Below are 57,030 nucleotides of genomic sequence, written 5' to 3' on the forward strand. Positions count from 1 at the left end.
GGCGCGGGCTGCGTATACTACGCTTTTCACCCGGAGAGTCAAGCGTTTATTTCGCTTTCCTCTCGCTGACCCGGCGGCTTGTCAGTCGTTGTTCCCGGTCAGTGGAGGCGCATTATAGGGAGTTCTCAGCGGGCCGCAACCCCTAAATGCAAAAAACTTTTCAAGCGCGGATTTTTTCGGCAAAAGAGCGAAAAAGCGGCGAATTTATGTCACTTTTTCAGGCAAACAGCCATAAAAGCTGGCGATCACTGGAGTAAAATAGAAGAAACGAAGTCAGTAAGGATCCGCAGCCATGCCATTAAATGCACAACAACAGGCCGCCCAACGCAATCTTTCTTATCTGCTTGCAGAGAAACTCGGCCAACAAATTCTGGCAGGCGATTATCAGGCCGGCAGCATCCTGCCCGGTGAAATGGAACTGGGCGAGCAATTCGGCGTCAGCCGCACCGCGGTGCGCGAAGCGGTAAAGATGTTAGCCGCCAAAGGCATGTTGTTGCCGCGCCCGCGCATTGGCACCCGCGTGATGCCGCAAAGCCAATGGAATTTCCTCGATCAGGATTTACTGACCTGGTGGATGACGCGGGAAAACTTCGATCAGGTGATGCAACACTTCCTTATATTGCGCACCTCGCTGGAACCGCAGGCCTGCGCGTTGGCGGCAGACCACGCCAGCCCGCAGCAAACCAAACTGCTGGCGGAACTGATGGCGGAAATGCGCGCGCTGCATACCCAGTTTGATCGCGAGCGCTGGATCCAGGTCGATACCCAATTCCACCAGCTCATCTACGAGGCCAGCGGCAATCCGTTCCTGACCTCGTTCGCCAACCTGTTCAGTTCGGTGTATCAGAGTTACTTCCGAGCCATCACCGGCAATGAAGTGATCAAGCTGCGCCACCATCAGGCTATCGTCGATGCGATACTCGCCGGAGACAGCGCAGGCGCCCTCGTCGCCTGCCAAGTTTTGCTGAAAGAGAAAGACTAGACACGCTCCCCGCTTATAGATAGAAGAAAGAGATGAGGGAGAGACGACCATTTAACCAGGACCGACCATGACCCAATCCGCGCGCAGTATGGCAGGACTCCCGTGGATCGCCGCAATGGCGTTCTTTATGCAGGCGCTGGACGCCACCATCCTCAACACGGCGCTGCCGGCGATCGCCCACAGCCTGGGGCACTCGCCGCTGGCGATGCAATCGGCCGTCATCAGCTATACGCTGACGGTGGCGATGCTGATCCCGGTCAGCGGTTGGCTGGCGGACCGCTTCGGCACCCGCCGCGTGTTCATCTTCGCCGTCACGTTATTCACCCTCGGTTCGCTGTTGTGCGCCCTCTCCCCCACGTTGAGCGTGCTGGTTGCCTCTCGCGTGCTGCAGGGCATCGGCGGCGCGATGATGATGCCGGTCGCGCGACTGGCGCTGCTGCGCGCCTACCCGCGCAGCGAACTGCTGCCGGTGCTGAATTTCGTCACCATGCCCGGCCTGGTCGGGCCGATTCTGGGGCCGCTGCTGGGCGGCTGGCTGGTGACCTACGCCACCTGGCATTGGATTTTCCTGATCAATATCCCTATCGGCCTGCTCGGCATCTTCTATGCGCGCAAATACATGCCGGACTTCACCACGCCCAAGCGCCGCTTCGATTTTCTGGGCTTTATGCTGTTCGGCCTGAGCCTGGTGCTGATCTCCACCGGGCTGGAACTGTTTGGCGAGCGGGTGCTGGCGAGCTACGTTTCGCTGGGCATTCTGCTCAGTGGCTTCGTGATGCTGTTCGGCTACATCGCGCACGCCCGCCGTCATCCTCAGCCGCTGATCGGCCTCGACCTGTTCAAAACCCGCACTTTCTCAGTCGGCATCGCCGGCAACGTCGCCTCCAGGTTGGGCACCGGCTGCGTGCCGTTTTTGATGCCGCTCATGCTGCAGGTGGGATTTGGCTACACGGCGATCGTCGCCGGCTGCATGATGGCGCCGACCGCCATTGGCTCGCTGATGGCGAAATCCACCGTCACTCAGGTGTTGCGCTGGTTCGGCTACCGTAAAACGCTGGTCGGCATCACCGTTATCATCGGAGCGCTGATCGCGCAGTTCGCCCTGCAGAGCCCAGGCATGCCGCTGTGGCTGATGATCCTGCCGCTGTTCGTACTGGGCATGGCGATGTCCACCCAGTTCACCGCCATGAATACCATCAGCCTGGCGGATTTGAACGACGCCAACGCCAGCGCCGGCAACAGCGTCCTGGCGGTCACCCAACAGCTGTCCATCAGTTTCGGCGTCGCGATCAGCGCGGCGGTGCTGCGTTTTTACGAATCCCTGTCGTTAGGCACTATGATCGACCACTTCCATTACACCTTTATCACCATGGGGATCGTCACCGTGGCGTCGGCGCTGGTATTTATGTTGCTGAGAAGGAAAGATGGCCGCAACTTGATCAGCGGCCAGGAAAGCAAGAAAGAAGCGAAGGCGGCCAGTTAACGGCGGCCCACCGAGGCGCGCTCCACCAGCTCGGGCGTCAGCACCAGCACCTGGGGAGCGCGCTCCGGGTTTTGCAGGCGGTTGATCAGCGCATCGATCGCCAGCTCGCCCAGCGAATCCTTCGGTTGATGAATGGTGCTCAGCGGCGGCGCCAGATAACGCGCCAGTTCAATGTCATCGTACCCCATCACCGCCATATCCTGCGGCACGGAAAGCCCGGCCTGATACAGCGCCTGATAAACGCCTACCGCCACCGCGTCGTTGCCGGCGAACACCGCATGCGGCGGCTCTTTCAGCGCCAGCAGCTGGCGCATGGCGGTCACGCCGCCTTCAAACTCAAAGTCGCAATGCACTTCATACCCTGGCGGGATCGGTAATCCGGCGCGACGCATCGCGTTGCGATAGCCTTCCAGTCGGTGACGAGCGGTGGTTTTGTCCTGCGGGCCGGCGATGCAGGCGATCTTGCGATAGCCGCGGGCGATCAGATGATCGGTCGCCATCTCGCCGCCCAGCAGCGAGTTATCCTGAATAATGTCGTTCGCGCCCTCGAACGGCGCCCAGTCCATCATCACGATCGGCAATGACGGGTAGCGACTCAGGGCATCCTGAGATGGCCGGTGATTTTCGGTGCACATCAACAGCAAACCGTCGACGCGCTTTTGCAGCAGCGTCTCCATACTGCGGTTCATGCGCGCGGCGTCTTCTTCGGTATTGCACAGGATCAGGCTATAGCCGCGTTCATAGCAGCTGCGCTCCACGCCGCGCACCACTTCAGCATAAAACGGGTTGTTGCTGGCGGTCACCAGCATGCCGATGGTGCGGGTCTGATTAAGCTTCAGGCTGCGCGCCAGCGCAGAAGGCGCATAGTTCAACTGTTCCACGGCCGCCATGACCTTGTCGCGCACGCTGTCGCTGACAAAGCGATTGTTGTTGACCACATGCGAAACGGTAGAGGTTGAAACGCCCGCCAGGCGGGCGACATCTTTCATGGTGGCCAAAGGATCACCCCTGTTGCTGCAAGAAGGCGTCGATCTCTTCGCGCCACGGCACCGAAGGCTGCGCGCCGGGGCGGGTGACGGCGATCGCCGCCGCCGCATGGGCGAAACGCACCGCGTCGGCCATGATCTTGCCTTCCAACAGGGCAGTGACCAGCGCGCCGTTAAAGGTATCGCCGGCGGCGATGGTATCCACCGCTTGCACTTTGAAGCCGGGCACCCGTTTGCCGTTGCCGTTTTCGCTCAGCCACACGCCGCGGCTGCCGAGGGTGATGATCACCGTCGCGATGCCTTTGTCGTGCAGCGCCTGCGCCGCGCGCGCCGCATCGGCGTCGCTGTCCACGGCGATGCCGGTCAGGCGCTGCGCTTCGGTTTCATTCGGGGTGATCATATCAATCATCCCCAGCAGCTCGTCCGGCAGCTCGCGCGCCGGGGCCGGGTTGAGGATCACCTGCGTTTGATGTTGCTTGGCCAAGCGGGCGGCGGCGATCACCGTCTCCAACGGCGACTCCAGCTGCATCAGCAGGGCGTCGGCGTCGATGACTTTTTGCCGGTAGCGCGCCAGGTAATCCGGCGTCACCGCGGCGTTGGCGCCGGCATTGATGCCGATCACGTTCTCGCCTTCGGCGTTGACGAAGATCAGCGCCACGCCGGTGGTGCTGTCGGCGATGGCTTCAATCGGTTGGGTATCAATGCGATCGCTCGCCAGCTGCCGGCGGACACGCTCGCCGATATCGTCGGCGCCCACGCAGGCGATAAAGGCGATCTCCGCCCCACTGCGCCCGGCCGCCACCGCCTGATTCGCGCCCTTGCCGCCAAACGCCACCTTATACTGCTTCCCGATCACCGTTTCGCCCGGGTGGGGGAATTGTTCAATATTGAGGATATGGTCGGCATTGATGCTGCCCAGAACCACCAGCTTACCTGTTTCCATCGCATTGATTCCTGAATTGCGCGCCATCGTAAACGCCCCGTCCCGATGGCGCTGGTATGACTTACTGAGTGACCAGTTTCAAATCGACCGGAATGGTCGCCGGCACTTTTTCGCCTTTCAGCACTTTATCGGCGGTTTCCACGCCTATCACGCCGATCTGATCGGGACGCTGCGCCACGGTCGCCGCCAGCTTGCCGCCTTCAACCGCTTTCACGCCGTCGGCAGTGCCGTCGAAGCCTACCACGATCACGTCGGTTTTACCGGCGGTTTGCAGCGCACGCAGCGCGCCCAGCGCCATTTCATCGTTCTGGGCAAATACCGCCTGCACATCCGGGTGAGCGGTCAGCAGGTTCTGCATCACGTTCAGGCCCTTGGTGCGGTCGAAATCGGCCGGCTGGCTGGCCAGCAGCTTGAATTTATTCTGATCCAGCGACTGTTTGAAGCCTTCGCCGCGTTCACGCGCGGCGGAGGTGCCGGCAATGCCTTCCAGCTGAATCACCTTGGCGTCGGCGCCCGCTTTCTTGGCGATGAAGTCGCCGGCCATTTTGCCGCCCACGCGGTTATCCGAAGCGATATGGCTCACCACTTCACCCTTGCTCGCCACGCGGTCCAGCGTGATGACCGGGATCTTAGCCTGGTTGGCCATCTTGATGGCGTTGCCCACCGCATCGGAGTCGGTCGGGTTGATCAACAGCAGCTTGGGCGCCCGCACCATCAGATCCTGCACGTTGGCCAGCTCTTTCGCCGGGTTGTTTTGGGAATCCAGCACCACCAGGTTATAACCCAGCTTGTTGGCCTCTTGCTGCGCCCCATCCTTCATCGAGACGAAGAACGGGTTGTTGAGGGTGGACACCACCAGCGCGATGGTGTCTTTGGCCATGGCATTGGCGCTCAGGGTGGCGCTCAACGCGATGGCGGAAGCTAAGGTTGCCAGTTTTTTCATTTTCATCATCGTGATTCCTGTAGGGGGAGGTTACTTGTTGCTTTTGTTATCTACCAGAACCGCCAGCAGTATCACCACTGCCTTCACGATCATTTGGTAGTAGGAAGAAACACCCAGTAAATTCAGGCCGTTGTTCAGAAAACCGAGGATCAGCGCCCCGATCAGCGTGCCGACGATGCGTCCCTTGCCGCCGGCCAGGCTGGTGCCGCCCAGCACCACGGCGGCGATGGCGTCCAGCTCATAGCCGGTGCCGGCAGTCGGCTGCGCCGACGAGAGGCGCGCTACTTCGATCACCCCCGCCAGCGCCGCCAGCAGGCCGCACAGCGAATAGACGATAATTTTCACTTTATCGACGCTGATACCGGACAGGCGTGTCGCCGCTTCATTGCCGCCCAGGGCATAAATATAGCGGCCCAGGCGCGTATGGTGCAGCATATACCAGGCGGCGATGAACACGATCGCCATGATCCAGATCGGCGTAGGCACACCCAGCGGACGGCCGATGCCGAACCAACCAAAGGTGTCGGCCACGTCGGTGAAACCGGTATTGATCGGGCTGCCGTTGGTGTACACCATGGTGACGCCGCGCAGCAGCAGCATCATCACCAGCGTAGCGATAAAGGCTTGCACCTTGCCTTTGGCGACGATCACCCCGGTGCAGGCGCCAATCGCGGCGCCCAGCGCCAAGGCCGCCGCCACCGCCACCAGCGCGTTGACTTCAAAGCCGACGATCGACGCTGCCACCGCGCCGGTCAGGGCCAGCAGCGATCCCACCGACAGATCGATGCCGGAAGTGAGGATCACCAGCGTCATCCCCACCGCCATGATGGCGTTGACCGAGGTCTGCTGCAGAATATTGAACAGGTTGTTCAGGGTGAAGAAGTTCGGGCTCATGGAAGAGACCACGGCGATCAGCACCAGCAGCGCAATCAACGACTTCTGCTCTAACAGCCATTCTTTACTGAACCAGCGCTTAGCTGCGATAGTCTGGGAACTCATATCTGATTACTCCTGCTTTACGCCGTATTGCTTGCCGACGGCTGCCGCCATCAACGCTTCCTGGGTGGCCTGTTCAATCGGGAACTCGCCGCTGAGATGCCCTTCGTGCATCACCAGAATGCGATCGCTCATGCCCATCACCTCCGGCATTTCCGAAGACACCAGAATGATGCTCAGCCCTTCCTGCTTGAACTGGTTGATTAACTGATAGATCTCTTTTTTCGCCCCGACATCGACGCCGCGCGTCGGCTCATCGAGGATCAGCACCTTCGGCCGGGTCATCAGGCCGCGGGCGATCGCCACTTTCTGCTGATTGCCGCCGGAAAGCAGACCTATCGGCTGCTCCATCGACGGCGTTTTGATATTGAACAGGCGGATGAAATCTCCCACCGCCTGCCGCTCGTCGGCCTGTTTCAGGCTGCCGTCGGCGCGGCTGAAGTAGCGCAGCGCGGTCAGAGACATGTTTTCCTTCACCGACATGCCCAGCACCAGGCCGTCGCGCTTGCGGTCTTCCGAGATATAGACGATGCCGTTCGCCAATCCATCCTGCGGCGAATGGGTGACCACCTCGCGGCCGTCGAGGTTGACGGTGCCGGCCTTGCGCGACGCGGCGCCGTACAGAATCTTCATCAATTCGGTGCGCCCGGCGCCCATCAAGCCGGCCACGCCGAGGATCTCACCGCGATACAGCGTAAAGCTGACGTCTTCAACGCCGGGTCCGGAAAGATGACTGACTTCCAGCCGCTTTTCCCCGCGCGGTAAATCAAGGCGCGGGTATTGTTCTTCCAGCTTGCGACCGACCATCATCTCAATCAGCGAATCTTCCTGCAGCTCGCTCACCGGCCGCTCGGCGATGAACTGCCCGTCGCGAAATACCGTCACGTCGTCGCAGATTTCAAAGATCTCTTTCAGACGGTGTGAGATATAGACGATGCCGCGCCCTTCGGCCTTCAGCTCATTGATCACCTTGAACAGCGAGGCGGTTTCGGTGTCGGTCAACGCATCGGTTGGTTCGTCCATGATGATCACTTTCGATTCGAAGCTCAGCACCTTGGCGATCTCCACCATCTGCTGATCGCCAATCGACAGCTCGCCCACCAGCCGGTGGCTGCTGTAGCGCAGGTTGAGGCGCGCCAGCAAGCGATCGGCCTCGGCGTACATGCGCTTCCAGTCAATGCGGCCGAAACGGTTGACGAACTCGCGGCCGAGGAAGATGTTTTCCGCAATCGTCAGCTGCGGGATCAGGTTCAGCTCCTGGTGGATAATGCCGATGCCCGCTTCCTGCGAATCCTTAGGCCCGTTGAACGCCACCTCTTTACCGAGAAAATACTGACTGCCTGCGTCTTTCTGGTAGATGCCGGTCAGCACTTTCATCATGGTGGACTTCCCGGCGCCGTTTTCCCCCACCAGCGCCATCACCTTGCCGGGATAAACGCTGAGAGCGGCGCCGGAAAGCGCCTTCACGCCGGGAAAGGCTTTATCAATCCCTTTCAGTTGCAGTAAAGGTTGCATAAACGCCTCAGAAAGTTACGCCGGCGCACAGGATCACGTTCGCGTAAGGCGAACACTCCCCGCTGCGGATCACCGCCCGGCTGTGCTCGGTTTGCGCTTTAAACGCCTGATGGCTGATATAACGCACGCCGATGGTATTGCCCTGGCGTTGGCCCAGTGCGGTCAGTTCAGCCAACAATGCCTCGTGGAGCGACGGATTTTGTTTCACGATTTCTTCCGCCAGGATGGCGCTTTCTACCTGCATCTCTTGCGTGACCGCCGCGAACACCTGCATGAAGGTCGGCACGCCCTGCGTCAGCGCCAGATCGATGCGCTGCGTCGCCGCCGGTATCGGCAAACCCGCATCGCACAAGGTGAGCTGATCGGTATGCCCCAGCCGGGCAATCACGGCAGACACGTCGGAATTCAGTAATACGCCTTTTTTCATCTTCTCACTCCGCTAGCGAAACGTTTCGCTCTCTGGAGGAGTGTAAAAAAACGGCAGGGGAAGGCAACCCGGACAATGCAGAAGTGTGATCGTCATCGAAACGTTTCGTTCGCGCACGGAGAAAGCGCAAACAAAAGGGGCCCAGCCTAGCTGAGCCCCTGTCAGGCGGGTTAGATCTCGACCTGCGTGCCGAGCTCGATGACCCGGTTCGGCGGGATTTCGAACTGATCCGGTGCGCGCAGCGCATTGCGGCTCAGAGCAACGAACAGTTTGCCGCGCAGGTAGAGGTACCATGGCCGCTTGGTGAGGATCAGCGATTCATGGGACATGAAGAACGACGTCTCCGACATGCGGCACGGCAACCCTTCCAGCCCGCAGCGGTGGAACACTTCCTCCACGTTCGGCGTTTCGCGCCAGCCGTAGCTGGCCACCACCCGCCAGAAGGTCGGCGACAGCTGCTCGATGGTCACCCGGCGCACGTTGTGCACGTAAGGCGCATCCTCGGTGCGCAGCGTCAGCAGCACCACGCGCTCATGCAGCACCTTGTTGTGCTTCAGGTTGTGCAACAGCGCAAAAGGAATGACATTGGTGGCGCGCGACAAGAAGACCGCGGTGCCCGGCACCCGTACCGGCGGCGATTTCTCCAGCGAGGCAATCATCGCCTCCAGCGAGTTGCCGTGCTCATGCAGACGGCGCAACAGGCGGAAACGCTCGCTCTTCCAGGTAGTCATAATGATGAACATCACCAGCGCCAGGGTCAGCGGTAACCAGCCGCCGGAGAACAGCTTCAGGGCGTTGGCGGAGAACATCGGCACGTCGATGATCAGCAAGATGGTTACGATGCCGATCGCCAGGAAGCGGTTCCAGTGCCAGTTATTAATCGCCACCGAAGTGACCAGTATGCTGGTCAGCACCATGGTGCCGGTGACGGCGATACCATACGCCGCCGCCAGGTTGCTGGAGTGTTCGAAGCCGATGATCACCAGCACCACCGAGATATACAGCGTCCAGTTGATCACCGGAATGTAGATCTGGCCGGATTCCATTTCCGAGGTGTGAATGATGCGCATCGGCGACAAATACCCCAGGCGCACCGCCTGGCGAGTCAGCGAGAAGACGCCGGAAATCACCGCCTGCGAGGCGATGACCGTTGCCAGGGTTGCCAGAATCAGCAGCGGGATCAGCGCCCAGTCGGGCGCCAGCAGGAAGAATGGGTTTTTGATCGCTTCAGGGTTTTTCAGCAGCAACGCCCCCTGGCCGAAGTAGTTGAGCACCAGCGAAGGCAGCACCACGGTGAACCAGGCCAGGCGGATCGGGAACTTGCCGAAGTGCCCCATGTCGGCATACAGCGCCTCAACGCCGGTGATCGACAGCACCACCGCCCCCAGCGCGAAGAACGACACCTTCTTATATTCCATAAAGAAGTTAAGCGCCCATTTGGGATTCAGCGCCTGCAGCACTTCCGGGTTCGAAATGATGCTGCGCGCGCCCAGCACCGCCAACACGATGAACCACAACAGCATTACCGGGGCGAACAGCTTGCCGACGCTGCCGGTGCCGTGTTTTTGGATAACGAACAGCAGGGTCAGCACCAGAATCGAGAGCGGCACGATATAGGCGTCGAGCGCAGGCGCGGCGATTTCCAACCCCTCTATCGCCGACATCACCGAGATCGCCGGGGTGATCACCACCTCGCCATAGAAGAAGCTGCCGCCGATCAGGCCCAGTATCACCAGCACTGCGGTGGTGCGCGCCGAGGTATTGCGCCCGGCCAGCGACATCAGCGTCAAAATTCCGCCTTCGCCGGCGTTGTCCGCCCGCATCACGTAGGTGAGATATTTGAGGGAAACGATCACGATCAGCATCCAGAAAATCAGCGACAGGAAGCCGAAAACCACGTCTGGACGAACATCGAAGCCGTAATGGCCGGAGAAACACTCTCTCAACGTATAGAGAGGACTGGTGCCGATATCGCCGTAGACCACGCCGATGGCAGCCAGGGTTACCGCCGATAGGGACTGCTTATGCTCTGCGCTCATAATTCGTTTCTTTATCAGAACATCCGTTAGCGATGCATCCGCATCAGGCAAAATACGGGCTCAAAGATCCGTCACGCCCACCAGAAAGCCGCACAGTATGCACCATTTATACGGCTTGCCTACCCTTATATCAGAGCCGAAAAATAAACAAAATGTGAACCGGATATCCGGCTGAACTGAGAAAATTTTTACTAATCAATAAGCTATACCATTAAAAATAATGGTGGTTTATCATCGAATTATCGACCAAGATTGGCTAACTCTCGGACAATACGACGATTATATGACGCCATCATCCCTTCTGGCAGAACGAATTTCCCGCCTCAGCAGCGCGCTGGAGAGCGGCCTTTATGAGCGGCAAGAGGCGATCCGCCTGTGCCTGCTGGCGGCGCTGAGCGGCGAAAGCGTATTCCTGCTCGGCCCGCCCGGCATCGCCAAAAGCCTGATCGCGCGCCGGCTGAAGTTTGCCTTCCGCAACGCCCTCTCTTTTGAATACCTGATGACGCGCTTTTCCACGCCGGAAGAGGTCTTCGGCCCGCTCTCGATTCAGGCGCTGAAAGATGAAGGGCGCTATCAACGCCTGACCGCCGGCTATCTGCCGGAAGCGGAGATCGTGTTTCTGGACGAGATCTGGAAGGCCGGCCCGGCGATCCTCAACACCCTGCTGACGGCGATCAACGAACGACGCTTTCGCAACGGCAACAGCGAAGAACCGATCCCGCTGCGCCTGCTGGTCACCGCTTCCAACGAACTGCCCGAAGCGGACAACAGCCTCGAAGCCCTGTATGACCGCATGCTGATTCGCCTGTGGCTGGACAAGGTGCAGGATAAACAGAATTTCCGCTCGCTGCTGGTCAACCGCCAGAGCGAAAGCCAAAACCCGGTGCCGGCGGCGCTGAGCGTCAGCGACGAAGAGTTTCTGCAGTGGCAGCCGCAGATCGATAAGGTGGCGCTGCCGGAAGCCTGCTTTGAGCTGATTTTCCAACTGCGCCAGCGGCTGGACGCGCTGGAACAGGCGCCGTACGTCTCCGATCGACGCTGGAAAAAAGCCCTGCGCCTGCTGCAGGCCTGCGCCTTCTTCAGCGGGCGCGACGCCATAGCCCCGCTCGATCTGATGCTGTTGAAAGACTGCCTGTGGCACGATCTCACTTCGCTGAAGCTGCTGCAACAGCAGATCGATCAACTGCTGACCGAATCGGCCTATCAGCAGCAGTCGATGTTGATCCAACTGCAACAGATCCATACCCGCTGGATGCAGGACCAGCAGCAACAAAGCGACCGGCAGGCCATCAGCCTGGTGAAAAAAGGCGGGATGTTCAGCCGCAAACCGCAATACGCGCTGGCCACGCCGTTCGCCGGCGGCACCCTCACCCTGCTGCTGCAAAAACCGCTGCAGCTGCATGACATTCAGGTCAATCATCTGAGCATCGAAAGCAGCGCGCTGGACAACTGGCTGCAAAAAGGCGGCGACGTGCGCGCCAAGTTGAACGGCATCGGCTTCGCGCAGCCGATCGATTTGGACGTCGATGACCAACTGCACCTGACGGTGCTGGACGTCAGCCGCCAGCCGTCGCTGCTGGCGCTGCCGGGCAAACAGGCTACCGCTACGCCGCAGGCGCTGCTGGATGAAATGGACGCATTGGCCCAGCGCCTGGCGGAGCAGCGCCGCGCCTTCAGCCAACATCAGCCCTGCCTGTTCACGTCCGCCGCCGGTCTGGCCAAGATCGAAGCCAGTCTGCTGCAGGTCGCGGAACAGGTTAAACAGCAACAGCAGCAAATGCGCGGCCAGTAACCATGCTCAGTCTGGAGACGCTCGATCTGCTGCTGGCGATCACCGAAGGCGAGATGATCGAGGAGATGATAGTCGGCATGCTGGCGGCGCCGCAGCTGTCGGTATTTTTTAAAAAGTTTCCGGCCCTACGCCGAGCGCTGGATCGCGATCTGCCGCGCTGGAAGCTGCAGCTCAAGGAACGTTTGCAGGAGGCCATGGTGCCGCCGGCGTTGGCGCAGGAATTCTATCGCTACCAACAGTGCCAGCTGGAGAACAATACCCAGTTCTATCACAACCTCAACGACACGATGGAGCTGCTGCGCCAGCTGGTTTCCCCGTTTTATGAACAGGCGCGCGCGCTGGTGGACGCCGCCGATCTGCCCAATCATCCGTTGGACGACAGTTTTCAAACGCTGTTTCTGCAGCGCTGGCGCATCAGCCTGACGCTGCAGGCCACCATGTTGCACCACCAGTTGCTGGAACAAGAGCGCGAGCAGCTGATGGCGGAACTGCAGGAACGCCTGGCGCTGAGCGGCGCGCTGGAACCGCTGCTGTCGGAAAACGACACCGCCGCCGGCAGGCTGTGGGACATGAGCAAAGGCCAGCTGCAGCGCGGCGATTACCAGCGGCTGGTGGAGTACGGCAACTTTTTGCAGCAGCAGCCGGAGCTGAAAAAGCTGGCGCAGCAGCTGGGCCGCAGCTATCAGGCCAAGGCGGTGCCGCAGCAGGACGCGCAGCCGGAGCCGTTCAGGGTTATGGTGCAGGTGCCGGCCACGCTGCCGGAAGAAGTGAGCGGCATTCATCAAAGCGACGACATTCTGCGCCTGCTGCCGCCGGAGCTGGCGACGCTGGGGATTGAAGAGCTGGAATTCGAGTTTTATCGCCGCCTGCTGGAAAAGCGACTGCTGAGCTACCGCCTGCAGGGCGACGTCTGGCAGGAACAGATCTTGATCCGTCAGGTCACCCACCAGCAGCAGGATCAGCAGCCGCGCGGGCCGTTTATCGTCTGCGTGGACACCTCCGGATCGATGGGCGGTTTCAACGAACAGTGCGCCAAGGCGTTCTGTCTGGCGCTGCTGCGCATTGCGCTGGCGGACAACCGCCGCTGCTATATCATGCTGTTCGCCAACCAGATCGTGCATTACGAACTCACCGCCGCCAGCGGCATCGAACAAGCGGTGCGCTTTCTCGGCCAGCAGTTTCGTGGCGGCACCGATCTGGCGGCCTGCCTGAACGCCACCGTCACCAAAATGGCGGAGAGCGGCTGGTTCGACGCCGATGCGGTGATCATTTCCGATTTTATCGCCCAGCGGTTGCCGGAGGAGGTAATAAAGAAGGTGAAACAGCAGCAGCAAAGCCACCAGCAGCGTTTCCACGCGGTGGCGATGTCCGCCTACGGCAAACCCGGCATCATGCGCATCTTCGATCACATCTGGCGCTTCGATACCGGGTTGAAAAGCCGGTTGATGCGCCGCTGGCGGCGCTAGGCGGAATCAGAGCAGGCCTTCAACCGCGTCGCGCACTTCCGGCGACCACACGCCGCACTGCACCTGGCCGATATGCGACAGCTGCAACAGCAACATCACCAAACGCGACTGACCGATGCCGCCGCCGATGGTCTGCGGCATATCGCCGCGCAGCAACGACTGATGCCATTCCAGCTTCATGCGATCTTCATCGCCGGTCAGCGCCAGCTGATGTTTCAGCGCTGCGGCGTCGACGCGGATGCCCATAGAAGAAAGCTCGAAAGCGTCCTGCAGCACCGGGTTCCACACCACGATATCACCGTTCAGGCCCGCCAGGCCATCCGCCGTCGGCGTGGTCCAGTCATCATAATCCGGCGCACGCACATCGTGCGATTTGCCGTGCGACAGCTTGCCGCCGATGCCGATCAGGAACACCGCGCCCAGCTCTTTGGCGATCGCCCGCTCACGCCCTTTGGCGTCCAGATCCGGATAGCGCTGCAGCAGGGTTTCGCTGTGCACGAAGTGGATCTGTTCCGGCAGGAACGGGGTCAGGCCATGCTCACGGCTGACTTCCGCTTCCGTCGCCTTGATCGCGGCGTAAATGCTGCGCACGGTACTTTTCAGATAGTCCAGACCGCGCTCACCGTCGCCCATCACCCGCTCCCAGTCCCACTGATCGACGTACACCGAGTGGATTGGCGTCAGGCGGTCTTCATCCGGGCGCAGCGCCTTCATATGGGTGTACAGGCCTTCGCCGGCACCAAAATCGTAGCTGCCCAGGGTCTTGCGTTTCCATTTCGCCAGTGAGTGCACCACTTCGAAGGTAGCGTCCGGCAAGGTTTTGACTTTGACCTGCACCGCTTTCTCGCTGCCGGAGAGGTTATCCTGCGTGCCGTCGCCCAGGCGGCTAAGGATCGGGGCCTGCACTTCGATCAGACCGAGCTGCTGTTCCAGCTGGCGGGAGAAGAAGGATTTGACCTGGCTGATTTGTTGTTGTTTTTGGATAAACTGTTTTTTCATTGCCGTATCTCTTGTAAACCTGTCTCTGTTACCATCGATTAAGCAACAAAACGATACGCCAATTCAATATCCGTTAATCAATATTGCCTTTTCACTTTTAATCGTTCATTTTTACCCGGACTGAATTCAACAATCGTTAATTAATGGGGAATTAAATGGCGGAAATTTATCAGATCGATAATCTCGATCGCGGCATCCTCAACGCCCTGATGGACAATGCGCGCACACCGTACGCCGAACTGGCGAAAAACTTCGCCGTCAGCCCCGGCACCATTCACGTGCGGGTGGAAAAGATGAAACAGGCCGGGATCATCACCGGCGCGCGCATTGACGTCAGTCCCAAACAGCTGGGCTACGACGTGTGCTGCTTTATCGGCATCATATTAAAGAGCGCCAAGGACTATCCTTCGGCGCTGAAGAAGCTGGAGAGTCTGGAAGAAGTGGTGGAAGCCTATTACACCACCGGCCACTACAGCGTCTTTATTAAAGTGATGTGCCGCTCGATCGACGCGTTGCAACAGGTACTTATCAACAAGATCCAGACCATCGACGAGATCCAGTCTACCGAAACGCTGATCTCGCTGCAGAACCCCATTATGCGCACCATCGTGCCGTAACCCGCCAAATTGCATACCCACATTATCCACAGGTAGATCCCAGCCGATTCACAGCGTACAATGCAGCCACTTTGAGTGAGAAGGTTGGGATCGTTGGTTCATGGCAGACATTACTCTGATCAGTGGCAGTACGCTTGGCAGCGCCGAATACGTGGCTGAACATTTGGCTGAAAAGCTGGAAGACGCGGGTTTTTCTACCGAGATGCTGCACGGCCCTGAACTGGATGAACTGCCGTTGAACGGCCGCTGGCTGGTGGTCTCTTCCACCCACGGCGCAGGCGAACTGCCGGATAACCTTCAGCCGCTGTTGGAACAGATCGCTGAGCAACTGCCGGATCTTTCCGAGGTGCAGTTCGGCGCCGTCGGTTTAGGCAGTTCGGAATACGACACCTTCTGCGGTGCGATCAAACAGATCGACGATCTGTTGATCGCCAGAGGCGCTAAAAGGATCGGCGATCGTCTCGAGATCGACGTGACCGAGCATGAAATTCCCGAGGATCCGGCCGAGGAATGGGTAAAAAACTGGATTAATTTACTCTAATCCGTCTAAAGATCGCGCGAACGATTGTGGATAACTAAGCTTAAAAGCAGGGTAAAAGCCGTAGTTATCCCAATAACAACCGTAGTGCGCTTTTTGTACTGTGTATAACAAGCCTTTTAGATCCCAGCTTATCTGCGTCGGGATCACCGATCATTCACAGCAAACGATCCTCCTTAATCTGCTGATCTTCATCGTGAATAGTCACTTATCCACAGAGGATCGCGATCCTAATAAGAGATCTAATAAAGAGATCTTTAAATAAAAAAGATCTTCTTTTAATTACCGACGATCCTGACCACTTGGTCGATCGTCTAAACTTGAGTAGAATCCCCGACCCCAGGGCAAATACGATCGTTCGCAATACGGCGAGGTGCAGTTCCATGTTTTATCCAGATCAATTTGACGTCATCATCATCGGTGGTGGTCATGCAGGTACCGAGGCCGCCATGGCCGCGGCGCGCATGGGACGTCAGACTTTATTATTGACACACAATATCGATACGCTGGGACAGATGTCCTGTAACCCGGCGATTGGCGGTATTGGTAAAGGGCATCTGGTTAAGGAAATTGATGCACTCGGCGGCCTGATGGCAACGGCGATCGACCATGCCGGCATCCAGTTTAGGATACTAAACGCCAGCAAAGGCCCAGCCGTTCGCGCCACTCGCGCTCAGGCAGATCGCGTCCTGTATCGGCAGGCGATCCGTACCGCGTTGGAGAACCAGCCCAATCTGATGATCTTCCAACAGCCGGTTGAGGATCTGATTGTCGAAAACGATCGCGTCGTGGGCGCCGTCACCCAAATGGGCCTGAAATTCCACGCCAAAGCGGTGGTATTGACCGTAGGCACCTTCCTGGACGGCAAGATCCATATCGGCCTGGAAAATTACAGCGGCGGCCGCGCCGGGGATCCGCCTTCGATCTCGCTGTCTCAGCGTTTGCGTGAACTGCCGCTGCGCGTCAACCGCTTGAAAACCGGGACACCGCCGCGCATCGACGCCCGCACTATCGATTTCAGCGTACTGGCGCCGCAACACGGCGATACGCCGGTGCCGGTATTCTCGTTCCTGGGCGATGCCAGCCAGCATCCGGAACAAATGGCGTGCTATATCACCCATACCAATGAAAAAACCCATGACGTGATCCGCAATAACCTCGATCGCAGCCCGATGTATGCCGGGATCATCGAAGGGATCGGCCCACGTTACTGCCCGTCGATCGAAGATAAGGTCATGCGTTTTGCCGATCGCAACGCGCACCAGATCTTCCTCGAGCCGGAAGGCCTGACCAGCAACGAGATTTACCCTAACGGGATCTCCACCAGCCTGCCGTTCGACGTGCAAATGCAGATCGTCCGTTCGATGGAAGGGATGCAAAACGCGCGTATTATTCGCCCTGGTTATGCTATCGAGTACGATTTCTTCGATCCGCGCGACCTGAAACCGACGCTGGAAAGCAAATTCATTCAAGGCCTGTTCTTCGCCGGCCAGATCAACGGCACCACCGGCTATGAAGAAGCCGCCGCACAGGGGCTGCTGGCCGGTCTGAACGCCGGTCGCTTCGCCGCCGAGCAAGAAGGCTGGGCGCCACGTCGCGATCAAGCCTATCTGGGCGTGCTGGTGGACGATCTCAGCACCCTCGGCACCAAAGAGCCATATCGCATGTTTACCTCGCGTGCCGAGTATCGTCTGATGCTGCGTGAAGACAACGCCGATCTCCGTCTGACGGAAAAAGGCCGTGAACTTGGCCTGGTGGACGACGTGCGTTGGGCGCGCTATAGCGAGAAGCTGGAGCGAATCGAACGTGAACGTCAGCGCCTGCGCGACATCTGGATGCATCCGCACGCCGAGAACGTCGAACAGGTCAATGCGCTGCTGAAAGCGCCGCTGTCACGCGAAGCGAACGGCGAAGAGCTGCTGCGCCGCCCGGAAATGGACTACGCGCAATTGACCGGCATCGACGCCTTCGCGCCGCCGCTGGAGGATGTGCAGGCTGCCGAACAGGTCGAGATCCAGGTCAAATACGAAGGCTATATCGCTCGCCAGCAGGAAGAGATCGAAAAACAGCAGCGCAACGAGAACACCGTGCTGCCGCTGGATCTCGACTACCGTCAGGTGTCGGGGTTGTCGAACGAAGTGATCGCCAAACTGAACGATCACAAACCGAACTCCATTGGCCAGGCTTCACGCATCTCCGGCATTACGCCGGCGGCGATCTCGATTTTGCTGATTTGGCTGAAAAAGCAGGGGCTGCTGCGCCGCAGCGCATAAATCCCGCATCCAGGCGGCCGTTTGCTCAACCCGTAGCCAAACGGCCGCTGACATCACTTACGCGCTGAATTATCATAGGCGCCTCATTGCGCCAGCTAACCATCCGCTGGTCGTTCAGCGCCTGCCAAAGGATCCGTTGTGCAAAAAAAATTAGACTCGCTGCTCGCGGCAGCAGGCATTGAGCTGCCCGATCAGCAGAAACAGCAACTGCTGGGCTATGTCGGCATGCTGGATAAGTGGAACAAGGCTTATAACCTCACGTCGGTGCGCGATCCGCAGCAAATGCTGGTGCGCCATATCCTCGACAGCATCGTGGTCAACCCGCATCTGCAGGGATCGCGTTTTATCGATGTCGGCACCGGCCCCGGTTTACCGGGTATTCCGCTGGCGATCGTGCGTCCGGATGCGCATTTCACGCTGCTCGACAGCCTGGGCAAGCGCGTGCGTTTCCTGCGCCAGGTGCAGCATGAACTGGGCCTGAACAATATCGAGCCGGTGCAGAGCCGCGTTGAGGCGTTTCCGGCCGAGCCACCGTTCGATGGCGTGATCAGCCGGGCGTTCGCTTCGCTGCAGGATATGTTGTCCTGGTGCCATCATTTGCCGGCGAAAGGGCAGGGGCGTTTTTACGCCTTGAAAGGCGTGCGCCCGGATGAAGAATTGGCGCACCTGCCGGAGGGCGTTAGCCTGGAGTCTATCGTGCGGCTGCAGGTGCCAGAACTGGAAGGCGAACGCCATCTGGTGGTGCTTAAGGCAAACTGAGTTTGTTTTTGATCAAACAAGCGTGAATTAACGCTAGTACGGCGTGTAAAAGTAAGCAGGCTAATTAATTGGTCGCTTTTTTTAGTTAATTTACTTTCCATTAACACAAAAAACGCGGCTAATTAGCGACAATAGAGTAATTGCAATTAGAAATAGTCACGTTAGCAATCATGTGCGAAAGATTGGCCTTTGCTGCTAATGTTAATTGGCTGTTGGAATATTGCCCCGTTGCTTGTCAATAAAAGGTTTTCATCGGGTATACGGATTGTTTTTGAACAGTTAACTGATAATGTTTTGATTTATATAATCTTTTGATCGCTCAAATTGCTAAAGACGGTTTGATTGTCTATCGGCTATAAATCAGCGAAGGGCATTATTGTGATCGGCTTCGCGTTTCTAAACGCAACGCTGGAATAATCAGACAATTAAATGCGCCCTATTATTCCGACCGTTTTCTTGTGAAAATAGGCTGGAATAGGGAAATTTAAATAATTGTTCACCTTTTCGCTACTTATCGATTGAATTCGTTGGTATGCCCCGTATAATTTGCTCGTTTTTTGCTGCTTGACTCAGGACAGCAAAAACAGTTGTATACGTCACTCAGCATACCCCCTCTGGGGTACGGAGAGAACAAACGTCATGTCTGTGTCCCTATACAGCGGGAAAGTCGCACGCAAACTGCTGTTTTTGCAGTTAATGACTTTTGTTCTGATCAGCGTTGCTTTCTGGCTGAAAAGCCCGGAATGGGGCGCTTCGGCGTTGGCAGGCGGTCTCGCCGCCTGGTTGCCGAGTGCAATGTTTATGCTGTTTGCCTTGCGCCATCAGGCGCAAACGCCGGCGCCCGGTAGGGTTGCCTGGTCGTTCGCCATCGGCGAGGGGCTAAAGGTCGTGATCACCATCGTTTTGCTGATCGTGGCGCTGGGGGTGTTCAAGGCGGAGTTTATACCGCTTGGCCTGACCTATTTAGCGGTGTTAGTGGTGCAAATAGTGGCACCGGCCGTGATTAACAGTTACCGAAATTAACTAAATAAAGGGTAGAGGCATCATGTCTGCAGAGGGATACAACAGTCCACAGGAGTATATCGGTCACCACCTGACGCAGCTTCAGGTCGGGACTGGGTTTTGGTCGATTAACCTCGACTCGATGTTTTTCTCCGTCGTCCTCGGGGTTCTGTTCCTGGTGATCTTCCGCAAAGTGGCCAAAAACGCCACCAGCGGCGTGCCGGGTAAACTGCAAACCGCCGTGGAGCTGGTGGTCGGTTTCGTCGACAGCAGCGTGCGCGACATGTACCACGGCAAGAGCAAGGTGATTGCGCCGCTGGCGCTGACCGTGTTCGTCTGGGTGTTCCTGATGAACCTGATGGACCTGATTCCGGTAGACTTCCTGCCGTTCATCGGGGCGCATCTCGGCCTGCCTGCGCTGCGCGTAGTGCCTACCGCCGATGTGAACGTCACGCTGTCGATGGCGCTGGGCGTGTTTATCCTGATTCTGTTCTATAGCATCAAAATGAAAGGCGTTGGCGGGTTCGTTAAAGAGTTGACCATGCAGCCGTTCAACCACCCTGTATTCATTCCTATCAACCTGATTCTTGAAGGTGTCAGCCTGCTGTCCAAACCTGTTTCACTGGGTCTGCGACTGTTCGGCAACATGTATGCGGGTGAGTTGATCTTCATCCTGATTGCCGGCCTGTTGCCGTGGTGGTCACAGTGGGTCCTGAGCTTGCCTTGGGCTATCTTCCACATCCTGATCATTACGCTTCAAGCCTTTATTTTCATGGTTCTGACGATCGTCTATCTGTCGATGGCGTCTGAAGAGCACTGATTTTCTTAAAACACTTGCACTTTTAAACTGAAACAAACTGGAGACTGTCATGGAAAACCTGAGTATGGATCTGCTGTACATGGCTGCCGCTGTGATGATGGGTTTAGCGGCAATCGGTGCTGCGATCGGTATCGGCATCCTGGGTGGTAAATTCTTGGAAGGCGCTGCTCGTCAGCCTGACCTGATTCCTCTGCTGCGTACACAGTTCTTTATCGTTATGGGTCTGGTCGACGCCATCCCGATGATCGCTGTAGGTCTGGGTCTGTACGTGATGTTCGCCGTCGCGTAAGTAGAGCAACCCTCTACGACGTAACCAAACTATTAACTTTTAAAGAGGCATTGTGCTGTGAATCTTAACGCAACAATCCTCGGCCAGGCCATCGCGTTCGTTCTGTTTGTCTGGTTCTGCATGAAGTACGTATGGCCGCCGATCATGGCTGCCATCGAGAAACGTCAGAAAGAAATCGCTGACGGCCTCGCTTCTGCAGAGCGTGCCAAAAAAGATCTGGACTTAGCGCAAGCCAATGCGACCGACCAGCTGAAAACTGCCAAAGCAGAAGCTCAGGTGATCATCGAGCAAGCGAACAAACGCAAAGCTCAGATCATGGATGAAGCGAAAGCCGAAGCCGAGCAGGAACGTAACAAAATCGTGGCGCAGGCTCAGGCTGAGATCGAAGCCGAACGTAAGCGCGCTCGTGAAGAGTTGCGTAAGCAAGTCGCGATGCTGGCAATTGCCGGCGCCGAGAAGATCATCGAACGTTCCGTGGATGAAGCTGCTAACAGCGACATCGTTGATAAACTGGTCGCTGAACTGTAAGGAGGGAGGGGCTGATGTCTGAATTTGTAACTGTAGCTCGCCCCTACGCCAAAGCAGCTTTTGACTTTGCCGTTGAGCACCAAAGCGTAGAGCGCTGGCAGGACATGCTGGCGTTTGCGGCTGAAGTCACTCGCAATGAACAGATTTCTGAACTGCTGTCTGGCGCGGTTGCGCCAGAAACGCTGTCCAAGACGTTCATCGCGGTTTGTGGCGATCGGCTCGACGAACATGGCCAGAACTTTATCCGTGTAATGGCCGAAAATGGACGTTTACTGGTTCTTCCTGCCGTGCTGCAGCAGTTCATCGAACTGCGCGCCTCGCTGGAATCCACCGTCGAAGTCGAAGTGCTCTCTGCGAGCGCGCTGAGCGACGAACAGCAGGCGAAGATCGCCGCTGCGATGGAAAAACGTCTGTCACGCAAAGTTAAGCTGAATTGCAAAATTGACAAGTCTGTACTGGCCGGCATCGTTGTTCGCGCCGGCGATATGGTGATTGATGGCAGCGTTCGCGGTCGTCTTGAACGCCTGACAGACGTCTTGCAGTCTTAAGGGGACTGGAGCATGCAACTGAATTCCACCGAAATCAGCGAACTGATCAAGCAGCGCATTGCTCAGTTCAATGTAGTGAGCGAAGCTCACAATGAAGGTACTATCGTTTCCGTCAGCGACGGGATCATCCGCGTACACGGCCTGGCCGAAGTTATGCAGGGCGAAATGATCGCGCTGCCTGGCAACCGTTACGCAATCGCATTGAACCTGGAGCGCGACTCCGTCGGTGCCGTGGTCATGGGTCCGTACGCGGATTTGGCCGAAGGCATGAAGGTTAAATGCACCGGCCGTATCCTGGAAGTTCCAGTCGGTCGTGGTCTGCTGGGCCGCGTAGTTAACACCCTGGGCGCACCAATCGACGGCAAAGGCCCGATTGAAAACGATGGTTTCTCTCCGGTAGAAGCTATCGCCCCAGGCGTTATCGAGCGTCAGTCCGTTGATCAGCCGGTTCAGACTGGCTACAAATCCGTTGACGCCATGATTCCAATCGGCCGCGGCCAGCGTGAGCTGGTGATCGGTGACCGTCAGACCGGTAAAACCGCGCTGGCGATCGATGCGATCATCAACCAACGCGACTCCGGCATCAAATGCGTTTACGTGGCTATCGGCCAGAAAGCGTCCACCATCGCTAACGTGGTGCGCAAACTGGAAGAGCACGGCGCACTGGCCAACACCATCGTGGTGGTAGCGACCGCTTCCGAATCCGCTGCACTGCAATACCTGGCGCCATACGCCGGTTGCGCAATGGGCGAATACTTCCGTGACCGCGGTGAAGATGCGCTGATCGTGTACGATGACCTGTCCAAACAGGCCGTTGCTTACCGCCAGATTTCCCTGCTGCTTCGTCGTCCGCCAGGTCGTGAAGCTTACCCAGGCGACGTATTCTACCTGCACTCCCGCTTGCTGGAGCGTGCAGCGCGCGTTAACGCCGAGTACGTTGAAGCCTTCACCAAAGGTGAAGTTAAAGGTAAAACCGGTTCACTGACCGCTCTGCCGATCATTGAAACCCAGGCGGGTGACGTTTCCGCGTTCGTTCCGACCAACGTAATCTCGATTACCGATGGTCAGATCTTCCTGGAATCCAACCTGTTCAACTCCGGTATTCGTCCGGCAGTTAACCCGGGTATCTCCGTATCCCGTGTTGGTGGCGCCGCGCAGACCAAGATCATGAAGAAACTGTCCGGTGGTATCCGTACCGCGCTGGCGCAGTATCGTGAACTGGCTGCGTTCTCCCAGTTCGCCTCCGATCTGGACGACGCGACCCGCAAACAGCTGAGCCACGGTCAGAAAGTGACCGAGCTGCTGAAACAGAAACAGTATGCGCCAATGTCGGTTGCACAACAGTCTCTGGTGCTGTTTGCCGCAGAACGCGGTTACCTGAACGACGTCGAAGTCGCCAAAGTGGTGAGCTTCGAAGCCGCGCTGGTGGCCTATGCGGACCGCGAGCACGCCGAGCTGCTGAACCACATCAACCAAACTGGCAACTTCAATGATGAGATCGAGGGCAAGTTGAAAGACGTCCTCGAGACCTTCAAGAAAACCCAGTCCTGGTAACGCCGAACGGTCCTGCTGTTGAAAGACAGCAGGCCGTCTGGCACTGAGGAGAAGCAGAGATGGCCGGCGCAAAAGAGATACGTAGTAAGATCGCTAGCGTGCAAAACACGCAAAAGATCACTAAAGCGATGGAAATGGTCGCCGCCTCCAAAATGCGTAAATCGCAGGATCGCATGGCGGCCAGCCGTCCTTATGCAGAGACCATGCGCAAAGTGATTGGTCACCTTGCGTTAGGGAATCTGGAGTACAAGCACCCGTACCTGGATGAGCGTGACGTTAAGCGCGTTGGGTATCTGGTGGTGTCTACTGACCGTGGTCTCTGCGGCGGCTTGAACATCAACCTGTTCAAAAAGCTGCTGGCGGAGATGAAAGCCTGGTCCGAAAAAGGCGTCGAAACCGATTTGGCGCTGATTGGCTCTAAAGCAGCCTCTTTCTTTGGTTCCGTGGGTGGCAACGTGGTTGCCCAGGTGACCGGCATGGGGGATAAACCTTCCCTGTCGGATCTGATCGGGCCGGTGAAAGTGATGCTGCAGGCCTACGACGAAGGTCGTTTGGACAAGCTGTACATTGTCAGCAACAAATTTGTTAATACGATGTCCCAAGAGCCGCAGGTGCTTCAGCTGCTGCCGTTACCGCCAGCCGATGACGAAGAGCTGAAGAAAACGCCTTGGGATTACCTGTATGAACCGGATCCAAAAGTGCTGCTTGATACCTTGCTGCGCCGCTATGTGGAGTCGCAGGTTTATCAGGGCGTCGTGGAAAACCTGGCCAGCGAGCAGGCCGCACGAATGGTCGCGATGAAAGCCGCAACCGATAACGGCGGTAGCCTGATCAAAGAGCTGCAGTTGGTATACAACAAGGCGCGTCAGGCCAGCATCACTCAGGAACTCACCGAGATCGTTTCGGGAGCCTCCGCGGTTTAAGCTAGGTTTACGAATTACGTAGAGGATTCAAGATGGCTACTGGAAAGATTATCCAGGTAATCGGCGCCGTGGTGGACGTCGAGTTCCCTCAGGATGCCGTACCAAAAGTGTACGACGCCCTTGAGGTAGAAAACGGCACCGAAAAACTGGTGTTGGAAGTTCAGCAACAGCTGGGCGGTGGCGTGGTTCGCTGTATCGCAATGGGGACCTCCGACGGTCTGCGTCGCGGTCTGAAAGTGAACAACCTGGACCACCCGATTGAAGTGCCGGTGGGTAAAGCTACCCTGGGCCGTATCATGAACGTATTGGGTCAACCGATCGACATGAAAGGCGACATCGGCGAAGAAGAGCGTTGGGCGATTCACCGCGCGGCACCAAGCTACGAAGAGCTGTCCAGCTCTCAGGAACTGCTGGAAACCGGTATCAAGGTAATGGACCTGATTTGCCCGTTCGCCAAGGGCGGTAAAGTCGGTCTGTTCGGCGGTGCGGGCGTAGGTAAAACCGTAAACATGATGGAGCTGATCCGTAACATCGCGATCGAGCACTCCGGTTATTCCGTGTTTGCGGGCGTGGGCGAGCGTACTCGTGAGGGTAACGACTTCTACCACGAAATGACCGACTCCAACGTTCTGGACAAAGTATCTCTGGTTTACGGCCAGATGAACGAGCCACCAGGTAACCGTCTGCGCGTTGCGCTGACCGGTCTGACCATGGCGGAGAAATTCCGTGACGAAGGCCGTGACGTTCTGCTGTTCGTTGACAACATCTACCGTTATACCCTGGCCGGTACCGAAGTGTCCGCACTTCTGGGCCGTATGCCATCCGCGGTAGGTTATCAGCCGACGCTGGCGGAAGAGATGGGCGTTCTGCAAGAACGTATCACCTCGACCAAGACCGGTTCGATCACTTCCGTACAGGCCGTTTACGTTCCTGCGGATGACTTGACTGACCCGTCTCCAGCCACCACCTTTGCGCACTTGGACGCAACCGTGGTACTGAGCCGTAACATCGCTTCTCTGGGTATCTACCCGGCCGTTGACCCGCTGGATTCCACCAGCCGTCAGCTGGATCCGCTGGTCGTTGGCCAGGAGCACTACGACGTAGCGCGTGGCGTGCAGTCCATTCTGCAACGCTACCAGGAACTGAAAGATATCATCGCGATCCTGGGTATGGACGAGCTGTCTGAAGAAGACAAACTGGTCGTATCCCGTGCGCGTAAGATCCAACGCTTCCTGTCTCAGCCGTTCTTCGTGGCAGAAGTCTTCACCGGTTCTCCGGGCAAGTTCGTATCGCTGAAAGACACCATCCGTGGTTTCAAAGGCATTATGGACGGCGACTATGACCACCTGCCGGAGCAGGCGTTCTACATGGTTGGCACCATTGAAGAAGCAGTGGAAAAAGCCAAGAAACTGTAACGCCTTGAGAGGAGGGTGATATGGCTATGACTTACCATCTGGATGTAGTCAGCGCGGAAAAACAGATGTTTTCCGGCCTGGTGCAGAAGATCCAGGTGACAGGCAGCGAAGGTGAACTGGGGATCTTCCCTGGCCATGCGCCGCTGCTGACTGCCATCAAGCCTGGCATGGTGCGTATTGTTAAGCAGCACGGTGAAGAAGAGTTCATCTACCTGTCCGGCGGCATCCTCGAGGTGCAGCCGAGCGTGGTTACCGTGCTGGCGGACACTGCTATCCGTGGTACTGACCTCGACGAAGCGAGAGCGTTGGAAGCTAAGCGTAAAGCTGAAGAACACATTCGCAGCTCTCATGGCGATGTCGACTATGCTCAGGCATCCGCTGAACTGGCGAAAGCGATCGCAAAACTGCGCGTTATCGAGCTCACCAGAAAAGCGATGTAATGTTTGGGTGCAGAGCACCCAACTTTAAGAAAGCGGCCTATAGGGTCGCTTTTTTTTTACTTTAAAATAAGCATTTCAGCCCGGCGTACAGAGTGGTGTATAACCCCTGATATCGGGAAAGAAACGTCGCCGATCGCCGACAGTTTTTTCGTCCCGGCGTCGAATTGGCCGCGATAGCGGCAGGCCAAGGCCCGCGCGGCCTGCGCCGGGTTCGTGCAGAGAAATATGTAGTAATATCGCCGCTAAACGGTTTTACTTTCGTCTATCAAAATGGAGTTATCAGGTTGCTTATGTCGAACAGCGCAATGAGCGTGGTTATCCTCGCCGCGGGCAAGGGAACACGCATGTATTCCGATCTTCCCAAGGTCTTACATCCGTTGGCCGGCAAGCCGATGGTGCAACACGTCATTGATGCCGCGATGAAACTGGGCGCGCAACATGTACACCTGGTATACGGCCACGGCGGCGATCTGCTGAAAAGCACGTTGACCGAGGGCGCGCTGAACTGGGTGCTGCAGGCCGAGCAACTGGGCACTGGCCATGCGATGCAGCAGGCGGCGCCGCATTTTGCCGACGATGAAGACGTATTGATGCTGTATGGCGACGTGCCGTTGATTTCCGTGGATACGCTGCAGCGCCTGTTGGCGGCCAAGCCGCAGGGCGGCATCGGCCTGCTGACGGTCAAGCTGGACGACCCGAGCGGCTATGGCCGCATCGTGCGCGAGCAGGGTGACGTGGTGGGCATCGTCGAACACAAGGACGCCAGCGAAGCGCAGCGTCAGATCAATGAGATCAATACCGGCATCCTGGTGGCGAATGGGCGCGATCTGAAGCGCTGGCTGGGGATGTTGAACAACGACAACGCACAGGGCGAGTTTTACATCACCGATATCATTGCGTTGGCGCATGCCGACGGCAAGAAAATCGAAGCCGTGCACCCGTCGCGTTTGAGCGAAGTGGAAGGCGTGAACAACCGTCTGCAGCTGGCGACCCTGGAGCGCGTGTTCCAGTCGGAACAGTCTGAAAAACTGCTGCTGGCCGGCGTAATGCTGTTGGATCCGGCGCGTTTCGACCTGCGCGGTGAACTTGTTCACGGCCGCGACATCACTATTGATGCGAATGTGATTATCGAAGGTCACGTCAAGCTGGGCGACCGGGTGAAAATCGGCGCCGGCTGCGTGCTGAAAAACTGCGTGATCGGTGATGACTGCGAGATAAGCCCTTACAGCGTACTGGAAGACAGCGTGCTGGAAGCCGACTGCACCGTGGGGCCGTTCGCCCGCCTGCGCCCTGGCGCGGAGCTGGCAACAGGGGCCCACGTCGGCAACTTCGTGGAAATGAAAAAGGCGCGTTTGGGCAAAGGCTCCAAGGCCGGTCACCTCAGCTACCTGGGCGATGCCGACATTGGCGATGACGTGAATATCGGCGCCGGCACCATCACCTGCAATTACGATGGCGCCAACAAGCACAAGACGCTGATCGGCGATGGCGTGTTCGTCGGTTCCGATACTCAGCTGGTGGCGCCGGTGTCGGTCGGCAAAGGCTCCACCATTGCCGCCGGTACCACGGTGACGCGAGATATCGCCGAAAACGAACTGGTCCTGAGCCGCGTCAAGCAGGTGCACATTCAGGGCTGGCAGCGCCCGGTGAAGAAGAAGCCATAGTGTGTTTTGCGTTGGGCTCTATTCACGAGCCCAATACAAAACATAATAACCCCACCATCTACAGGCTCGGGGACGCACGGTAAAACCGGCAAAAATCAGGTCAAGGCATCGAAAACGTCCACGAAGGACGTTCATTAGGAATACAACTGATGTGTGGAATTGTAGGCGCAGTAGCGCAACGTGATATCGCAGAAATTCTGTTGGAAGGTTTACGCCGTCTCGAGTACCGCGGTTATGACTCCGCCGGTCTGGCGGTGGTCGACGCGCAGGGTAACGTCAGTCGCCTGCGCCGCGTAGGTAAGGTGCAAAAACTGGCCGAAGCGGCGGAGCAGACCGATCTGCATGGCGGTACCGGCATCGCTCACACCCGTTGGGCAACGCACGGTGAACCGACCGAGGCGAACGCGCACCCGCATGTTTCCGACTACATTACCGTGGTGCATAACGGCATCATCGAAAACCACGAGCCGCTGCGCGAACTGCTGATCGAACGCGGTTACCGCTTCAACTCTGAAACCGACACCGAAGTGATCGCGCACCTGGTGCACTGGGAACAGCTGCAGGGCGGTACGCTGCTCGAAGTGGTTCAGCGCGTGATCCCACAGCTGCGCGGCGCTTACGGCACCGTGGTGATGGACAGCCGCGATCCGAGCGTATTGGTCGCGGCGCGCTCCGGCAGCCCGCTGGTTATCGGCCGCGGCGTCGGGGAAAACTTCATCGCCTCCGATCAGCTGGCGCTGCTGCCGGTCACCCGTCGCTTCATCTTCCTGGAAGAGGGCGACGTGGTGGAAGTGACTCGCCGCACCGTCAACATCTTCGACAAGCAGGGCAACGCCATCGAGCGCCCTGAGATCGAATCCCAGGTGCAGTATGACGCCGGCGACAAGGGCGCTTACCGCCACTACATGCAAAAAGAGATCTACGAACAGCCGCTGGCGCTGAAAAACACCCTGGAAGGGCGTTTCAGCCATGGCCAAATCAACCTGAGCGAGCTGGGCCCGCACGCCGACGAGCTGCTGGCCAAGGTGCAGCACGTGCAGATCATCGCCTGTGGGACTTCTTACCACTCCGGGATGGTGGCGCGTTACTGGTTCGAAGCGCTGGCCGGCGTGCCGTGCGATGTCGAGATCGCGTCCGAATTCCGTTACCGCAAATCGGCGGTGCGTCCGGGCAGCCTGATCATCACTCTGTCGCAGTCCGGCGAAACCGCCGACACCCTGGCGGCGCTGCGCCTGTCCAAAGAGCTGGGTTATCTCGGTTCGTTGGCCGTTTGTAACGTTGCTGGTTCGTCGCTGGTGCGCGAATCCGATCTGGCGTTGATGACCAAAGCCGGTACGGAAATCGGCGTAGCCTCGACCAAAGCCTTTACCACGCAGCTCACCGTGCTGTTGATGCTGGTGGCACGCCTGGGCCGTCTGAAAGGCATGGCGGAAAGCGTGGAACAGGAGATTGTGCACGGCCTGCAGGCGCTGCCGGCGCGTATTGAGCAAATGCTGTCGATGGATAAAGAGATCGAAGCGCTGGCGGAAGGTTTCTCGGACAAACATCATGCGCTGTTCCTCGGCCGCGGCGATCAGTACCCGATCGCCATGGAAGGGGCGCTGAAGCTGAAAGAGATCTCCTATATTCACGCTGAAGCTTATGCGGCGGGTGAGTTGAAACACGGCCCGCTGGCGCTGATCGACGCCGATATGCCGGTGATCGTGGTGGCGCCGAACAACGAACTGCTGGAAAAGCTGAAGTCCAACATTGAAGAAGTGCGCGCGCGCGGCGGTCAGCTGTACGTGTTCGCCGATCAGGACGCCGGCTTCGTCAGCAGCGAAGGCATGACCATCATTCCTCTGCCGCACGTTGAGGAAATCGTGGCGCCGATCTTCTACACCGTGCCGTTGCAGCTGCTGTCTTACCACGTGGCGCTGATCAAGGGCACCGACGTTGACCAACCGCGCAACCTGGCGAAGTCTGTCACCGTAGAGTAACCTGCCGCAGGTAAACTGCAAAAGCCGGCCTTCGCGCCGGCTTTTTCATGAGCGACGTAAAAGAGGGCTGCGATGCCGATTCGGCGATAAACATTGTCATATTCAAGCGGATAGGCCGCGCCCAAACGGTTTTTTTGTTGTTTGGCAATTGTGCTATTTTTGAGTTAATTGATTGATTTTTAAATAAACAAACTCCATCCAAACGCACTGTAATATAACTGTCATATTGCGTACATTTTTCTGTCACCAAACTGTCCTATTTTCCCTCCTGCAGCAATACTTACTCTGATTAAAACGACTCGAAGTCGATTTTAAGTATCCCATTAGGAGGGATTATGAAACTGATGCGTACCACCGTCGCCAGTATTGTGGCAGCGACCTTCTCCCTGACCACCGTGTCCGCGTTCGCTGCTGCCAGCCTGACCGGTGCAGGTGCGACATTCCCCGCTCCGGTTTACGCCAAGTGGGCAGATTCTTATCAGAAAGAAACCGGCAACAAAGTTAACTATCAGGGCATCGGCTCCTCTGGCGGCGTGAAGCAAATCGTGGCCAACACCGTTGACTTTGGCGCTTCCGACGCCCCGCTGTCTGACGACAAACTGGCGGCCGATGGCCTGTTCCAGTTCCCGACCGTGATCGGCGGCGTGGTGCTGGCTGTGAATATCCCGGGCATCAAATCCGGCGAACTGACGCTGGACGGTAAAACCCTGGGTGATATCTACCTGGGCAACGTCAAAAAGTGGAACGATCCGGCTATCACCAAGCTGAACCCAGGCGTGAAACTGCCTGACCAGAACATTGCCGTGGTGCGCCGCGCCGACGGTTCCGGCACCTCGTTCGTGTTCACCAGCTACCTGTCCAAGGTGAACGCGCAGTGGAAAGAGAAGATCGGCGCCGGTTCTACCGTTAACTGGCCGACCGGTCTGGGCGGCAAAGGCAACGACGGCATCGCCGCCTTCGTTCAGCGTCTGCCTGGCTCTATCGGCTACGTAGAATACGCTTACGCCAAGCAGAACAACCTGGCTTACACCAAGCTGGTGTCCGCCGACGGCAAACCGGTCAGCCCGACCGAAGAGAGCTTCAGCAACGCCGCCAAGGGTGCGGATTGGAGCAAAACCTTCGCTCAGGATCTGACTGACCAGAAAGGCGACAACGTGTGGCCAATCACCTCCACCACCTTCATCTTGGTGCACAAAGAGCAGAAAAACCCTGCTCAGGGCGCCGAAGTGCTGAAGTTCTTCGACTGGGCCTACAAAACCGGCGGCAAGCAGGCTAACGAGCTGGATTACGCCACCCTGCCGAAAGAAGTGGTTGAGCAGGTGCGTGCGGCCTGGAAAACCAACGTAAAAGACAGTTCAGGTAAAGCGCTGTACTAACAACGCAGGGGCGCGGGTTCGCCGCGCCCCACACAGTTCTTCAGGCTCCGATCCCGGTTGGGGCTGCCAGGGTTCAAACAGAGAGTAATCTATGGCTGAGTACAAGCCGACCATCAAAGCACCGGGCAAAAACGGTGACATCATTTTCAGCGCGCTGGTGAGACTGGCTGCGCTGATTACCCTATTGTTGCTGGGCGGCATCATCGTTTCGCTGATCTTCGCCTCCTGGCCAAGCATGCAGAAATTCGGCTTCGCCTTCCTGTGGACCAAAGAGTGGGATGCGCCGGCGGAGCAGTTCGGCGCGCTGGTGCCGATTTACGGCACCGTGGTCACCTCGCTCATCGCGCTGATTATCGCCGTGCCGGTGAGTTTCGGCATCGCGCTGTTCCTGACCGAACTGGCGCCGAACTGGTTGAAGCGGCCGCTGGGCATCGCCATTGAGCTGTTGGCGGCCATCCCGAGCATCGTCTACGGCATGTGGGGGCTGTTCGTGTTCGCCCCGCTGTTCGCCGAATATTTCCAGACGCCGGTGGGCGAAGTGCTGTCGGGCATTCCTATCGTCGGCGAGCTGTTCTCCGGCCCGGCCTTCGGCATTGGCATTCTGGCCGCCGGGGTTATCCTGGCTATCATGATCATTCCTTACATCGCCGCGGTGATGCGCGACGTGTTCGAACAGACGCCGGTAATGATGAAAGAGTCGGCCTACGGCATCGGCTGCACCACCTGGGAAGTCATCTGGCGCATCGTGCTGCCGTTCACCAAAAACGGCGTCATCGGCGGCGTGATGCTGGGTCTGGGCCGAGCGCTGGGGGAGACCATGGCGGTAACCTTTATCATCGGCAACACCTACCAGCTCGACAGCGCTTCGCTGTACATGCCGGGCAACAGCATCACCTCGGCGCTGGCCAACGAATTCGCCGAAGCCGAGTCCGGCGTGCACACCGCCGCACTGATGGAGCTGGGCCTGATTCTGTTTGTTATCACCTTTATCGTGCTGGCGCTGTCGAAACTGATGATCATGCGTCTGGCCAAGAATGAGGGGCGTTAACATGGCGACGATGGATATGCAAAACGCAGTCGTTCTGGCGGAAAGCCGCCGCAAAATGCAGGCCTGGCGCCGGCAGAAAAACCGCCTCGCGCTGTTCTTGTCGATGGCGACCATGGCGTTCGGGCTGTTCTGGCTGATCTGGATCCTTATCGCCACCGTGACCAAAGGCTTCGACGGCATGTCGCTGGCGCTGTTCACCGAGATGACCCCGCCGCCGAACACCGCGGGCGGCGGCCTGGCCAACGCCATCGCCGGCAGCGGACTGTTGATCCTGTGGGCGACCATTTTCGGCACGCCGCTGGGCATCATGGCCGGTATTTACCTGGCGGAATACGGACGTAAATCCTGGTTGGCGGAAGTGATCCGCTTTATCAACGATATTCTGTTGTCCGCACCGTCGATCGTGGTGGGCCTGTTCGTTTACACCATTGTGGTGGCGAAGATGGAACACTTCTCCGGTTGGGCCGGCATCGTGGCGCTGGCGCTGCTGCAGGTGCCGATCGTCATTCGAACCACCGAGAACATGCTGAAGCTGGTGCCGGATACGCTGCGCGAGGCCGCTTATGCGCTGGGCACGCCGAAATGGCGCATGATTTCCGCCATCACGCTGAAGGCGTCGGTGTCCGGCATCATCACCGGCGTGCTGCTGGCGATTGCGCGCATTGCGGGGGAAACGGCGCCGCTGCTGTTCACCTCGCTGTCGAACCAGTTCTGGAGCACCGACCTGATGCAGCCGATCGCCAACCTGCCGGTGACCATCTTCAAATTCGCCATGAGCCCGTTCGCCGAATGGCAACAGCTGGCCTGGGCCGGGGTGCTGTTAATCACCCTGTGCGTACTGTTACTGAATATCCTGGCGCGCGTGATTTTCGCCAAGAAAAAGCATTCATAAAATTTTGAGCGCCGCTTTGGCGGCGCTGATGAAAAGAGAGAAGTCTTGATGAGTATGGTTACTGACGCTTCCAGCAGCAAAATTCAGGTACGCGATCTGAACTTCTACTACGGCAAATTCCATGCGCTGAAGAACATCACGCTGGATATCGCCAAGAATAAGGTCACCGCGTTTATCGGCCCATCCGGCTGTGGCAAGTCCACCCTGCTGCGCACCTTCAACAAGATGTACCAGCTGTACCCGGAACAGCGAGCGGAAGGCGGCATCCTGCTGGACGGCCAGAACATCCTGACCGACAACTCGGATATCGCGCTGCTGCGCGCCAAGGTCGGCATGGTGTTCCAAAAGCCGACGCCGTTCCCGATGTCGATTTACGACAACATCGCCTTCGGCGTTCGCCTGTTTGAAAAGCTGTCGCGCGCCGATATGGACGAACGCGTGCAGTGGGCGCTGACCAAAGCGGCGCTGTGGAACGAAACCAAGGACAAGCTGCACCAGAGCGGCTACAGCCTCTCCGGCGGCCAGCAGCAGCGTCTGTGCATCGCCCGCGGCATCGCCATTCGTCCGGAAGTGTTGTTGCTGGATGAGCCTTGCTCGGCGCTGGATCCGATCTCCACCGGCAAGATTGAAGAGCTGATCAGCGAGCTGAAGGCTGATTACACCGTGGTGATCGTGACGCACAACATGCAGCAGGCGGCGCGCTGCTCCGACTCTACCGCATTTATGTATCTGGGCGAGCTGATCGAGTTCAGTGATACTGATAACCTGTTCACTGCGCCGCAGAAAAAGCAGACTGAAGACTACATCACTGGCCGTTATGGTTGATAGGAAGCATCATGGATAACCTGAATTTAAACAAACACATTTCCGGCCAGTTCAACGCAGAGCTCGAGCATATCCGCACCCAGGTGCTGACCATGGGCGGGCTGGTGGAGCAGCAGCTGACCGACGCCATCACCGCGATGCACAATCAGGATGGTGAGCTGGCCAAGCGCGTGATCGAAGGCGACGCCAAGGTCAACATGATGGAAGTGGCGATCGACGAAGCCTGCGTGCGCATTATCGCCAAGCGCCAGCCGACCGCCAGCGATCTGCGTCTGGTGATGGCGATCATCAAAACCATTTCCGAGCTGGAACGCATCGGCGACGTGGCGGACAAGATCTGCCGCACCGCGCTGGAGAAGTTCTCGCACCAGCACCAGCCGCTGCTGGTCAGCCTGGAGTCGCTGGGGCGCCACACCGTGCAGATGCTGCACGACGTGCTGGACGCGTTCGCGCGCATGGATCTGGACGAAGCGATCCGTATTTACCGTGAAGATAAAAAGGTCGACCAGGAATACGAAGGCATCGTGCGTCAGCTGATGACCTACATGATGGAAGATTCGCGCACCATTCCGAGCGTGCTGACCGCGCTGTTCTGCGCCCGTTCTATCGAGCGTATCGGCGATCGCTGCCAGAACATCTGCGAATTTATCTTCTATTTCGTCAAAGGACAGGATTTCCGTCATTTGGGCGGCGACGCCCTGGAAAAGCTGCTGTCTCCGGGCGGTAAAGACGAAAAAGACGACTAACCCTTTCCGGGTAATATCCTTCCAAGGCGCGGTTTCCCGCGCCTTTATTCCATCTTAAGCGCGTAAAGATAAAAAGGTTATAAATATAGCTTTTTATATTATTTCCTGACCTATGTGGCGCTTGCTAGCTTATCCGCCAGCAGGACATCAACCACTTAGGAGCTTTTTATGAAACATCGCGCTTTGGCCTTAACGTTGTTAGCCAGTCTGACCGGTTTCGCCGCCGGCGCCGCGCACGCGGACAAACTTGACGATATCAAGCAAGCCGGCGTGGTGCGCATCGCGGTGTTCGACAGCAACCCGCCGTTCGGCTACATCGATCCGCAGAGCAAGAAGCTGGTGGGCTACGATGTGGATGTCGCCGACGCGATCGGCAAAGCGCTGGGGGTGAAAGTGGAGCTGCGCGCCACCAACCCGGCCAACCGCATTCCGCTGCTGGTGTCGAAGAAGGTTGACCTGATTGCCGCCAACTTCACCATTACCGACGAGCGCGCCAAGGAAGTGAACTTCAGCGTGCCGTACTTCGCCACTGGCCAGAAATTCATCGCCCGCAAAGGCGTGTTGAAAACGCCGGAAGACATCAAAAAGCTGCGCATCGGCGCGGATAAGGGCACGGTGCAGGAAATCACCCTGCGCGAGCGTTTCCCGACGGCGAAAGTGATCTCCTACGATGATACCCCGCTGGCGTTCGTGGCGCTGCGTAACGGCAACGTGCAGGCGATCACTCAGGACGACGCCAAGCTGGTCGGCCTGCTCGGCAACCTGCCGGCGGCGCAAAAGGCGGAGTTTGAAATTTCGCCGTTCAGCCTGACCAAAGAGTATCAGGGCGTCGGCATTCCCAAGGGCGAAGATCGCCTGACCGCCGCGGTGAACGAGACGCTGATCAAGCTGGAAAAAGACGGTGAAGCGGTTAAGATTTACGATCGCTGGTTCGGGCCGGAAACCCAATCCGCCCAGCCGCGCGGCGATTTCAAAATCGCGCCTTTGGATCAGCAACCAAAAGCCTGACTTAACCGCTTGCGGTGAGATAGGCACGGAGGGGCGCAGCTTGCTGCGCCCCTGATGCATTCTGCAAGACAAGGATTGAACATGAACCTGGACTGGCTGCTGGCGCCGCAATATTTGAGCTGGCTGTGGCACGGTTTTCTGCTGACGCTGTGGCTTTCCGCCTGCGCAGGGCTGGCGGCTACGCTGCTGGGCTTTGTGCTGGCGGCGATGCGCGACAGCAGCCTGCGGCCGTTGCGCTGGCTGGCGATGGGGTACAGTTCGCTGTTTCGCAATACGCCGCTGCTGGTGCAGCTGTTCTTCTGGTACTTCGCCGCCGGGCAGATCCTGCCGTCCGCCGCCATGCAGTGGCTGAACAGCGCCCATCAGGTTGGCCCGCTTGAGTGGCCGTCGTTCGAGTTTCTCGCCGGTTTCTTCGGCCTGACGCTGTACTCCACCGCCTTTATCGCCGAAGAGATCCGCTCCGGCATTCGCGGCGTCGCCGGCGGGCAGAAATATGCCGCTCAGGCGCTGGGGCTGACCGGCTGGCAGGCGATGCGCTATGTGGTGCTGCCGCAGGCGCTGAAAATCGCGCTGCCGCCGCTGCTGGGCCAATACATGAACGTAATCAAGAACTCGTCGTTGACCATGGCGATCGGCGTGGCCGAACTCTCTTACGCCTCGCGTCAGGTCGAAACCGAAACCCTGCGCACTTTCCAGGCGTTCGGCGTGGCGACGGTACTGTATATCGCCATCATCGCGCTGCTGGAAGGCTGGGGCATGTGGCGACAACAGCGTAAACCGCTGGGAGGACATTGAGATGGATTTCAGCGTGATTCACGACAACCTGGGCTACCTGCTGTGGGGCACCTGGCCGGATGGGCCGCTGGGCGGCGCGGCGCTGACGTTGGCGATCAGCCTGATGGCCGGGGGCGCCTCGGCGGTGCTCGGCACGCTGCTCGGCGTGGCGCTGGCGATGTCGCGCGGCATCGCCGCCGGGCTGCTGGCGGCGGTGTTGGGCTTTTTCCGCGCCATTCCGGTCATCATGCTGATCTTCTGGACCTATTTCCTGTTGCCGATGGTGTTTGGCGTTGAGATCCCGGAAATCACCACTGTCGTGTGCGCGCTGGCGCTGATCGCCTCGGCCTATCTGGCCCATGCGGTGAAAGCCGGCATCGCCGCGATCGGCCCCGGCCAGTGGCAGGCCGGGCTTTCTCTGGGGCTGACCCGCTGGCAGACGCTGCGCATGATCGTGCTGCCGCAGGCGCTGCGCATGATGGTGCCGTCGTTCATCAACCAGTGGATTTCTCTGATCAAAGACACCTCGCTGGCTTATATCGTCGGCGTTGGCGAACTGACCTTCCTGGCGACCCAGGTCAACAACCGCAGCATGGTCTACCCGATGGAAGTCTTCCTGTTCGTGGCGCTGGTCTATTTCGTGTTCTGCCTGGCGCTCGATCTGCTGGCCAACGCGGTCAACCGCCGCTTCGGCGCGCAAACCCGCGGCCTGAAGCGCTCCTGGCGCTGGTGGCGCAACAAGCCGCCGTTGCCGGCCAGTTAATCGGCCGTCAGCCGCCAGCCGCGTTCGCGCCACAGCGCGGGCAATTGAGCCAGGTCGTCAAACGTTGTCACCAGCGGGTGGTCGATCGGCGGGTTATGCGGATCGGCGCAGAAGTAAAAGACCGGAATGCCGGCATTGATGCCGGCCTGCGCGCCGGCGGGCGAATCGTCCACCAGGATGCAGCGCGTCACCGGCACCTGCATCTGTTCGGCGGCGTGAAACACGATCGCCGGATCCGGCTTCCAGCGCTGAATGTCATAGCCGCTGAACAACCGGTCATCAAAATAAGGCAGCATGCCGGTCAGGCCGAGCGAGTGCTGCATCTTGCTGACCGGTCCGTTGGAGACGGTGCAGACTGGCACCGTCACCTGCGCCAGCAGCTCGCGGGCGCCGGCAATCTGTTGCAGTTCGCTGTCGAACAGCCGCGCCACTTCCTGCCGATACAGCGGCTCTAGCGTCTCTTTTGCCAGGTTAGTGCCCTGCTCGGCGTTGACCCGATCGATGATCTCGTACAGCTTCACCCCTTTGTATTTCTTGAATACCTCTTCCAGCGACAGATGAATGCCGTAGCGGGCGAACATATGGACATAGGCTTTGCTGCACAGCACTTCGCTGTCCACCAGCGTGCCGTCGCAGTCGAACAAAATGCAGTCAATCTGATTCATGGGGGACAGGTTCCTTCGGGTTAACGCCGCTGAGGCCGCTCAGCGATCACTTGATCAGGCTACGCGCCTTGAGATCGTGCAAAATCAGCGCGGCGACGTGTGAGCACTGCGGCAGATCGCGGCTGTCGCACCATTTCAGCTCGGCGATTTCGGCGGCCGGCTGCAACTGCCCGGTAAAGTCGGCCTGGTAGCAACGAATGCGCACCTGGGTGCCGTCCTGCTTGCCGTCCGCCGGGCCGGTGAACTCACCGTAAAACGCGATGGATTGCGGCTGCAGCGCAACGGTCAGCTCTTCGTCGATTTCGCGGCACAGCGCCTGCTCATCGGTTTCACCCGCTTCGCGCTTTCCGCCCGGCACATAAAAAAGCGTCTTGTTGTGCGAGCGCACCAGCGCCACTTTGTCATCTTTCAGCGCGATCAACGCGAGCTTATCGATAAAGGTCGAAGACATGCGGGTTCCTGTTTTTTTAGCGGGTAGGGTAAGAGATGCGATAGGCTATTTTATCGGCCGTGCCGGCAAACGGCAACGCGGCGGGCTGTGATGGAGAATGAATGCCTGTAAATACAAGCCGTTGACGCGTTTAGCCGTAAAGATGGCGAAAAAAACCTGTGACCGGCGTCAAAAGCCCCATTTTTTGTTATAGGATAGCCGGCGACTGTCCATTCCCATTTTCGGAATTCTGATAATGACCAAACCAGTATCTGGCCTTGACGCTGAGCAAGGCTTGCTTGGGCGCGTGTTTAAACTCAAGCAACATGGCACCACGGCGCGTACGGAAACGATTGCCGGTATCACCACTTTCCTCACCATGGTGTATATCGTGTTCGTTAACCCGCAAATTTTGGGCGCGGCGGGCATGGATACCCAGGCGGTATTTGTCACCACCTGTTTGATCGCCGCCTTCGGCAGCATCTTTATGGGCCTGCTGGCGAACCTGCCGGTGGCGTTGGCGCCGGCGATGGGCCTGAACGCCTTCTTCGCCTTCGTGGTGGTCGGCGCGATGGGCATCTCCTGGCAGGTGGGCATGGGCGCCATCTTCTGGGGCGCGGTCGGCCTGCTGCTGCTGACCATTTTCCGCATTCGCTACTGGATGATCGCCAACATTCCGGTCAGCCTGCGGGTCGGCATCACCAGCGGCATCGGTCTGTTCATCGGCATGATGGGGCTGAAAAACGCCGGCATCGTGGTGGCCAACCCGGACACGCTGGTGACCATCGGCAGCCTGACCTCGCACAACGTGTTGCTGGGGGCGCTTGGCTTCTTCATCATCGCCGTGCTCTCTTCGCGCAACTTCCACGCGGCGGTGCTGGTATCTATCGTGGTCACCACCCTGATCGGCTGGATGCTGGGCGACGTGAAATACGGCGGCCTGTTCTCCCTGCCGCCGAGCATCACCTCGGTAGTGGGCCAGGTCGACGTGGCCGGCGCGCTGAACATCGGGCTGGCCGGGGTCATCTTCTCGTTTATGCTGGTGAACCTGTTCGACTCCTCCGGCACCCTGATCGGCGTCACCGATAAAGCCGGTTTGACCGACAATCAGGGCAAGTTCCCGCGCATGAAGCAGGCGCTGTACGTAGACAGCATCAGCTCGGTGGCCGGTTCGCTGGCGGGCACCTCTTCCGTGACCGCTTACATCGAAAGCTCATCCGGCGTCGCCGTGGGCGGCCGCACCGGTTTGACGGCTGTGGTCACCGGCCTGCTGTTCCTGCTGGTGATCTTCCTGTCGCCGCTGGCGGGTATGGTGCCGGCGTATGCCGCCGCCGGCGCGCTGATCTACGTCGGCGTGCTGATGACCTCCAGCCTGGCGCGGGTGAAATGGGACGATCTGACCGAAGCGGTACCGGCGTTTGTCACCGCGGTGATGATGCCGTTCAGCTTCTCGATCACCGAAGGCATTGCGCTCGGCTTTATCTCCTACTGCGTGATGAAGCTCGGCACCGGCCGCTGGCGTGAAATCAGCCCGTGCGTGGTGGTCGTGGCGCTGCTGTTCGTGCTGAAGATCGTCTTCGTCGACGGCCATTGACAGCCAAAGGGCCGACGTCCGTCGGCCCTGAAACCTTAGACTCCCGGCGTCGCATCCGGCGCCCGATCCAGCACCCATTGCAACGGCCGCCTGAAGCGCGCCTGCCAACTGCCGGCGGCATCTTCTCCCTGGGCGAAGTGCAGCGTTTGCACCTGATTATCCTCTCCGAACAGATTGGCGAAGTGCAACGCCAGCGCCTGCTCGCTGAAGTTCTGCCGATCGTAATACGCCATCACGATTTTCTTTTTCGCCGCCAGCGACTGCTGGGCCGGCTTGATCTCGCCGTTGGGGGCGATCAATAGCGCGCCGGCGTAAAACTGCGGGTACTTCGCGATCAGATTGGCGGCGTGCAGCGCACCCTGACCGCGAGCGCTGAGATAAATCCGTTGGGGGTTCAGCTTTAACTGAGGAGCCAGCTGTTGCACCGTACGCTGAAGGGCGGCCTGGGTGCTCTCGTCGCTGTAATTCGACCAGCGGAAGCTGTTTTCCGACAACATCTGCGTGCCGTTGATCTCGATATAGGCCACGCCCATTTCGCCGAACAGCAGCCGTTCCTCGGGGCTGATGGCGGCGGCCTTGCCGTAGGTATGCAGGAAGATCACCGTTGGCCAACCTTCGGGCGGCGCTTCGCCGTCCGGTATCGCGTAGCTGGCTTTGCCTTCATAGCGGCGGGCGTGCTGCAGATAGCGCGCTTTGGTGGCGGCCAGAATGGATTGGTAGGTGGCGGAGTGCTGGATACTGTCGAAGGCGTCGTCCTCCAGCAGATTGTAGTAGTACCACAGGCCGCGATCGGCGCTCAGCTGCAGATAGCGCTCCGCCAGCTCGGTTTGCCCTTTCTCCGCCGACGATACCGCCAGCTGGTAGGGGGCCCAGACGTTGCGGCCGTCTTCGCGCATCAGCGTCAGGTACAGCGACATGGCGCCCAGCTTTTTATCTTCCTGGTTTTGCGCGGATCGCGACAGTTGGGCGTTAAGCGCACTGTGCGCAGGCAGCTCCAGCGGCTCTTCACCGGCGGGATAACGCATGTCTGCGGCGAAAGCGGGACTGGTGATGGAAACGAAAAATAACGCTAAAATGAAAAAATACATGATGCTATGGCTTTAATTTCAATAAATTGGCGGACTTCATGTCCTGTTGCGGCGCCCGGCGGGCGCCGCGAGACCGTCATTCCACGCGGCGAATGAAATCGCTGAACGCGGACAGCTGGCCGGTCAGGAAATCCAACGTTCCCTGATCGCTCAGTTCACCGGCCTGTTCATCGACCTTGTTCTGGATCACGCCGCCCATAAACTCGGGCTTGTTCATCACCATCGCATCCAGGAACACCAGGATCTGGCGCAGGTGGTATTGGCAGCGCGCGCCGCCGATGGGCCCCATTGAGCTGGTTTGAATGGCCACCGGCTTGCCGGCCAGCGGTTGATTCGGCAAGCGAGACAACCAATCGATGGCGTTTTTCAACCCGCCGGGCACGGAATAGTTGTATTCGGGGGTGACGATGATCACGCCGTCGGCCTGGCGGATCTGCTCTGCTATCGCTTCGACCGCGGCAGGGAAACCCTCACCCTGTTGCATGTCGGCGTCGTACAGCGGGATATCGCGGATGGAAGGCAGCGCTTCAATGGTGACGCCCTGCGGAGCCAGGCCTGGCAGGGCGCGGGCCACCATGGCGTTGTAGGAGCCTTTGCGCAGGCTGCCGAGCAGAGTGACGATTTTTAAGGCTTGGTCTGACATGATGATTCTCCCTTTCGAATGAGCAGATTCAGCGGACAACATGGGCGAATAGTAGGCTAAAGCTCGGGTCGAGAATAGGCGATTGCTCAACATTTAGCTGTTTTTACAAATTACGGCAGAAATTCGTGCGGTAAAAACGGCTTTATCCGCCTTGCGCCACGTTAACCGGGCGTCTTCAGGCCCGTCAGTTTGACGAAGCGTGAGGACGCCGCCGGGCTGCGGGGCGAGATTTCCCCGTCTTTGTGCAGGCCGCGGCGCTCTTCGTAGCGCCAGCACAGCAGGCGATCCAGCCCGGGGCTGCCGGCGCAGGCCCAGCTCAGGTATTCATCGGCGTCGCTCATCACCTGAACGTCCGGCGTGGCGCTGGAGCGCAGGTGCCCGGAGAACGGATGCAGACGCAGCGTAGACTGGCCGCTGTTGCCCAGGCCGGAAATTTTCAGCACGCTTTGCCGGATGCTCCACAGCTGAGTCTCCGCCTCCAGCCGATCGTCCTGCGCGCCGATCCAGGCGTTTTCCGCCGGCGTCTGATGCGCGTGTTGCAGCGCGCTTTGCCGGGTGCCGCGCGCGCGCATCACTTCGATATCCAGTCCGACTTTGCCTTCGTCGCTGAGCAGCACGCCCACGGTGTTACTGGCGTAGGCGAGGCTAAAATCGGGCAGTTGATGATCGGCGAAGCAGGGGCGGCCGGTCGGGGTGGTGGCTATAGGGGGAAGCGTCGGCAGGCCGTACAGGTAAAACATCATTTCGGCGAGCAGAATGCGCCCTTGCAGGTAACGCGTGCGGCGCTTAACGGAAAAGGTGCGGGTGGCGGCTATCACTTCGTCGGAGAGTCTCTGGGTATCCAGGACAGCGGAGGCCGGGGTCCATCGGGCAAAATGACACGCCATTGTTCACTCCATGACAGAGGGTCGCTAAGAACGCAGGGGTGTTAGATTAAGACTAAGTTGAGGATTTATCATCAAAAAACACTATGCGTTTTATCCGATTTGTTGCCGGTTTCAGTGATGAGCGGCGCAGGCGTTATTCCAGGATCCAGCTGTCGCCGGTGGCCGGCGCGATCCCTTCCGGCAGCCATAGCCGGCCCCAGGCGCCGGTACAGTGGCAGCCCATAATCTTTTCCGGCTGATGCTGGCGCAAAAAACGGCGGACGCGCCAGAGCGTGCGCGGGGAAGCGCAGCGCAGATGAAAACCGCCGATCAAGGCGTGGATCCTGTCGATTCCGGTGATTTGCTGGCAATGGCGCACGATATTCTCGATCCCGCGGTGCCCGCAGCCGGTCACGATCACCAGACCGCGATCTGATTTGTAAATCAGCACGCCTTCGTCGATAACGTAATCCACCGCTGCGTTCTCCCCGGCGATCACCCCGTAGGCGCGCGGTGTGGGCACCGTGATTTCGCCTGACCACATAAAGCGATCGCCGATCGCCAGCGGCTCTCGGCTGTATTGCATGCGGTGGCGTGAGTAGTCGATATCCAAAGAGAGCTTTTTGATTTTTCGAGTGTGGCCCAGCACCTTCAGCGCCGCATAGCGCTCATCGCCGACCTGCGGGTGGCAGATGATACGGCTGTTGTCTGGCAGCCAGGCGACGCCACCGCAGTGGTCATAGTGGCCGTGGGAGAGCACCGTCGCGGTGATACGGGAGAGATCGACGCCCATCAGCGCCGCATTGTGCAGAAAGCTGTCGTCGGGGCCGGTATCGAACAGTATGGACGTCGTATCATCCTCAATCAGCAGGCTTAACCCGGCCTTGGCCTGCAATAGCGGGTTGGCGCCGGCGGCGCGGCGGTTTTCCAGCAGTACCTTGAGGGTCAATGCCATGTTGACTCGTTCCTGAGAGAGATTCCTGACTGGCCAGTATAGCGCGGGGCGCTGCGGCGGCTCTGTGAGCCGGCGCGCAGAGCGAGAGCGGAAAAGAAAAACGGCCGGAACAAGGGGTTGTTCCGGCCGTGAAGGCGTCTGGCGGTGTTATTTGCCGATGCAGAAGCTGGAGAAGATGCGGCCCAGCAGATCGTCGGAGGTGAATTCGCCGGTGATTTCGCTCAGGGCCAGCTGTGCCTGGCGCAGTTCCTCGGCCAGCAGCTCCCCCGCGTAAGCGCTCACTAACTGTTCTTTGCCCTGCACCAGATGCTGTGCTGCCAGTTCCAGCGCCTGCAGGTGGCGACGGCGTGCCAGGAAGCCGCCTTCCATGTTGCTGGTGAAGCCCATGCTCTGTTTAAGATGATCGCGCAGCACATCGACGCCTTCGCCGGTGCGGGCCGACAGGCGAATAAGTGAGTGGTTATTCACTTCCGTCATACCCAGCGTTTCACCAGTGATGTCGGCTTTGTTGCGCACCACGGTGATCGGCAGCGTGTCCGGCAGGCGCGCCATAAACTCCGGCCAGATCTCCGCCGGCTCGGTGGCGGCGGTGGTGGTGCCGTCAACCATAAACAGCACTCTGTCGGCCTGTTCGATCTCGTTCCATGCACGTTCGATGCCGATGCGTTCCACTTCGTCGCTGGCGTCGCGCAGGCCGGCGGTGTCGATGATGTGCAGCGGCATGCCGTCGATATGGATATGCTCGCGCAAGACGTCGCGGGTGGTGCCGGCGATATCGGTGACGATCGCCGCCTCGCGCCCGGCCAACGCATTGAGCAGGCTCGATTTGCCGGCGTTGGGGCGCCCGGCGATCACCACCTTCATTCCTTCGCGCAGCAGGCTGCCCTGGCGCGCTTCACCGCGCACGTTGTCCAGATCCGCCATCACGTCGTTGAGCTGCGCCTCGATTTTACCGTCGGACAGGAAGTCGATTTCCTCGTCCGGGAAGTCGATCGCCGCTTCCACATAGATTCTCAGGTGAGTGAGCGCTTCCACGAGCTGGTGGATGCGGGTGGAGAACGCGCCTTGCAGCGAGTTCATCGCCGAACGCGCCGCCTGCTCGGAGCTGGCGTCGATCAGATCGGCGATCGCTTCGGCCTGCGCCAGATCGAGTTTGTCGTTGAGAAACGCGCGCTCGGAGAACTCGCCCGGCCGCGCGATACGCACGTCGGGCAGCGCCAGCACGCGCTTGAGCAGCAGATCGAGGATCACCGGCCCGCCGTGGCCCTGCAGTTCCAGCACGTCTTCGCCGGTAAAGGAGTTCGGCCCCGGGAACCACAGCGCGATGCCCTGATCGAGGGGGGCGCCCGTAGCGTCGCGGAACGGCAGATAGTCAGCGTAGCGCGGCTTCGGCAGCTTGCCGAGCAACGCCAGGGCGACGTCTTTGGCCTTGCTTCCGGAAATGCGCAGAATGCCGACGCCGCCGCGTCCCGGCGGGGTGGCTTGGGCTACGATGGTATCGGTGGTGCTCATAACGGTTCTCTCTGACGATTAAGATGCAAAAAGGCGGTCTAATGACCGCCTTTGGTGGGACTGCAAGGGTCGGCGCGCCGAACCCCTACAATACGCTTAGCTTTTTTTCTTGTCGCGGCTGTGCAGACCGCGTTTTTCCAGACCACGGTAAATCAGCTGCTGCTGCAGGATGGTCACCAGGTTGCTGACGATGTAGTACAGCACCAGACCGGACGGGAACCACAGGAAGAACACTGTGAAGATCACCGGCATGAAGGTCATGATTTTCTGCTGCATCGGGTCAGTCACGGTGGTCGGCGACATCTTCTGGATGAAGAACATCGTCACGCCCATCAGGATTGGCAGGATGTAGTACGGGTCTTGCGCCGACAGGTCATGGATCCACAGGGCGAACGGCGCGTGGCGCAGCTCGACCGAACCCATCAGCATGTAGTACAGCGCCAGGAAGATCGGCATCTGAATGATCAGCGGCAGGCAGCCGCCGAGCGGGTTCACTTTCTCCGCCTTGTACAGCGCCATCATCTCTTGGCTCATGCGCTGTTTGTCATCGCCGATGCGCTCGCGCATCGCCTGCAGCTTCGGCTGCAGCATGCGCATTTTCGCCATCGAGGTGTACTGCGCCTTGGTCAGCGGGTACATGATGCCGCGCACGATGAAGGTGATGATGATGATGGAGAAGCCCCAGTTGCCGATAAAGCCGTGGATGAACTTCAGCAGTTTGAACAGCGGCTGGGAGATGAACCACAGCCAGCCGTAATCCACGGTCAGGTCCAGGTGCGGCGCCAGTTGGGCCATCTGGTCCTGCAGCTCTGGGCCGACCCACAGGGTCGCGTTCAGCTGCTGCTGAGCGCCAGGCTGCACCACGACCGGGGTAGATTTGAAGCCGATGGTGGACAGGTTGTCACCCGGTTTGGCGGTGTAGAAAGTGTTGTCACCCTTGGTCGCCGGTACCCACGCGGTGGCGAAGTACTGCTGCAGCATGGCGACCCAACCGTCTTTGGTGGTGACGCTCAGGTTTTCGTCTTTGTCGAACGCGTATTTCTGGTACTTGTCCTCGCTGGACGAGTACGCCGCGCCGCGGAAGGTGTGCAGCGCGAAGTTGCTGCTGCCGGTGTCGCGGTGCTTAGGCAATTCGGTGGTCTGCTTCAGCTGGCCGAACAGGGTCAGCTCCAGCGGCGCCGCGCCTTTGTTGTCGATGCTGTAATCCACGCCGACCGCATAGTGGTTGCGTTTGAGCACGAAGGTCTTGGTGTAGACCGCGCCGTCTTTATCGGTGTAGGTCAGCGGGATGCGCAGCTCGTCCTGGCCTTCCGGCAGGGTGTAGCTGTCCTGCGCCGCCTGATACAGCGGGCGTTCGCCGTTGGCCGGGTTGTCCGGGCCGTTTTTACCGGTCAGGCCGCTTTGCGCCTGATAGACGAACGACGGAGTGGTTTCCAGCAGTTGGAACGGAGTCGATGAACCCAGAGTTTCCGGGTAGGCCAACAGTTTAGCCTGCTCGATATCGCCACCACGGGTGTTGATGGTCAGTGACAGCACGTCGGTGTTCACGGTAATCAGCTTACCCTGACCACTGGCTGGCACGGCCTGGCTGGCGGCATCACCGGCTACTGCGTTCGAAGTCTGTTGCGTGGTCTGTGCGGCCGGCTGCGGAGCGTTGTCCGTTTGCCATGCCTGCCAGATCATGAAAGACACGAACAGCAGAGCGATGAGGAGAAGATTGCGTTGCGAATCCATCGTTAGTGTTCTCTGTTATCGTCGGTTTTTGGCGGCACCGGATCATCGCCACCTGGGTTCAAAGGGTGGCATTTTAATACGCGTTTCAATGCTAACCAACTGCCTTTTATCATGCCAAACCTGCTTAATGCCTCAATTGCGTAATGAGAGCATGTCGGCTGGAAGCGACAACGAGGCCCTAGCAGCGGACTGATGACGAGCTGATAGGCCCGCACCAGCCCGATCAGGATGCGGGAGCCTGGCGACAGTGGCGACGCCATAATTTATCCAAAGCTTCCGTCAGCGCGCGGTTATCCAAATCCGCTATCCCCTTTTTGGCCACCACGACAAAATCCATCGCCGGTAATTCGTGCTGGCGCAAACGGAAGCTTTCGCGGGTTAGGCGTTTGATCCGATTACGCTCGTGCGCGCGTTTGACGTGTTTTTTGGCGACGGTAAGACCGATGCGGGGATGCCCCAGCTGGTTCAGGCGGCCGAGGATGGTGATTTGCGGCGTGCCAGCCCGTTGTGGCTGCTGGAAGACGAAAGTGAAATGAGTGGGAGTTAACAAACGTAACTCCCTGGGAAAAGCGAGCTTAACCACTCAGCGGGTTAGCTTTATTACTTAGAAACAGTCAGACGAGCACGGCCTTTCGCACGACGGCGGGCCAGAACTTGACGACCATTTTTGGTTGCCATACGAGCACGGAAACCGTGGCTACGGTTGCGCTTCAATACGGACGGTTGGAAAGTGCGTTTCATAGCGATTTCTACCTAAACTTAAAATAATTACTGATCAGTAAACGCGTTTGGCTACTCGGCGTGAAGATGACCGACGCCTCAATCGCAATACATAAAGAAGCGGGATTGTAATAATTGTACAGTCCTGAGTCAATTCGCATCGCGCCAGCCTACCTGGTTGTCTGCCAATAACGGAACAATATCCGATCTTGGCCCGTGGTCACCGCAGAATCCTGTCTGGCTAATGACGCACCATAAGGAACCAGGTATCACACGTAGGGCGAAGATTATACGGACTCGGGGTGAAATCGCAAGGATCCCCGTGAGATCCTTTGCGCGCGATCCCAGGATCCGACGTGGATAACAGGGTATAACCGGTTGACAATGTAAAAAATGCGGCGCAGCGGCCGGGATCTGCGCGGTCATTCGGCGCCGGCGGCGAAAAGATCGCCGCCGGCCGCGGCCTGTGGATAAAATGGATCTAATCTGTGAGGAAGGGGAGGATCTCTTGCGCGGATTGCGCTATGATCCGTCATTCCGATCGCGATCCCTCATGCCGGGATCGTGAGGGACACAAACCGTGAAAGGCGGTTCGCATCCCCCACAGGCAAACAGCCGATGCCGGGTATGTGTCAAAAATCATGAGTTATAAAAAAGTTGCCCGTTTCTTTTCTTTATTGATCTTGTTCGAGTGGAGTCCGCCGTGTCACTTTCGCTTTGGCAGCAGTGTCTTGCCCGATTGCAGGATGAGTTACCTGCCACAGAATTTAGTATGTGGATTCGCCCATTGCAGGCGGAACTGAGTGACAACACCCTGGCGCTGTACGCGCCTAACCGTTTTGTGCTGGATTGGGTTCGCGATAAGTACTTAAACAATATCAATGGTCTGCTGAATGATTTCTGCGGCACGGATGCGCCTTTGCTGCGTTTTGAAGTCGGCAGCAAGCCGATCACGCAGGTGATCAGCCAGACCGTGACCGCCAGCGTCAGCAGCGCCCCTGCGGCCCCGGCGGCGCGCATGGCCGCGCCTTCGCGTCCGAGCTGGGACAATGCGGCGGCGCAGCCCGAGCTCTCTTACCGCTCCAACGTCAACCCTAAACACACCTTCGACAACTTCGTCGAGGGTAAGTCCAACCAGCTGGCGCGCGCGGCGGCTCGCCAGGTGGCGGACAATCCGGGCGGCGCCTACAACCCTTTGTTCCTGTATGGCGGCACCGGCCTGGGTAAAACTCACCTGCTGCACGCGGTCGGCAACGGCATCATGGCGCGCAAGGCCAACGCCAAAGTGGTCTACATGCACTCGGAACGCTTTGTACAGGACATGGTCAAAGCGTTGCAGAACAATGCCATCGAAGAGTTTAAGCGCTACTACCGTTCGGTCGACGCGCTGCTGATCGATGACATCCAATTCTTCGCCAACAAGGAGCGTTCGCAGGAAGAGTTCTTCCATACCTTTAACGCCCTGTTGGAAGGCAATCAGCAGATTATCCTGACCTCGGATCGCTACCCTAAAGAGATCAACGGGGTGGAAGATCGTCTGAAGTCCCGCTTCGGCTGGGGGCTGACGGTGGCGATCGAGCCGCCGGAACTGGAAACCCGCGTGGCGATCCTGATGAAAAAGGCCGACGAAAACGACATTCGCCTGCCGGGCGAAGTGGCGTTCTTCATCGCCAAGCGCCTGCGTTCCAACGTGCGTGAGCTCGAAGGGGCGCTGAACCGCGTGATCGCCAATGCCAACTTTACCGGCCGGGCCATCACCATCGATTTCGTGCGCGAAGCGCTGCGCGATCTGCTGGCGCTGCAGGAAAAGCTGGTCACCATCGACAATATTCAAAAGACGGTGGCGGAGTATTACAAGATTAAAGTCGCGGATTTGCTGTCCAAGCGGCGTTCGCGATCCGTTGCCCGCCCGCGCCAGATGGCGATGGCGCTGGCGAAGGAACTCACCAACCACAGCCTGCCGGAAATCGGCGATGCGTTTGGTGGCCGCGACCATACCACGGTGTTGCACGCCTGCCGGAAGATCGAGCAGTTGCGTGAGGAAAGTCACGACATCAAAGAAGATTTCTCCAATTTAATCAGAACATTATCTTCATAGCGCTATGAAATTTATCGTTGAACGTGAGCATCTGCTAAAACCGCTGCAACAGGTGAGCAGCCCGCTGGGCGGCCGCCCGACCTTGCCGATCCTGGGCAACCTGCTGCTGCAGGTGACGGAAGGCTCCCTGCTGCTGACCGGCACCGATCTGGAGATGGAGATGGTGGCGCGCGTCGCCCTGTCCCAGCCGCACGAGCCGGGCGCGACGACTGTGCCCGCGCGCAAATTCTTTGATATCTGCCGTGGCCTGCCGGAAGGGGCGGAGATTGCCGTCACGCTGGAGAGCGAGCGCATGCTGGTGCGGTCCGGCCGCAGCCGCTTCTCGCTGTCCACGCTGCCCGCGGCGGACTTCCCGAACCTGGACGACTGGCAGAGCGAGGTGGAGTTCACCTTGCCGCAGGCGACGCTGAAGCGCCTGATCGAAGCCACCCAGTTCTCGATGGCCCATCAGGACGTGCGTTACTACCTGAACGGCATGCTGTTTGAAACCGAAGGCGAAGAGCTGCGCACCGTCGCGACCGACGGCCACCGCCTGGCGGTGTGCTCGATGCCGATCGGCCAGCAGCTGCCGTCGCATTCGGTGATCGTGCCGCGTAAAGGGGTGATGGAACTGGTGCGTCTGCTGGACGGCGGCGATTCGCTGCTGCAGCTGCAGATCGGCAGCAACAACATCCGCGCCCACGTTGGCGATTTCATCTTCACGTCCAAGCTGGTTGACGGCCGTTTCCCGGACTATCGCCGCGTCTTGCCGAAGAATCCGGACAAAACGCTGGAAGCCGGCTGCGATCTGCTCAAGCAGGCGTTTGCCCGCGCGGCCATTCTCTCGAACGAGAAATTCCGCGGCGTGCGGCTGTACGTCAGCCAGAACCAGCTGAAGATCACCGCCAACAACCCGGAGCAGGAAGAGGCGGAAGAGATCCTCGACGTCAGCTACGACGGCGCGGAGATGGAGATCGGCTTCAACGTCAGCTACGTGCTGGACGTGTTGAACGCGCTCAAGTGTGAAGACGTGCGCCTGCTGTTGACCGACTCGGTCTCCAGCGTGCAGATCGAAGACGGCGCCAGCCAGGCGGCGGCCTACGTTGTCATGCCAATGCGGTTGTAGTCTCGTTACCTTGAATTACAGCACCGTCATCGGTAAAGAGATTGCATGGCTCTGACGCGTTTATTGATTAAAGACTTCCGCAATATCGAGGCGGCGGATTTGGCGCTGGCGCCGGGATTCAACTTCCTGGTCGGCGCCAACGGCAGCGGCAAGACCAGCGTGCTGGAGGCGGTGTATACGCTCGGCCATGGCCGCGCCTTCCGCAGCCTGCAGGCCGGTCGGGTGATCCGCCACGACCAGCCGGAGTTCGTGCTGCACGGCCGCATCGAAGGCGCGGAGCGCGAGCTGTCGGTAGGATTGAGCAAGAGCCGTCAGGGTGACAGCAAAGTACGCATCGATGGCAGCGACGGCCACAAGGTGGCCGAGCTGGCGCAGCTGCTGCCCATGCAGCTGATCACCCCCGAAGGTTTTACCCTGCTGAACGGCGGGCCGAAATTCCGGCGCGCTTTCCTGGACTGGGGCTGTTTTCATAACGAACCCGGTTTTTTCACCGCCTGGAGCAACCTGAAACGGTTACTGAAGCAGCGCAATGCCGCGCTGCGCCAGGTGAGTCGCTATGCGCAGATCCGCGCCTGGGATCAGGAACTGATCCCGCTCGCGGAGCGCATCAGCGAATGGCGGGCGGAATACAGCGACGCGATCGCCGCGGATATCACCGCGACCTGCGCGCAGTTTCTGCCTGAATTCGCCCTGAGCTTCTCCTTCCAGCGCGGCTGGGACAAAGAGAGCGACTACGGCGAGCTGCTGGAGCGCCAGTTTGAGCGCGACAGGGCGTTGACCTATACCGCGGTGGGGCCGCATAAAGCGGACTTTCGCATTCGTGCCGACGGCACGCCGGTAGAGGATTTGTTATCGCGCGGTCAGCTTAAGCTGCTGATGTGCGCGTTGCGCTTGGCGCAGGGTGAGTTTCTCACCCGGCAGAGCGGGCGGCGTTGCCTGTATCTGATTGATGATTTTGCCTCCGAGCTGGACACCGGCCGTCGCCGGTTGCTGGCCGATCGCCTGAAAGCCACCCAGGCCCAGGTTTTTGTCAGCGCGGTCAGCGCTGAACAAGTGACCGACATGGCCGGTGAAAAGGGCAAGATGTTCCGCGTGGAACAGGGTAAAATAGAGGTTCAACCACAGGACTAAAATGAGCGAGAAACGTTGATGTCGAATTCTTATGACTCCTCAAGTATCAAGGTATTAAAAGGGCTGGATGCGGTGCGCAAGCGCCCGGGCATGTATATCGGCGATACCGATGACGGCACCGGTCTGCACCACATGGTATTCGAGGTTGTGGACAACGCTATCGACGAAGCGCTCGCGGGCCACTGTAGTGACATTCAGGTCACCATCCATGCCGACAACTCGGTATCGGTGCAGGATGACGGCCGCGGCATTCCGACCGGCATTCACCCGGAAGAAGGGGTTTCAGCCGCAGAGGTCATCATGACCGTGCTGCACGCCGGCGGTAAATTCGACGACAACTCCTATAAAGTTTCCGGCGGCCTGCACGGCGTGGGCGTCTCGGTGGTTAACGCCCTGTCGGAGAAACTGGAGCTGGTGATCCGCCGCGAAGGCAAAGTGCACGAACAAACTTACAGCCACGGCGAGCCGCAGGCGCCGCTGACCGTGGTGGGCGAAACCGAGCAGACCGGCACCATGGTGCGCTTCTGGCCGAGTCACCAAACTTTCACCAATGTGACCGAATTCGAGTACGACATTCTGGCCAAGCGTCTGCGCGAGCTGTCCTTCCTCAACTCCGGCGTGTCTATTCGCCTGAAGGACAAGCGCACCGACCGTGAAGACCACTTCCATTACGAAGGCGGCATCAAGGCGTTTGTCGAGTACCTGAACAAGAACAAAACCCCGATCCACCCGAACGTGTTCTACTTCTCCACCGTGAAAGACGACATCGGCGTGGAAGTGGCGCTGCAGTGGAACGACGGTTTCCAGGAAAACATCTACTGCTTCACCAACAACATTCCGCAGCGCGACGGCGGCACGCACCTGGTCGGTTTCCGTACCGCGATGACCCGTACGCTGAACAGCTACATGGAGAAGGAAGGCTACAGCAAGAAGGCCAAAGTCAGCGCCACCGGCGATGACGCGCGTGAAGGCCTGATCGCCGTGGTGTCGGTGAAGGTGCCGGATCCGAAGTTCTCTTCTCAGACCAAGGACAAGCTGGTCTCTTCCGAGGTGAAAACCGCGGTTGAAACGCTGATGAACGAGAAGCTGGTGGATTACCTGATGGAGAATCCGGGCGACGCGAAAATCGTGGTCGGCAAAATCATCGATGCGGCGCGCGCACGCGAAGCGGCGCGTAAAGCGCGTGAGATGACCCGCCGCAAAGGCGCGCTGGATCTGGCCGGCCTGCCGGGCAAGCTGGCGGACTGCCAGGAACGCGATCCGGCGCTGTCCGAACTGTACCTGGTGGAAGGGGACTCCGCGGGCGGCTCTGCCAAGCAGGGGCGCAACCGCAAGAATCAGGCTATCTTGCCGCTGAAGGGGAAAATCCTCAACGTCGAGAAAGCGCGTTTCGACAAAATGCTCTCTTCGCAGGAAGTGGCGACGTTGATCACCGCGCTGGGTTGCGGCATCGGCCGCGACGAGTACAGCCCGGACAAGCTGCGTTACCACAGCATCATCATCATGACCGATGCCGACGTCGACGGTTCGCACATCCGTACGCTGCTGTTGACCTTCTTCTACCGCCAGATGCCGGAAATCATCGAGCGTGGCCACGTGTTCATCGCACAGCCGCCGCTGTACAAGGTGAAGAAAGGCAAGCAGGAACAGTACATCAAAGATGACGAGGCGATGGATCAGTACCAGATCGCCATCGCGATGGACGGCGCTACGCTGCACACCAATGCCAGCGCACCGGCGCTCGGCGGCGAACAGTTGGAGAAACTGGTGGCCGAGCACTACGGCGTGCAGAAGCTGATTGGCCGCATGGAGCGCCGCTACCCGCGCGCGCTGCTGAACAGCCTGATCTACCAGCCGACGCTGAACGAAGGCGATCTCAGCGATGAAGCCAAGGTGAAAACCTGGATCGCGTCGCTGGTGCAGGCGCTGAACGACAAAGAGCAGCACGGCAGCAGCTATGACTTCGTGATCTTCGAGAACCGCGAGCGCCAGATGTTCGAGCCGGCGTTGCGCATCCGCACCCACGGCGTGGATACCGACTATAAGCTGGACTTCGACTTCATCCACGGCGGTGAATACCGCAAGATCTGCCAGCTGGGCGAGCAGCTGCGCGGGCTGATCGAAGAGGGCGCGTTCATCGAGCGCGGCGAACGCCGTCAGCCGGTAGACAGCTTCGAACAGGCGCTGGAGTGGCTGGTGAAAGAGTCGCGCCGCGGCCTGTCGGTACAGCGTTATAAAGGTCTGGGCGAGATGAACCCGGAGCAGCTGTGGGAAACCACCATGGATCCGGAAAGCCGCCGCATGCTGCGCGTGACCGTCAAGGACGCCATCGCTGCCGATCAGCTGTTCACCACGCTGATGGGCGATGCGGTTGAACCGCGTCGCGCCTTTATCGAAGAAAACGCCCTGAAAGCGGCGAACATCGATATCTAATGCGTTAATGGCCGTGAAAATCCGCGCCGGGCGACCCGCGCGGATTTTTTTTGGCCTTTTTTGGCGCTGACAGCCGAGGCTGAAACGCGTTAGCATGAATAAAAACCACTGGGAGAAGCGTTGAATGGCTATTGAACTGATTGCGATCGACATGGACGGCACGTTGCTGGATCCGCAGCATCAAATCACGCCGGCGGTAAAGCAGGCTATCGCAGCAGCGCGGCGCAAAGGGGTGCACGTGGTGCTGGCCACCGGGCGGCCTTATGTCGGCGTGCAGGATTATCTGCGCCAGTTGGACATTCAAGGCCCCGGTGATTTCTGTATCACCTATAACGGCGCGCTGGTGCTGCGTGCGGCCGACGGCGCCTGCATTCTGCAAGAAACGCTGGGCTTTGAGGATTATCTGCATTTCGAGCAGATGGCGCGCGAGTTCGGCGTTCACTTCCAGGCGTTTGATTTCGATACCCTGTATACCCCGAACAAGGACATCGGCAAGTACACCATACACGAGGCGGAAATGACTGGCATTCCGCTGAAATACCGCAGCGTGGAAGAGATGGATCGCCAGATGCGTTTTCCTAAAGTGATGATGATCGACGAGCCGGAGCTGCTGGACAGCGCTATCGCGCGCATCCCGGAAGCAACGCGCGCGCGTTACACCATCCTGAAAAGCGCGCCTTACTACCTTGAGATCTTGCACAAAAACGTCGATAAAGGCGCCGGGGTGAGAATGCTGGCCGAGCATCTCGGCGTGGCGCGGGAGAACATCATGACGCTGGGGGATCAGGCCAACGATACGGCGATGATCGAATATGCCGGCGTCGGCGTGGCGATGGGCAATGCCATTCCCGAGCTGAAAGCGGTGGCGCAGTTTGTCACCAGCGCCAATACCGAAGACGGCGTGGCGCGCGCTATCGAGAAGTTCGTGCTCAACGTCTGATAACGCGGGGCGCTGCGGCGCCCCTTCATACTTTCGCCAACACCCCTTTGGCGATCTGCAGATCCTGAATCGCCAAGCCGGTGAGATCGGCGATGGTGATGTGCTGCGGCTCGCATCGTACCCGCCCTCCCTGCGCCAAGGCGGCGCCAATTTCGACGATTGGCGTTGAAATCAGCCTGTTTTGCCGATAAGCCGTCGCGATCTCGCCATAGTCCGCGCACTGCGCCAGCGCATCGACCAGCAGCGCGTCCGCGCGGGCCACCAGCTCGGTCGCCAGTTCCTGCTTGCCGGGCGTGTCGGCGCCCACGGCGGTGATGTGCGTGCCGGGCCGAATATCCGCCGCCTGCAATATCGGCTCGCGGCTGGGCGTGGTGGTGACGATCAGCCGACAGTGCGCCGCCAGTTCCGCCGCATTCTGCGTAACCCGCACCCGAAAACCCTCGGCTTCGGCATCGCGCCGATACGCCGCCAGCGCCTGTTCGTCTCGCCCCCACACCCATACCTCGCGGCAATCGGTCACCGGTTTCAGGCATTGCAGCTGCAGCCGCGCCTGCAGGCCCGTGCCGATAATGCCGATCGCCTGGATATGCGGCGGCGCGCACAGCTCGGCGACGATGCGGCCGGCCAGGGCGGTGCGCAGCGCGGTCAGCCAACCTTCATCTTGCAGCAGCGCCTGCGGCTCGCCGGTCTGGGCGGAGAAGGCCATCATCAGCCCCTGATTGCTCGGCAGGCCGTGTTCGGCATTGCGATAGAAACCGGTAGAGATCTTGACCACGAACAGTTCGTCGCCTTCCAACCAGGCGGACTTGATGCAGCAGTCGCCGTCGGCCCGCTCGAACAGGAAATGCTGCACCGGCGGCTGTTGCACCCGCTGTTGCGAGTAGGCGATAAAACCCTGCTTCAGCAGCGGCGTTATGGTCTCGGCGTCGAACGCGGCGAGGATTTGCTGCCGATTAAGGATGTGCATCGGCGATGGCCTTGAGGTATTTCTCCAGCACGATGTTCTTGCCGCACAGCACCACCGCCACCTTTTTACCCTGGTATTCCGGCGCCAGCTTGATCGCCGCCGCCAGCGCCACGCCGGCCGCGCCTTCGATAATCCAGCGATCGCTGGCGGCTATCCGGCGCATCGCGTGTTTAATCTCCGCCTCGCTGACCAGCACTTTGCGGTCGATCAGCCGTTGGCACAGCGGAAAGGTCACGGCGCCCGGCTCGACGCCGCCGGCGGTGCCGTCGGACAGGGTTTCTTGCTCTTCCACCGGGAAGATATGGCCCGCTTCCAGCGCGCTGTACAGGCTGGTGGCGTTTTCCGGCCAGCAGGCGATAAGCTGCGTGTTCGGCGACAGTTGCCGCAGAACGGTGCCGATGCCGGCGATATAGCCCCCGCCGCCGACCGCCACGAACACGGCGTCCAGATCGGTGAGCTGTTCAACCAGCTCCATGCCGCAGGTGCCCTGGCCGGCGATCACCTGCTCGTCGTTATACGGCGAGATATAGGTTTTCCCCTGTTCGCGTGCGGCCTGTTCCCCCGCCAGTTCGGCGTTCAGCGCATCGCCCGGCACCAATTCCACGGTGCCGCCCAACGCGCGAATGGTGTCGAGCTTGATGCTCGCCGCCGTCTCCGGCGCATAAACCGTGACGCCAACGCCCATCAGTTGCCCCGCCAAAGCGACGGCCTGACCGTGGTTGCCGGTAGAGGCGGCGATCACGCCGCGCCGGCGTTGCTCGTTATCCAGCAGCCGCAGCTTGTTGCTGGCGCCGCGA

Annotated in this window: 54 protein-coding genes (1 of these 54 only partly in view); 33 read left to right on the forward strand and 21 right to left on the reverse strand. The window is 58.9% G+C overall.

The features are described from left to right. The first annotated feature begins 292 nt into the window (after positions 1–292). Entirely contained in the window at positions 293–982 is a 690-nt protein-coding gene (locus IMX17_RS16905; RefSeq protein WP_033652336.1) for a FadR/GntR family transcriptional regulator, read from the forward strand. A 67-nt stretch (positions 983–1,049) separates the two neighbouring features. Beyond that, on the forward strand, positions 1,050–2,465 hold the full coding sequence (mdtD, locus tag IMX17_RS16910) for a multidrug transporter subunit MdtD (protein ID WP_033645165.1): 1,416 nt from the start codon (positions 1,050–1,052) through the stop codon (positions 2,463–2,465). Here mdtD and rbsR read toward each other — a convergent pair. The 7 genes from rbsR to kup form a co-directional block, all read right to left on the reverse strand. After that, entirely contained in the window at positions 2,462–3,463 is a 1,002-nt protein-coding gene (gene rbsR / locus IMX17_RS16915) for a ribose operon transcriptional repressor RbsR (protein WP_046898745.1), read from the reverse strand. The two genes, mdtD and rbsR, sit on opposite strands and share 4 nt — an antisense overlap. Positions 3,464–3,467: 4 nt before the next feature. Then, entirely contained in the window at positions 3,468–4,394 is a 927-nt protein-coding gene (rbsK, locus tag IMX17_RS16920; RefSeq protein WP_046898746.1) for a ribokinase, read from the reverse strand. Between the two features lie 61 nt (positions 4,395–4,455). Further along, entirely contained in the window at positions 4,456–5,343 is an 888-nt protein-coding gene (rbsB, locus tag IMX17_RS16925; protein ID WP_028128068.1) for a ribose ABC transporter substrate-binding protein RbsB, read from the reverse strand. 24 nt (positions 5,344–5,367) lie between these two features. Beyond that, positions 5,368–6,336, reverse strand: a complete 969-nt coding sequence (gene rbsC, locus IMX17_RS16930; protein WP_033652333.1) for a ribose ABC transporter permease — start codon at positions 6,334–6,336, stop codon at positions 5,368–5,370. Between the two features lie 6 nt (positions 6,337–6,342). Further along, the gene (rbsA, locus tag IMX17_RS16935; RefSeq protein ID WP_046898747.1) at positions 6,343–7,848 is read right to left on the reverse strand and encodes a ribose ABC transporter ATP-binding protein RbsA; all 1,506 of its coding nucleotides are present in this window, start codon (positions 7,846–7,848) and stop codon (positions 6,343–6,345) included. Between the two features lie 7 nt (positions 7,849–7,855). Next, the gene (gene rbsD / locus IMX17_RS16940) at positions 7,856–8,275 is read right to left on the reverse strand and encodes a D-ribose pyranase (RefSeq protein WP_033645162.1); all 420 of its coding nucleotides are present in this window, start codon (positions 8,273–8,275) and stop codon (positions 7,856–7,858) included. A 170-nt stretch (positions 8,276–8,445) separates the two neighbouring features. Next, entirely contained in the window at positions 8,446–10,314 is a 1,869-nt protein-coding gene (gene kup, locus IMX17_RS16945; RefSeq protein WP_015379467.1) for a low affinity potassium transporter Kup, read from the reverse strand. A gap of 283 nt (positions 10,315–10,597) precedes the next feature. On the opposite strand from kup, the gene ravA reads away from it, so the two are divergent. Together ravA and viaA are read left to right on the forward strand one after the other, a co-directional pair. Next, entirely contained in the window at positions 10,598–12,106 is a 1,509-nt protein-coding gene (ravA, locus tag IMX17_RS16950) for an ATPase RavA (RefSeq protein WP_193550011.1), read from the forward strand. 2 nt (positions 12,107–12,108) lie between these two features. Further along, complete coding sequence (gene viaA, locus IMX17_RS16955; protein ID WP_033652330.1) at positions 12,109–13,572, forward strand: ATPase RavA stimulator ViaA; 1,464 nt, start codon at positions 12,109–12,111, stop codon at positions 13,570–13,572. Between the two features lie 6 nt (positions 13,573–13,578). Here the strand turns inward: viaA and asnA are convergent, their stop codons facing one another. Then, positions 13,579–14,571 carry an aspartate--ammonia ligase gene (asnA, locus tag IMX17_RS16960; RefSeq protein ID WP_193550012.1) on the reverse strand — a complete coding sequence of 331 codons (993 nt, stop codon included), beginning with the start codon at positions 14,569–14,571 and terminating at the stop codon, positions 13,579–13,581. A gap of 155 nt (positions 14,572–14,726) precedes the next feature. Here asnA and asnC point away from each other — a divergent pair, with 155 nt between their 5' ends. The 23 genes from asnC to IMX17_RS17075 all read left to right on the forward strand — a co-directional run bounded on the left by asnC (position 14,727) and on the right by IMX17_RS17075 (position 37,352). Continuing rightward, on the forward strand, positions 14,727–15,188 hold the full coding sequence (asnC, locus tag IMX17_RS16965; protein WP_004933786.1) for a transcriptional regulator AsnC: 462 nt from the start codon (positions 14,727–14,729) through the stop codon (positions 15,186–15,188). A 100-nt stretch (positions 15,189–15,288) separates the two neighbouring features. Beyond that, the gene (mioC, locus tag IMX17_RS16970) at positions 15,289–15,729 is read left to right on the forward strand and encodes an FMN-binding protein MioC (protein ID WP_193550013.1); all 441 of its coding nucleotides are present in this window, start codon (positions 15,289–15,291) and stop codon (positions 15,727–15,729) included. Between the two features lie 380 nt (positions 15,730–16,109). Further along, a complete protein-coding gene (mnmG, locus tag IMX17_RS16975) occupies positions 16,110–17,999 on the forward strand; it encodes a tRNA uridine-5-carboxymethylaminomethyl(34) synthesis enzyme MnmG (RefSeq protein WP_193550014.1) in 1,890 nt (629 codons plus the stop codon). Between the two features lie 138 nt (positions 18,000–18,137). After that, positions 18,138–18,758 (forward strand): 16S rRNA (guanine(527)-N(7))-methyltransferase RsmG, encoded by a 621-nt coding sequence (gene rsmG, locus IMX17_RS16980; protein WP_025304738.1) that lies wholly within the window; start codon positions 18,138–18,140, stop codon positions 18,756–18,758. Positions 18,759–19,397: 639 nt separating this feature from the next. Further along, the gene (atpI, locus tag IMX17_RS16985) at positions 19,398–19,781 is read left to right on the forward strand and encodes a F0F1 ATP synthase subunit I (protein ID WP_182265601.1); all 384 of its coding nucleotides are present in this window, start codon (positions 19,398–19,400) and stop codon (positions 19,779–19,781) included. 22 nt (positions 19,782–19,803) lie between these two features. After that, positions 19,804–20,580 carry a F0F1 ATP synthase subunit A gene (gene atpB / locus IMX17_RS16990; protein ID WP_025304740.1) on the forward strand — a complete coding sequence of 259 codons (777 nt, stop codon included), beginning with the start codon at positions 19,804–19,806 and terminating at the stop codon, positions 20,578–20,580. Between the two features lie 49 nt (positions 20,581–20,629). Next, positions 20,630–20,869 carry a F0F1 ATP synthase subunit C gene (gene atpE / locus IMX17_RS16995; protein WP_004093904.1) on the forward strand — a complete coding sequence of 80 codons (240 nt, stop codon included), beginning with the start codon at positions 20,630–20,632 and terminating at the stop codon, positions 20,867–20,869. A gap of 57 nt (positions 20,870–20,926) precedes the next feature. Beyond that, positions 20,927–21,397 carry a F0F1 ATP synthase subunit B gene (atpF, locus tag IMX17_RS17000; RefSeq protein ID WP_004933804.1) on the forward strand — a complete coding sequence of 157 codons (471 nt, stop codon included), beginning with the start codon at positions 20,927–20,929 and terminating at the stop codon, positions 21,395–21,397. 14 nt (positions 21,398–21,411) lie between these two features. Further along, positions 21,412–21,945, forward strand: a complete 534-nt coding sequence (gene atpH, locus IMX17_RS17005; RefSeq protein WP_025160298.1) for a F0F1 ATP synthase subunit delta — start codon at positions 21,412–21,414, stop codon at positions 21,943–21,945. A 12-nt stretch (positions 21,946–21,957) separates the two neighbouring features. Beyond that, complete coding sequence (gene atpA / locus IMX17_RS17010) at positions 21,958–23,499, forward strand: F0F1 ATP synthase subunit alpha (protein ID WP_033652328.1); 1,542 nt, start codon at positions 21,958–21,960, stop codon at positions 23,497–23,499. A 59-nt stretch (positions 23,500–23,558) separates the two neighbouring features. Next, a complete protein-coding gene (gene atpG, locus IMX17_RS17015) occupies positions 23,559–24,422 on the forward strand; it encodes a F0F1 ATP synthase subunit gamma (RefSeq protein ID WP_004933811.1) in 864 nt (287 codons plus the stop codon). Positions 24,423–24,454: 32 nt separating this feature from the next. Further along, positions 24,455–25,837, forward strand: coding sequence for a F0F1 ATP synthase subunit beta (atpD, locus tag IMX17_RS17020; RefSeq protein WP_004933813.1), 1,383 nt, complete (start codon positions 24,455–24,457; stop codon positions 25,835–25,837). A gap of 20 nt (positions 25,838–25,857) precedes the next feature. After that, positions 25,858–26,277 carry a F0F1 ATP synthase subunit epsilon gene (locus tag IMX17_RS17025; RefSeq protein WP_004933814.1) on the forward strand — a complete coding sequence of 140 codons (420 nt, stop codon included), beginning with the start codon at positions 25,858–25,860 and terminating at the stop codon, positions 26,275–26,277. Between the two features lie 290 nt (positions 26,278–26,567). Continuing rightward, positions 26,568–27,941: a bifunctional UDP-N-acetylglucosamine diphosphorylase/glucosamine-1-phosphate N-acetyltransferase GlmU gene (gene glmU / locus IMX17_RS17030; protein ID WP_033652327.1), complete on the forward strand. Its 1,374-nt coding sequence runs from the start codon at positions 26,568–26,570 to the stop codon at positions 27,939–27,941. 149 nt (positions 27,942–28,090) lie between these two features. Then, positions 28,091–29,920, forward strand: coding sequence for a glutamine--fructose-6-phosphate transaminase (isomerizing) (gene glmS / locus IMX17_RS17035; protein WP_046898749.1), 1,830 nt, complete (start codon positions 28,091–28,093; stop codon positions 29,918–29,920). Positions 29,921–30,255: 335 nt separating this feature from the next. Further along, positions 30,256–31,296 (forward strand): phosphate ABC transporter substrate-binding protein PstS, encoded by a 1,041-nt coding sequence (pstS, locus tag IMX17_RS17040; protein ID WP_046898750.1) that lies wholly within the window; start codon positions 30,256–30,258, stop codon positions 31,294–31,296. Between the two features lie 91 nt (positions 31,297–31,387). Beyond that, positions 31,388–32,344 carry a phosphate ABC transporter permease PstC gene (gene pstC / locus IMX17_RS17045; protein ID WP_004933822.1) on the forward strand — a complete coding sequence of 319 codons (957 nt, stop codon included), beginning with the start codon at positions 31,388–31,390 and terminating at the stop codon, positions 32,342–32,344. A 1-nt stretch (position 32,345) separates the two neighbouring features. Beyond that, a complete protein-coding gene (pstA, locus tag IMX17_RS17050; RefSeq protein ID WP_019455481.1) occupies positions 32,346–33,236 on the forward strand; it encodes a phosphate ABC transporter permease PstA in 891 nt (296 codons plus the stop codon). A 54-nt stretch (positions 33,237–33,290) separates the two neighbouring features. Next, on the forward strand, positions 33,291–34,061 hold the full coding sequence (pstB, locus tag IMX17_RS17055) for a phosphate ABC transporter ATP-binding protein PstB (protein ID WP_016929614.1): 771 nt from the start codon (positions 33,291–33,293) through the stop codon (positions 34,059–34,061). Positions 34,062–34,072: 11 nt separating this feature from the next. Further along, positions 34,073–34,807 (forward strand): phosphate signaling complex protein PhoU, encoded by a 735-nt coding sequence (gene phoU / locus IMX17_RS17060; protein WP_004933833.1) that lies wholly within the window; start codon positions 34,073–34,075, stop codon positions 34,805–34,807. Positions 34,808–34,975: 168 nt separating this feature from the next. Continuing rightward, entirely contained in the window at positions 34,976–35,815 is an 840-nt protein-coding gene (locus IMX17_RS17065) for an ABC transporter substrate-binding protein (RefSeq protein ID WP_015376136.1), read from the forward strand. An 81-nt stretch (positions 35,816–35,896) separates the two neighbouring features. After that, positions 35,897–36,610 (forward strand): amino acid ABC transporter permease, encoded by a 714-nt coding sequence (locus tag IMX17_RS17070; protein WP_033645154.1) that lies wholly within the window; start codon positions 35,897–35,899, stop codon positions 36,608–36,610. Position 36,611: 1 nt separating this feature from the next. Continuing rightward, positions 36,612–37,352 (forward strand): amino acid ABC transporter permease, encoded by a 741-nt coding sequence (locus IMX17_RS17075; protein ID WP_182265605.1) that lies wholly within the window; start codon positions 36,612–36,614, stop codon positions 37,350–37,352. Here the strand turns inward: IMX17_RS17075 and yieH are convergent. Then, positions 37,349–38,017, reverse strand: a complete 669-nt coding sequence (yieH, locus tag IMX17_RS17080) for a 6-phosphogluconate phosphatase (RefSeq protein WP_046898754.1) — start codon at positions 38,015–38,017, stop codon at positions 37,349–37,351. The genes IMX17_RS17075 and yieH overlap by 4 nt on opposite strands. A 46-nt stretch (positions 38,018–38,063) precedes the next feature. Further along, entirely contained in the window at positions 38,064–38,468 is a 405-nt protein-coding gene (locus tag IMX17_RS17085) for an NUDIX domain-containing protein (RefSeq protein WP_033645151.1), read from the reverse strand. Between the two features lie 235 nt (positions 38,469–38,703). Here IMX17_RS17085 and IMX17_RS17090 point away from each other — a divergent pair, with 235 nt between their 5' ends. Continuing rightward, the gene (locus IMX17_RS17090; RefSeq protein WP_004933851.1) at positions 38,704–40,041 is read left to right on the forward strand and encodes an NCS2 family permease; all 1,338 of its coding nucleotides are present in this window, start codon (positions 38,704–38,706) and stop codon (positions 40,039–40,041) included. Positions 40,042–40,076: 35 nt separating this feature from the next. On the opposite strand, the gene IMX17_RS17095 is transcribed toward IMX17_RS17090, so the two are convergent. From IMX17_RS17095 to rpmH, 9 genes are all read right to left on the reverse strand, one after another. Next, positions 40,077–41,129, reverse strand: a complete 1,053-nt coding sequence (locus IMX17_RS17095) for a hypothetical protein (protein ID WP_046898755.1) — start codon at positions 41,127–41,129, stop codon at positions 40,077–40,079. A gap of 76 nt (positions 41,130–41,205) precedes the next feature. Further along, positions 41,206–41,772 (reverse strand): NADPH-dependent FMN reductase, encoded by a 567-nt coding sequence (locus IMX17_RS17100; RefSeq protein WP_033645148.1) that lies wholly within the window; start codon positions 41,770–41,772, stop codon positions 41,206–41,208. Between the two features lie 161 nt (positions 41,773–41,933). Further along, positions 41,934–42,659, reverse strand: coding sequence for a 4'-phosphopantetheinyl transferase superfamily protein (locus IMX17_RS17105; RefSeq protein WP_046898756.1), 726 nt, complete (start codon positions 42,657–42,659; stop codon positions 41,934–41,936). Between the two features lie 133 nt (positions 42,660–42,792). After that, a complete protein-coding gene (locus IMX17_RS17110; RefSeq protein ID WP_193550015.1) occupies positions 42,793–43,593 on the reverse strand; it encodes an MBL fold metallo-hydrolase in 801 nt (266 codons plus the stop codon). 147 nt (positions 43,594–43,740) lie between these two features. Beyond that, positions 43,741–45,105 (reverse strand): tRNA uridine-5-carboxymethylaminomethyl(34) synthesis GTPase MnmE, encoded by a 1,365-nt coding sequence (gene mnmE, locus IMX17_RS17115; RefSeq protein ID WP_193550016.1) that lies wholly within the window; start codon positions 45,103–45,105, stop codon positions 43,741–43,743. A 96-nt stretch (positions 45,106–45,201) separates the two neighbouring features. After that, positions 45,202–46,839: a membrane protein insertase YidC gene (gene yidC, locus IMX17_RS17120; protein ID WP_033645144.1), complete on the reverse strand. Its 1,638-nt coding sequence runs from the start codon at positions 46,837–46,839 to the stop codon at positions 45,202–45,204. Positions 46,840–46,841: 2 nt separating this feature from the next. Then, positions 46,842–47,099: a membrane protein insertion efficiency factor YidD gene (gene yidD, locus IMX17_RS17125; RefSeq protein WP_004933881.1), complete on the reverse strand. Its 258-nt coding sequence runs from the start codon at positions 47,097–47,099 to the stop codon at positions 46,842–46,844. Further along, on the reverse strand, positions 47,063–47,422 hold the full coding sequence (rnpA, locus tag IMX17_RS17130) for a ribonuclease P protein component (RefSeq protein WP_004933883.1): 360 nt from the start codon (positions 47,420–47,422) through the stop codon (positions 47,063–47,065). The genes yidD and rnpA overlap by 37 nt, the downstream gene beginning before the upstream one ends. 17 nt (positions 47,423–47,439) lie before the next feature. Continuing rightward, on the reverse strand, positions 47,440–47,580 hold the full coding sequence (gene rpmH / locus IMX17_RS17135) for a 50S ribosomal protein L34 (RefSeq protein WP_000831330.1): 141 nt from the start codon (positions 47,578–47,580) through the stop codon (positions 47,440–47,442). Positions 47,581–48,262: 682 nt separating this feature from the next. Between rpmH and dnaA the strand changes: the two genes are divergently transcribed. From dnaA to yidA, 5 genes are all read left to right on the forward strand, one after another. Further along, entirely contained in the window at positions 48,263–49,657 is a 1,395-nt protein-coding gene (dnaA, locus tag IMX17_RS17140) for a chromosomal replication initiator protein DnaA (protein WP_080491961.1), read from the forward strand. A gap of 4 nt (positions 49,658–49,661) precedes the next feature. Further along, a complete protein-coding gene (gene dnaN, locus IMX17_RS17145) occupies positions 49,662–50,762 on the forward strand; it encodes a DNA polymerase III subunit beta (protein WP_004933892.1) in 1,101 nt (366 codons plus the stop codon). A 45-nt stretch (positions 50,763–50,807) separates the two neighbouring features. After that, positions 50,808–51,893: a DNA replication/repair protein RecF gene (gene recF, locus IMX17_RS17150; RefSeq protein WP_004933895.1), complete on the forward strand. Its 1,086-nt coding sequence runs from the start codon at positions 50,808–50,810 to the stop codon at positions 51,891–51,893. A gap of 18 nt (positions 51,894–51,911) precedes the next feature. Further along, on the forward strand, positions 51,912–54,326 hold the full coding sequence (gene gyrB, locus IMX17_RS17155) for a DNA topoisomerase (ATP-hydrolyzing) subunit B (protein WP_046898760.1): 2,415 nt from the start codon (positions 51,912–51,914) through the stop codon (positions 54,324–54,326). Positions 54,327–54,450: 124 nt separating this feature from the next. Continuing rightward, the gene (gene yidA / locus IMX17_RS17160) at positions 54,451–55,266 is read left to right on the forward strand and encodes a sugar-phosphatase (protein WP_046898761.1); all 816 of its coding nucleotides are present in this window, start codon (positions 54,451–54,453) and stop codon (positions 55,264–55,266) included. A gap of 25 nt (positions 55,267–55,291) precedes the next feature. On the opposite strand, the gene IMX17_RS17165 is transcribed toward yidA, so the two are convergent. Together IMX17_RS17165 and IMX17_RS17170 are read right to left on the reverse strand one after the other, a co-directional pair. Further along, a complete protein-coding gene (locus tag IMX17_RS17165; RefSeq protein WP_046898762.1) occupies positions 55,292–56,233 on the reverse strand; it encodes an ornithine cyclodeaminase family protein in 942 nt (313 codons plus the stop codon). Further along, positions 56,220–57,030: the 3' portion of a threonine/serine dehydratase gene (locus IMX17_RS17170; protein WP_182265608.1), read on the reverse strand. The gene runs 158 nt beyond the window's last position; only the last 811 of its 969 coding nucleotides appear in the window; its start codon lies beyond the right edge, outside the window; the stop codon is at positions 56,220–56,222. Before IMX17_RS17170 ends, IMX17_RS17165 begins: the two co-directional genes overlap by 14 nt.

This window comes from Serratia sp. X3 (assembly GCF_014982455.1).
Classification (GTDB): domain Bacteria; phylum Pseudomonadota; class Gammaproteobacteria; order Enterobacterales; family Enterobacteriaceae; genus Serratia; species Serratia ureilytica.

What these genes read in the sequence shown, in the direction of transcription:
- IMX17_RS16905 (WP_033652336.1), top strand. Translation starts at nt 293, where the DNA reads ATGCCATTAAATGCACAACAACAGGCCGCCCAACGCAATCTTTCTTAT.
- mdtD (WP_033645165.1), top strand. Translation starts at nt 1,050, where the DNA reads ATGACCCAATCCGCGCGCAGTATGGCAGGACTCCCGTGGATCGCCGCA.
- rbsK (WP_046898746.1), bottom strand. Translation starts at nt 4,394, where the DNA reads ATGGAAACAGGTAAGCTGGTGGTTCTGGGCAGCATCAATGCCGACCAT.
- rbsB (WP_028128068.1), bottom strand. Translation starts at nt 5,343, where the DNA reads ATGAAAATGAAAAAACTGGCAACCTTAGCTTCCGCCATCGCGTTGAGC.
- rbsC (WP_033652333.1), bottom strand. Translation starts at nt 6,336, where the DNA reads ATGAGTTCCCAGACTATCGCAGCTAAGCGCTGGTTCAGTAAAGAATGG.
- rbsA (WP_046898747.1), bottom strand. Translation starts at nt 7,848, where the DNA reads ATGCAACCTTTACTGCAACTGAAAGGGATTGATAAAGCCTTTCCCGGC.
- rbsD (WP_033645162.1), bottom strand. Translation starts at nt 8,275, where the DNA reads ATGAAAAAAGGCGTATTACTGAATTCCGACGTGTCTGCCGTGATTGCC.
- kup (WP_015379467.1), bottom strand. Translation starts at nt 10,314, where the DNA reads ATGAGCGCAGAGCATAAGCAGTCCCTATCGGCGGTAACCCTGGCTGCC.
- ravA (WP_193550011.1), top strand. Translation starts at nt 10,598, where the DNA reads ATGACGCCATCATCCCTTCTGGCAGAACGAATTTCCCGCCTCAGCAGC.
- viaA (WP_033652330.1), top strand. Translation starts at nt 12,109, where the DNA reads ATGCTCAGTCTGGAGACGCTCGATCTGCTGCTGGCGATCACCGAAGGC.
- asnA (WP_193550012.1), bottom strand. Translation starts at nt 14,571, where the DNA reads ATGAAAAAACAGTTTATCCAAAAACAACAACAAATCAGCCAGGTCAAA.
- asnC (WP_004933786.1), top strand. Translation starts at nt 14,727, where the DNA reads ATGGCGGAAATTTATCAGATCGATAATCTCGATCGCGGCATCCTCAAC.
- mioC (WP_193550013.1), top strand. Translation starts at nt 15,289, where the DNA reads ATGGCAGACATTACTCTGATCAGTGGCAGTACGCTTGGCAGCGCCGAA.
- mnmG (WP_193550014.1), top strand. Translation starts at nt 16,110, where the DNA reads ATGTTTTATCCAGATCAATTTGACGTCATCATCATCGGTGGTGGTCAT.
- atpI (WP_182265601.1), top strand. Translation starts at nt 19,398, where the DNA reads ATGTCTGTGTCCCTATACAGCGGGAAAGTCGCACGCAAACTGCTGTTT.
- atpB (WP_025304740.1), top strand. Translation starts at nt 19,804, where the DNA reads ATGTCTGCAGAGGGATACAACAGTCCACAGGAGTATATCGGTCACCAC.
- atpE (WP_004093904.1), top strand. Translation starts at nt 20,630, where the DNA reads ATGGAAAACCTGAGTATGGATCTGCTGTACATGGCTGCCGCTGTGATG.
- atpH (WP_025160298.1), top strand. Translation starts at nt 21,412, where the DNA reads ATGTCTGAATTTGTAACTGTAGCTCGCCCCTACGCCAAAGCAGCTTTT.
- atpA (WP_033652328.1), top strand. Translation starts at nt 21,958, where the DNA reads ATGCAACTGAATTCCACCGAAATCAGCGAACTGATCAAGCAGCGCATT.
- atpG (WP_004933811.1), top strand. Translation starts at nt 23,559, where the DNA reads ATGGCCGGCGCAAAAGAGATACGTAGTAAGATCGCTAGCGTGCAAAAC.
- atpD (WP_004933813.1), top strand. Translation starts at nt 24,455, where the DNA reads ATGGCTACTGGAAAGATTATCCAGGTAATCGGCGCCGTGGTGGACGTC.
- IMX17_RS17025 (WP_004933814.1), top strand. Translation starts at nt 25,858, where the DNA reads ATGGCTATGACTTACCATCTGGATGTAGTCAGCGCGGAAAAACAGATG.
- glmU (WP_033652327.1), top strand. Translation starts at nt 26,568, where the DNA reads ATGTCGAACAGCGCAATGAGCGTGGTTATCCTCGCCGCGGGCAAGGGA.
- glmS (WP_046898749.1), top strand. Translation starts at nt 28,091, where the DNA reads ATGTGTGGAATTGTAGGCGCAGTAGCGCAACGTGATATCGCAGAAATT.
- pstS (WP_046898750.1), top strand. Translation starts at nt 30,256, where the DNA reads ATGAAACTGATGCGTACCACCGTCGCCAGTATTGTGGCAGCGACCTTC.
- pstC (WP_004933822.1), top strand. Translation starts at nt 31,388, where the DNA reads ATGGCTGAGTACAAGCCGACCATCAAAGCACCGGGCAAAAACGGTGAC.
- pstA (WP_019455481.1), top strand. Translation starts at nt 32,346, where the DNA reads ATGGCGACGATGGATATGCAAAACGCAGTCGTTCTGGCGGAAAGCCGC.
- pstB (WP_016929614.1), top strand. Translation starts at nt 33,291, where the DNA reads ATGGTTACTGACGCTTCCAGCAGCAAAATTCAGGTACGCGATCTGAAC.
- phoU (WP_004933833.1), top strand. Translation starts at nt 34,073, where the DNA reads ATGGATAACCTGAATTTAAACAAACACATTTCCGGCCAGTTCAACGCA.
- IMX17_RS17065 (WP_015376136.1), top strand. Translation starts at nt 34,976, where the DNA reads ATGAAACATCGCGCTTTGGCCTTAACGTTGTTAGCCAGTCTGACCGGT.
- IMX17_RS17070 (WP_033645154.1), top strand. Translation starts at nt 35,897, where the DNA reads ATGAACCTGGACTGGCTGCTGGCGCCGCAATATTTGAGCTGGCTGTGG.
- IMX17_RS17075 (WP_182265605.1), top strand. Translation starts at nt 36,612, where the DNA reads ATGGATTTCAGCGTGATTCACGACAACCTGGGCTACCTGCTGTGGGGC.
- yieH (WP_046898754.1), bottom strand. Translation starts at nt 38,017, where the DNA reads ATGAATCAGATTGACTGCATTTTGTTCGACTGCGACGGCACGCTGGTG.
- IMX17_RS17085 (WP_033645151.1), bottom strand. Translation starts at nt 38,468, where the DNA reads ATGTCTTCGACCTTTATCGATAAGCTCGCGTTGATCGCGCTGAAAGAT.
- IMX17_RS17090 (WP_004933851.1), top strand. Translation starts at nt 38,704, where the DNA reads ATGACCAAACCAGTATCTGGCCTTGACGCTGAGCAAGGCTTGCTTGGG.
- IMX17_RS17095 (WP_046898755.1), bottom strand. Translation starts at nt 41,129, where the DNA reads ATGTATTTTTTCATTTTAGCGTTATTTTTCGTTTCCATCACCAGTCCC.
- IMX17_RS17100 (WP_033645148.1), bottom strand. Translation starts at nt 41,772, where the DNA reads ATGTCAGACCAAGCCTTAAAAATCGTCACTCTGCTCGGCAGCCTGCGC.
- IMX17_RS17105 (WP_046898756.1), bottom strand. Translation starts at nt 42,659, where the DNA reads ATGGCGTGTCATTTTGCCCGATGGACCCCGGCCTCCGCTGTCCTGGAT.
- IMX17_RS17110 (WP_193550015.1), bottom strand. Translation starts at nt 43,593, where the DNA reads ATGGCATTGACCCTCAAGGTACTGCTGGAAAACCGCCGCGCCGCCGGC.
- mnmE (WP_193550016.1), bottom strand. Translation starts at nt 45,105, where the DNA reads ATGAGCACCACCGATACCATCGTAGCCCAAGCCACCCCGCCGGGACGC.
- yidC (WP_033645144.1), bottom strand. Translation starts at nt 46,839, where the DNA reads ATGGATTCGCAACGCAATCTTCTCCTCATCGCTCTGCTGTTCGTGTCT.
- yidD (WP_004933881.1), bottom strand. Translation starts at nt 47,099, where the DNA reads ATGGCGTCGCCACTGTCGCCAGGCTCCCGCATCCTGATCGGGCTGGTG.
- rpmH (WP_000831330.1), bottom strand. Translation starts at nt 47,580, where the DNA reads ATGAAACGCACTTTCCAACCGTCCGTATTGAAGCGCAACCGTAGCCAC.
- dnaN (WP_004933892.1), top strand. Translation starts at nt 49,662, where the DNA reads ATGAAATTTATCGTTGAACGTGAGCATCTGCTAAAACCGCTGCAACAG.
- recF (WP_004933895.1), top strand. Translation starts at nt 50,808, where the DNA reads ATGGCTCTGACGCGTTTATTGATTAAAGACTTCCGCAATATCGAGGCG.
- gyrB (WP_046898760.1), top strand. Translation starts at nt 51,912, where the DNA reads ATGTCGAATTCTTATGACTCCTCAAGTATCAAGGTATTAAAAGGGCTG.
- yidA (WP_046898761.1), top strand. Translation starts at nt 54,451, where the DNA reads ATGGCTATTGAACTGATTGCGATCGACATGGACGGCACGTTGCTGGAT.
- IMX17_RS17165 (WP_046898762.1), bottom strand. Translation starts at nt 56,233, where the DNA reads ATGCACATCCTTAATCGGCAGCAAATCCTCGCCGCGTTCGACGCCGAG.